47 protein-coding genes and 2 pseudogenes (1 of these 49 only partly in view) are annotated in these 57,671 nt (G+C 70.0%); 25 read left to right on the forward strand and 24 right to left on the reverse strand.

Annotated features, from left to right (window positions below):
* Together ACFV6H_RS25850 and ACFV6H_RS25855 are read right to left on the reverse strand one after the other, a co-directional pair.
* Nucleotides 1-380 carry the 5' end (the start) of an AraC family transcriptional regulator gene (locus ACFV6H_RS25850; RefSeq protein WP_385546352.1) on the reverse strand. The gene continues 568 nt to the left of window position 1, outside the view, so 380 of the gene's 948 nt are visible here — the first part of the coding sequence; it begins with the start codon at nt 378-380; its stop codon lies beyond the left edge, outside the window.
* Between the two features lie 47 nt (nt 381-427).
* Complete coding sequence (locus ACFV6H_RS25855; protein WP_093604256.1) at nt 428-733, reverse strand: 4a-hydroxytetrahydrobiopterin dehydratase; 306 nt, start codon at nt 731-733, stop codon at nt 428-430.
* A gap of 147 nt (nt 734-880) precedes the next feature.
* Here ACFV6H_RS25855 and ACFV6H_RS25860 point away from each other — a divergent pair, with 147 nt between their 5' ends.
* Nucleotides 881-1,168 carry a hypothetical protein gene (locus tag ACFV6H_RS25860; RefSeq protein WP_385546355.1) on the forward strand — a complete coding sequence of 96 codons (288 nt, stop codon included), beginning with the start codon at nt 881-883 and terminating at the stop codon, nt 1,166-1,168.
* A 134-nt stretch (nt 1,169-1,302) separates the two neighbouring features.
* On the opposite strand, the gene ACFV6H_RS25865 is transcribed toward ACFV6H_RS25860, so the two are convergent.
* The 5 genes from ACFV6H_RS25865 to ACFV6H_RS25885 all read right to left on the reverse strand — a co-directional run bounded on the left by ACFV6H_RS25865 (nt 1,303) and on the right by ACFV6H_RS25885 (nt 9,053).
* On the reverse strand, nt 1,303-4,335 hold the full coding sequence (locus tag ACFV6H_RS25865) for an alpha-mannosidase (protein ID WP_385546358.1): 3,033 nt from the start codon (nt 4,333-4,335) through the stop codon (nt 1,303-1,305).
* 170 nt (nt 4,336-4,505) lie between these two features.
* Nucleotides 4,506-5,801, reverse strand: a complete 1,296-nt coding sequence (locus ACFV6H_RS25870) for a glycosyl hydrolase (RefSeq protein ID WP_385546361.1) — start codon at nt 5,799-5,801, stop codon at nt 4,506-4,508.
* Between the two features lie 37 nt (nt 5,802-5,838).
* Nucleotides 5,839-6,705, reverse strand: coding sequence for a carbohydrate ABC transporter permease (locus tag ACFV6H_RS25875; protein ID WP_385546708.1), 867 nt, complete (start codon nt 6,703-6,705; stop codon nt 5,839-5,841).
* Nucleotides 6,706-6,740: 35 nt separating this feature from the next.
* The gene (locus ACFV6H_RS25880; protein WP_384786351.1) at nt 6,741-7,745 is read right to left on the reverse strand and encodes a carbohydrate ABC transporter permease; all 1,005 of its coding nucleotides are present in this window, start codon (nt 7,743-7,745) and stop codon (nt 6,741-6,743) included.
* Nucleotides 7,746-7,754: 9 nt separating this feature from the next.
* On the reverse strand, nt 7,755-9,053 hold the full coding sequence (locus tag ACFV6H_RS25885; protein WP_385546365.1) for an ABC transporter substrate-binding protein: 1,299 nt from the start codon (nt 9,051-9,053) through the stop codon (nt 7,755-7,757).
* Between the two features lie 309 nt (nt 9,054-9,362).
* Between ACFV6H_RS25885 and ACFV6H_RS25890 the strand changes: the two genes are divergently transcribed.
* The 6 genes from ACFV6H_RS25890 to ACFV6H_RS25915 all read left to right on the forward strand — a co-directional run bounded on the left by ACFV6H_RS25890 (nt 9,363) and on the right by ACFV6H_RS25915 (nt 16,714).
* Nucleotides 9,363-10,469, forward strand: coding sequence for a LacI family DNA-binding transcriptional regulator (locus tag ACFV6H_RS25890; protein WP_385546368.1), 1,107 nt, complete (start codon nt 9,363-9,365; stop codon nt 10,467-10,469).
* A gap of 86 nt (nt 10,470-10,555) precedes the next feature.
* Nucleotides 10,556-11,323: a FadR/GntR family transcriptional regulator gene (locus tag ACFV6H_RS25895; RefSeq protein WP_385546370.1), complete on the forward strand. Its 768-nt coding sequence runs from the start codon at nt 10,556-10,558 to the stop codon at nt 11,321-11,323.
* The gene (locus ACFV6H_RS25900) at nt 11,320-12,093 is read left to right on the forward strand and encodes a creatininase family protein (RefSeq protein WP_384786363.1); all 774 of its coding nucleotides are present in this window, start codon (nt 11,320-11,322) and stop codon (nt 12,091-12,093) included. The genes ACFV6H_RS25895 and ACFV6H_RS25900 overlap by 4 nt, the downstream gene beginning before the upstream one ends.
* A 381-nt stretch (nt 12,094-12,474) precedes the next feature.
* Entirely contained in the window at nt 12,475-13,488 is a 1,014-nt protein-coding gene (locus ACFV6H_RS25905) for an alpha/beta hydrolase family esterase (RefSeq protein WP_385546374.1), read from the forward strand.
* Between the two features lie 75 nt (nt 13,489-13,563).
* Nucleotides 13,564-15,132 carry an AbgT family transporter gene (locus ACFV6H_RS25910; RefSeq protein ID WP_384986659.1) on the forward strand — a complete coding sequence of 523 codons (1,569 nt, stop codon included), beginning with the start codon at nt 13,564-13,566 and terminating at the stop codon, nt 15,130-15,132.
* Nucleotides 15,133-15,451: 319 nt separating this feature from the next.
* Nucleotides 15,452-16,714: a sulfite oxidase gene (locus ACFV6H_RS25915; RefSeq protein ID WP_385546378.1), complete on the forward strand. Its 1,263-nt coding sequence runs from the start codon at nt 15,452-15,454 to the stop codon at nt 16,712-16,714.
* A 503-nt stretch (nt 16,715-17,217) separates the two neighbouring features.
* Here ACFV6H_RS25915 and ACFV6H_RS25920 read toward each other — a convergent pair.
* The 3 genes from ACFV6H_RS25920 to ACFV6H_RS25930 form a co-directional block, all read right to left on the reverse strand.
* The gene (locus ACFV6H_RS25920) at nt 17,218-17,607 is read right to left on the reverse strand and encodes a hypothetical protein (RefSeq protein ID WP_384986657.1); all 390 of its coding nucleotides are present in this window, start codon (nt 17,605-17,607) and stop codon (nt 17,218-17,220) included.
* 85 nt (nt 17,608-17,692) lie between these two features.
* A complete protein-coding gene (locus tag ACFV6H_RS25925) occupies nt 17,693-19,861 on the reverse strand; it encodes a phage holin family protein (RefSeq protein WP_385546381.1) in 2,169 nt (722 codons plus the stop codon).
* Between the two features lie 83 nt (nt 19,862-19,944).
* Nucleotides 19,945-20,349: a hypothetical protein gene (locus ACFV6H_RS25930; RefSeq protein WP_384786677.1), complete on the reverse strand. Its 405-nt coding sequence runs from the start codon at nt 20,347-20,349 to the stop codon at nt 19,945-19,947.
* 318 nt (nt 20,350-20,667) lie between these two features.
* Between ACFV6H_RS25930 and ACFV6H_RS25935 the strand changes: the two genes are divergently transcribed.
* Together ACFV6H_RS25935 and ACFV6H_RS25940 are read left to right on the forward strand one after the other, a co-directional pair.
* Nucleotides 20,668-21,459 carry an MBL fold metallo-hydrolase gene (locus tag ACFV6H_RS25935; RefSeq protein WP_385546384.1) on the forward strand — a complete coding sequence of 264 codons (792 nt, stop codon included), beginning with the start codon at nt 20,668-20,670 and terminating at the stop codon, nt 21,457-21,459.
* Entirely contained in the window at nt 21,459-22,214 is a 756-nt protein-coding gene (locus ACFV6H_RS25940) for a DedA family protein (protein WP_385546387.1), read from the forward strand. Before ACFV6H_RS25935 ends, ACFV6H_RS25940 begins: the two co-directional genes overlap by 1 nt.
* An 81-nt stretch (nt 22,215-22,295) precedes the next feature.
* Here ACFV6H_RS25940 and ACFV6H_RS25945 read toward each other — a convergent pair whose 3' ends face one another.
* Nucleotides 22,296-23,516: an aminotransferase class I/II-fold pyridoxal phosphate-dependent enzyme gene (locus ACFV6H_RS25945; RefSeq protein ID WP_385546390.1), complete on the reverse strand. Its 1,221-nt coding sequence runs from the start codon at nt 23,514-23,516 to the stop codon at nt 22,296-22,298.
* A 164-nt stretch (nt 23,517-23,680) separates the two neighbouring features.
* Here ACFV6H_RS25945 and ACFV6H_RS25950 point away from each other — a divergent pair, with 164 nt between their 5' ends.
* The 3 genes from ACFV6H_RS25950 (at nt 23,681) to ACFV6H_RS25960 (ending at nt 25,645) form a co-directional block, all read left to right on the forward strand.
* Nucleotides 23,681-24,250, forward strand: coding sequence for a GNAT family N-acetyltransferase (locus ACFV6H_RS25950; RefSeq protein ID WP_385546393.1), 570 nt, complete (start codon nt 23,681-23,683; stop codon nt 24,248-24,250).
* A gap of 72 nt (nt 24,251-24,322) precedes the next feature.
* Complete coding sequence (locus ACFV6H_RS25955; protein WP_385546396.1) at nt 24,323-25,135, forward strand: methyltransferase domain-containing protein; 813 nt, start codon at nt 24,323-24,325, stop codon at nt 25,133-25,135.
* Nucleotides 25,136-25,288: 153 nt separating this feature from the next.
* A complete protein-coding gene (locus tag ACFV6H_RS25960; RefSeq protein ID WP_093604615.1) occupies nt 25,289-25,645 on the forward strand; it encodes a VOC family protein in 357 nt (118 codons plus the stop codon).
* A 52-nt stretch (nt 25,646-25,697) separates the two neighbouring features.
* Here the strand turns inward: ACFV6H_RS25960 and ACFV6H_RS25965 are convergent.
* Both ACFV6H_RS25965 and ACFV6H_RS25970 read right to left on the reverse strand, forming a co-directional pair.
* A pseudogene (locus ACFV6H_RS25965) lies at nt 25,698-27,687 on the reverse strand (DUF5107 domain-containing protein).
* A gap of 129 nt (nt 27,688-27,816) precedes the next feature.
* A complete protein-coding gene (locus ACFV6H_RS25970; protein WP_385546401.1) occupies nt 27,817-28,755 on the reverse strand; it encodes an arginase family protein in 939 nt (312 codons plus the stop codon).
* 82 nt (nt 28,756-28,837) lie between these two features.
* Between ACFV6H_RS25970 and ACFV6H_RS25975 the strand changes: the two genes are divergently transcribed.
* Nucleotides 28,838-29,173, forward strand: coding sequence for a DUF6204 family protein (locus ACFV6H_RS25975; protein ID WP_384786402.1), 336 nt, complete (start codon nt 28,838-28,840; stop codon nt 29,171-29,173).
* Nucleotides 29,174-29,266: 93 nt separating this feature from the next.
* Here the strand turns inward: ACFV6H_RS25975 and ACFV6H_RS25980 are convergent, their stop codons facing one another.
* The 9 genes from ACFV6H_RS25980 to ACFV6H_RS26020 all read right to left on the reverse strand — a co-directional run bounded on the left by ACFV6H_RS25980 (nt 29,267) and on the right by ACFV6H_RS26020 (nt 42,229).
* Nucleotides 29,267-30,193, reverse strand: coding sequence for an LD-carboxypeptidase (locus ACFV6H_RS25980; RefSeq protein ID WP_385546711.1), 927 nt, complete (start codon nt 30,191-30,193; stop codon nt 29,267-29,269).
* 38 nt (nt 30,194-30,231) lie between these two features.
* A complete protein-coding gene (locus ACFV6H_RS25985; RefSeq protein WP_385546404.1) occupies nt 30,232-32,265 on the reverse strand; it encodes a prolyl oligopeptidase family serine peptidase in 2,034 nt (677 codons plus the stop codon).
* Between the two features lie 11 nt (nt 32,266-32,276).
* Nucleotides 32,277-33,617, reverse strand: a complete 1,341-nt coding sequence (locus tag ACFV6H_RS25990; RefSeq protein ID WP_384986731.1) for a M20/M25/M40 family metallo-hydrolase — start codon at nt 33,615-33,617, stop codon at nt 32,277-32,279.
* A 1-nt stretch (nt 33,618) separates the two neighbouring features.
* Entirely contained in the window at nt 33,619-34,452 is an 834-nt protein-coding gene (locus tag ACFV6H_RS25995; protein WP_093597784.1) for a M55 family metallopeptidase, read from the reverse strand.
* Between the two features lie 100 nt (nt 34,453-34,552).
* On the reverse strand, nt 34,553-35,398 hold the full coding sequence (locus ACFV6H_RS26000; RefSeq protein WP_385546407.1) for an NAD(P)H-binding protein: 846 nt from the start codon (nt 35,396-35,398) through the stop codon (nt 34,553-34,555).
* A 125-nt stretch (nt 35,399-35,523) separates the two neighbouring features.
* Nucleotides 35,524-36,243, reverse strand: a complete 720-nt coding sequence (locus tag ACFV6H_RS26005; RefSeq protein WP_385546410.1) for a class I SAM-dependent methyltransferase — start codon at nt 36,241-36,243, stop codon at nt 35,524-35,526.
* Nucleotides 36,244-36,340: 97 nt separating this feature from the next.
* Entirely contained in the window at nt 36,341-38,785 is a 2,445-nt protein-coding gene (locus ACFV6H_RS26010; protein ID WP_385546412.1) for a SpoIIE family protein phosphatase, read from the reverse strand.
* A 135-nt stretch (nt 38,786-38,920) separates the two neighbouring features.
* A complete protein-coding gene (locus tag ACFV6H_RS26015; RefSeq protein ID WP_385546414.1) occupies nt 38,921-41,389 on the reverse strand; it encodes an MFS transporter in 2,469 nt (822 codons plus the stop codon).
* A gap of 360 nt (nt 41,390-41,749) precedes the next feature.
* Nucleotides 41,750-42,229 carry an SRPBCC family protein gene (locus ACFV6H_RS26020; protein WP_384786425.1) on the reverse strand — a complete coding sequence of 160 codons (480 nt, stop codon included), beginning with the start codon at nt 42,227-42,229 and terminating at the stop codon, nt 41,750-41,752.
* A gap of 138 nt (nt 42,230-42,367) precedes the next feature.
* On the opposite strand from ACFV6H_RS26020, the gene ACFV6H_RS26025 reads away from it, so the two are divergent.
* From ACFV6H_RS26025 to ACFV6H_RS26035, 3 genes and pseudogenes are all read left to right on the forward strand, one after another.
* Nucleotides 42,368-43,432 carry an Rv2578c family radical SAM protein gene (locus tag ACFV6H_RS26025; protein ID WP_385546417.1) on the forward strand — a complete coding sequence of 355 codons (1,065 nt, stop codon included), beginning with the start codon at nt 42,368-42,370 and terminating at the stop codon, nt 43,430-43,432.
* 80 nt (nt 43,433-43,512) lie between these two features.
* Entirely contained in the window at nt 43,513-43,929 is a 417-nt protein-coding gene (locus tag ACFV6H_RS26030; protein ID WP_385546420.1) for a RidA family protein, read from the forward strand.
* Between the two features lie 101 nt (nt 43,930-44,030).
* Nucleotides 44,031-44,249: pseudogene (locus tag ACFV6H_RS26035) on the forward strand (GNAT family N-acetyltransferase); the annotation flags it as partial.
* Nucleotides 44,250-44,260: 11 nt separating this feature from the next.
* Here ACFV6H_RS26035 and ACFV6H_RS26040 read toward each other — a convergent pair.
* Nucleotides 44,261-44,905, reverse strand: a complete 645-nt coding sequence (locus ACFV6H_RS26040) for an adenylosuccinate lyase (protein WP_385546423.1) — start codon at nt 44,903-44,905, stop codon at nt 44,261-44,263.
* Between the two features lie 410 nt (nt 44,906-45,315).
* Here ACFV6H_RS26040 and ACFV6H_RS26045 point away from each other — a divergent pair, with 410 nt between their 5' ends.
* From ACFV6H_RS26045 to pssA, 9 genes are all read left to right on the forward strand, one after another.
* Nucleotides 45,316-47,163 (forward strand): 3-hydroxyacyl-CoA dehydrogenase family protein, encoded by a 1,848-nt coding sequence (locus ACFV6H_RS26045; RefSeq protein WP_385546425.1) that lies wholly within the window; start codon nt 45,316-45,318, stop codon nt 47,161-47,163.
* A 37-nt stretch (nt 47,164-47,200) separates the two neighbouring features.
* Nucleotides 47,201-48,031, forward strand: a complete 831-nt coding sequence (locus tag ACFV6H_RS26050) for a TetR family transcriptional regulator (protein WP_384786437.1) — start codon at nt 47,201-47,203, stop codon at nt 48,029-48,031.
* A gap of 390 nt (nt 48,032-48,421) precedes the next feature.
* Nucleotides 48,422-49,837: a crotonyl-CoA carboxylase/reductase gene (gene ccrA / locus ACFV6H_RS26055; RefSeq protein WP_385546429.1), complete on the forward strand. Its 1,416-nt coding sequence runs from the start codon at nt 48,422-48,424 to the stop codon at nt 49,835-49,837.
* A 10-nt stretch (nt 49,838-49,847) separates the two neighbouring features.
* Nucleotides 49,848-51,860, forward strand: a complete 2,013-nt coding sequence (locus ACFV6H_RS26060) for a protein meaA (protein ID WP_385546432.1) — start codon at nt 49,848-49,850, stop codon at nt 51,858-51,860.
* Nucleotides 51,857-52,876, forward strand: a complete 1,020-nt coding sequence (locus ACFV6H_RS26065; protein WP_385546435.1) for an HpcH/HpaI aldolase/citrate lyase family protein — start codon at nt 51,857-51,859, stop codon at nt 52,874-52,876. The genes ACFV6H_RS26060 and ACFV6H_RS26065 overlap by 4 nt, the downstream gene beginning before the upstream one ends.
* Nucleotides 52,877-52,879: 3 nt before the next feature.
* Nucleotides 52,880-53,386, forward strand: a complete 507-nt coding sequence (locus ACFV6H_RS26070) for a MaoC family dehydratase (protein WP_384786448.1) — start codon at nt 52,880-52,882, stop codon at nt 53,384-53,386.
* A gap of 7 nt (nt 53,387-53,393) precedes the next feature.
* Entirely contained in the window at nt 53,394-54,599 is a 1,206-nt protein-coding gene (locus ACFV6H_RS26075; protein ID WP_384986624.1) for an acyl-CoA dehydrogenase family protein, read from the forward strand.
* Between the two features lie 180 nt (nt 54,600-54,779).
* Nucleotides 54,780-55,427, forward strand: coding sequence for a phosphatidylserine decarboxylase (locus ACFV6H_RS26080; protein ID WP_066943027.1), 648 nt, complete (start codon nt 54,780-54,782; stop codon nt 55,425-55,427).
* Nucleotides 55,414-56,274 (forward strand): CDP-diacylglycerol--serine O-phosphatidyltransferase, encoded by an 861-nt coding sequence (pssA, locus tag ACFV6H_RS26085; RefSeq protein ID WP_176732561.1) that lies wholly within the window; start codon nt 55,414-55,416, stop codon nt 56,272-56,274. The genes ACFV6H_RS26080 and pssA overlap by 14 nt, the downstream gene beginning before the upstream one ends.
* Before the next feature lie 102 nt (nt 56,275-56,376).
* Here the strand turns inward: pssA and ACFV6H_RS26090 are convergent, their stop codons facing one another.
* Entirely contained in the window at nt 56,377-57,498 is a 1,122-nt protein-coding gene (locus ACFV6H_RS26090; RefSeq protein ID WP_384786455.1) for a lipid II:glycine glycyltransferase FemX, read from the reverse strand.
* Between the last annotated feature and the right edge of the window lie 173 nt (nt 57,499-57,671).

Consider the following 57,671-nt stretch of genomic DNA (forward strand, 5'->3'; position numbering starts at 1 on the left):
GTCCCGATCAGTACGGTCGTACCGCCGTCCGGAGCGTTGCCCCAGGTCCGTACGCCCAGATGCATGGACTGGGCGAGCGGTTCGCCCTCCAGCGTGTGACAGACACCGCCGGGACCGATCAGCGCGCGCGGCGCGGTCAGCGGGCTGTCCGCGGTGAGATACGGCTCGGGGCCACGGGCGATCGCCACATCTCCGGGCCGCAGCAGCACCGGCTCGGCGCCGCCGTCCGGGACGATCCACGCCTCGCCTCGGGTGACGCACATCAGACAGAGCGGAGCGCGGTCCTCGATGCGCACCGACCACGGCGGCTCCATCACCATGCGCAGCAGAAAAGCCCCCCGGGCCCGCGGTCCGTCCAGGAGTCCGGCGAGTACGTCCATGGTCACCAGCGTAAATGCACCGGGCAGGCGACTCGTCGCCGCACCGATCAGTTCGCGCCGTGTGCCGGGGCAATCTCCTCGACACGCCGTGCGAGGGCGAAGTCCTTCACGGTGACGGCGCCGCCCGCGTCATGGGTGTGCACGGCGAGAGCGACGGTGTGATAGCCGAGCGTCAGATCGGAGTGATGGTTCAACTCCTCCTGAATCCGGGCGACATGGACGACCATGGCGGTCGCGGCGAAGTGGCTGCCGAGCCGGTAGGTACGGGCGAGACGGCTGTCCGTCAGGGACCAGCCGGGAAAGTCTCGCAGCCGTGCCTCGATCTCCTGCGGGGACAGCGGTTCGGTGGCCATGGGCGAAGCTCCTTGCGGAAATGTGGGGACATGGGGGACACGGGAGGCGACGCGGCCGACGATACGTCGTGTCCCGGGCATCGGGCGGGATGTCAGACCCATGGTCAAGACTTGATGGTCCGACAGATCCATGGGGAGGAAGCCGGTATGACCACCACCACATCCACTACGTCCGGCACGTCCAGTACGTCCGGCACGGCGAGCGAGTACAGCGCGGCCCAGGCCTATCTGCGGCTCATGGCGGCCGTACGGGCGGTGCTGGACGATCCGCTTCAGGCCGCGCTCGCCGCGCCGCTGCTGGCGGCTCCTCTCGCCGAGGCGGACGCGGCCCTGACCGCGGCCGGACTGGCGGGCAACGAGCGGGACTTCCTGCATCTGGTCGCCACCCAGGCGCTGGGCCCGGCGCCGGGCGGCGGGAAGGCGGAGGACCGGTGAGCGGGCGGCCCGGCGTCCCGGGAGCCACGAAAGCCACGGGAGCAGGGCGTCCGGGAGCAGGGCGCCCGTGGGACGGGCGCTCCGTTTCCGGCGCGCCCGTCCCACGTATCCGTCCGGCCCCGTCGGCCGACGGATCAGCCGCGTGTCAGCCGCAGGGTGATCAGTTCGAACGGGCGGAGCGACAGCCGTACCGCGCCGTCCGTCAGCTCCGGCCGCTCCACACCGTCCCGCAGCGGCCGTTCCAGCAGATCGGTCACCTCCAGCCCGGTGGCCTCGAAGCCCAGGCCGACGCGGACCTTCGCCCGTCCGCCGGTCGACTCGTAGAGCCGTACGACCAGATCGCCGCTCCCGTCGTCGGCCAGCTTCACCGCGCTGACGACGACGGCATCGTTGTCGACGGTGACCAGCGGTGCCACCTCGGTGTCTCCGGTGAGCCTGCGCTCCGGCAGATTGATCCGGTAGCCCTCGCGGACGGCGTCGCCGATGGAGGCGCCGGGCGCCAGGGCGTGCCGGAAGCGGTGCACGCCCTGGTCGGTCTCCGGGTCCGGGAAGCGCGGCGCGCGCAGCAGCGAGACACGCACCGTCGTGGTCGTACCGGCGTCCGAGGCCCGTACCGTACGGGTCACGTCGTGTCCGTACGTCGAGTCGTTCACCAGTGCGACACCCCAGCCAGGCTCATCAAGGTGGACGAAGCGGTGGTTGCAGGCCTCGAACTTGGCGGCCTCCCAGCTCGTATTGGTGTGGGTGGCCCGGTAGACATGGCCGAACTGCGTCTCCGAGGCATAGCGCTCGGCGTGCACGTCCAGCGGGAACGCGGCCTTCAGGAACTTCTCGGTCTCGTGCCAGTCGACCTCGGTGTCGATGTCGAGCCGCTTGACTCCCGGCGCGAGCGTCAGAAGCTGGGTGACCTTCGACGCGCCGAAGGTGCGGACGAGACGGACGGAGGCGGCGCCGGTGCCCTCGACCGGAGTGAGTTCGTCGAGATCGGTGAGATCGGTGACGGTGTTCCGGTAGAACTCGTCCACGTCCCAGGCGTCCCACTGGTTCGGGAAGTCGGGATGGATCTGGAGGAGATTGGCCGCCTCGCCGGGAGCGACGGTCTCGCGCTCCGCGCTGATGTCGTAGACCGACACCACCAGTCCGCGGCTGTCGATCTCGACCTCCAGCAGACCGTTGCTGAGCATGTAACCGCCGCCCTCGCGCGGCAGCAGCTCGGCGCTGCCGCCGCCGGTGGCAGCTCCCGCCGCGCCCGCCGCGACACCACCGCGCGCGTGCGGCGCGGAGTTGAAGAGCAGGGCCGTGGAACCGGCCGGATCGCCGGCGAGAGCGCGTTGCGCCGAGTCGATGATCCCGTTCAGCTCCTCGGCGACACGTGCGTAGGTCCGCGCGGCCTCGCGGTGCACCCAGGCGATGGACGAGCCGGGCAGGATGTCATGGAACTGGTGCAGGAGCACCGTCTTCCAGATCCGGTCGAGCTGCTCGTACGGATACAGGGCGCCGGTCCGTACGGCGGCGGTGGCGGCCCACAGCTCGGCCTCGCGCAGCAGATGCTCGCTGCGCCGGTTGCCCTGCTTGGTCTTCGCCTGGCTGGTGAGAGTGGCGCGGTGCAGCTCCAGATAGAGCTCGCCGACCCAGACCGGCGGATTCGGATGCTCCGCCTCGGCCTTGGCGAAGAAGGCGCCGGGCGTCTCCCACTCGACGGTCGCGGAGCCTTCGAGGCTGCGCATCCGGGCGGCCTTGGCGACCATCTCGCGGGTGGTGCCGCCGCCTCCGTCGCCCCACCCGGTCGGCGCGAGCGAGTGTCTGGCGACGCCCTTCTCCTTGAAGTTCCGTGCGGCATGGGCGATCTGGGCGCCCGTCATCGAGCAGTTGTAGGTGTCGATCGGCGGGAAGTGCGTGAAGATCCGCGTCCCGTCGATGCCCTCCCAGGTGAAGGTGTGATGCGGGAATTTATTGATCTTGCTCCACGAGATCTTCTGCGTGAGCAGCCACTTGGATCCCGCGGCCTTGATGATCTGCGGCAGTCCCGCGGCGAAGCCGAAGGTGTCGGGCAGCCACGCCTCGTCGTTCTCGATGCCGAACTCGTCCAGGAAGAAACGCTTTCCATGGACGAACTGCCGGGCCATCGCCTCGGAGCCGGGCATATTGGTGTCGGACTCGACCCACATACCGCCGGCCGGTACGAACCGGCCCTCCGCCACGGCCTTCTTGACCTTGGCGTAGACCTCGGGCCGGTGCTCCTTGATCCAGGCGAACTGCTGCGCCTGCGACATCGCGAAGACGAACTCGGGCTCGTCCTCCAGCAGGGCGGTCATATTGGCCGTCGTACGGGCCACCTTACGGACCGTCTCGCGCAGCGGCCACAGCCAGGCCGAGTCGATGTGCGCGTGGCCGACCGCGCTGATCCGGTGCGCGGTCGACGGCGCCGGAGCGGCCAGCACCTCGGCGAGCCGCTCCCGGGCGGCGGCGGCGGTGCCGCCCACGTCCTGGAGGTCGACCGCGTCGAGCGCGCGGCTGATGGCGCGCAGGATCTCCCAGCGGCGGGCGCCGTCGACAGGCAGCTCGGCCATCAGTTCGCCGAGCACCTCAAGGTCCTGGACGAGCTGCCAGACGGTCTCGTCGAAGACGGCGAGATCCATCCGCGCGAGCGTGTACTGCGGTTCGGTGCCCGCGGTCTCCTTGTCGCCGAGCGTGGTCGGCAGGAACGGGTGATAGTCGAGGATCACCGGGTTGGACGCGGCCTCGATATGCAGCAGCACCTCTTCGCCGCCCGCGACGGGCGCGCCGATCCGTACCCACTGGTTGCGCGGATTGAGGCCCTTCACCGGAGAGCCGTCGGGCCGGTAGACCAGGCCCTCGCACTGGAATCCCGGCATGTTCTCGTCGAATCCGAGGTCGAGCAGGGCCTCCACGGTGCGGCCCGCCCACCGCTCGGGGACGGTTCCGGAGACGCGGAACCAGCTCGTGCCCCAGGGCGCGCCCCAGCGGTCGCCGACCGCGATCGGCGTGGTCGGGCCGGCGAGGCCCTCCTCGACCGGTACGGGCTCTCCCGGCGCGGTCCAGACGGCGATGTCGAGCGGTACGGATTCGGGATATACGGCGGGCCGGATGCGCTCGTCGAGGACCCGCTTGAGGCGGCCTTCGACCAGGCTGCGGTCGTCGTGCATGTGGGAACGCTCCTGAGGTGCGTGAGAGGTGCGGTGAGTGCGGGTGGCCAGTGGCCGACCTGCTGGCGGCCGGCAGGGACGGTATACGGAGTACGAGGTCGCGGGCTACGGGCTACGGGCTACGGGCTACGGGCTACGGGCTACGGGAAGGTGTACCCGGGATCGGAGGATCAGCCGACCTGGTCCGGATGGACGACCTCGGTGATACCGCGCATCGCCAGATGCTCCTTGTCCCCGGCCCGGCCCGCAAGGACCGCGCTCGGACGGACACCGGCCGCCGTGAGCCGGGCGAAGGCCTCGAAGAACGCTCCGCCGGGACCGCAGACGGCACGGGCGGGCACGGCGTCGTCGTCCCCGGTGTCCACCACGAGCGCGGTGGTGCGCACCTCGGGCGCGTACCGTCTGCCGCGCCACTCCTCGACGATCCGTGCGAGGGCCCGTCCGGCGGGCTTGGCCTGCCGGTCGTTGGTCAGCAGACCGAGGCTGTACTCCAGCTCCGGAAAGTCGGCGAGCGAGCGCGACACATCGTGCGAGCACCACCAGGTGATGCCCCAGACATCGGCGCAGTCCAGCGCGTTGGCCACGGTCGCCTCGGTGAACGCGGCGGCGTGCTCGGCCGGGATCACCGGCGCGGGCGCACCGACCTCCTGGAGCCAGACCGGCCGGTGCGGCTCCAGCGCCCAGGCCTTGGCCAGCTCGATCAGATAGGCGGCGTGGTGCTCGGTGGCGGTGCCGGTACGGCCGTACCGCTGGGCGGTGCCGTTGAACACCCAGGAGTGCACGGCGGTGACGGCACCGATCCTCGCCGCGTGCGCCGGAGTGAAGGCGTGCCCGTCCTGGTACCAGGCGGCGTCGTACTCGGCGTGCAGATGGAGCTTGCCTGGCGCTCCCTGCTCGCATGCCTCCAGCATCCGGTGGAGCCAGCCGGCCGCCTGCGCAGGAGTGATGAGGTCGGGATCGGGATGCGGCGGCCCGGAGAACTGGTTGATCTCGTTGCCGACGGTCATCCCGATGAAGTTGGGCCGGTCGGCGAGCGCGACGGCGAGCGTACGCAGATACTCGGCCTGTCCGGCGACGACATCGTTGTCCGTGAAGATGTTTCGGCGGTGCCAGGTCTGTGTCCAGGCGGGCAGGAAGTCGAAGCTCGACAAGTGGCCCTGGAGTCCGTCGACATTGACGTCCAGTCCGCGTTCGGCCGCCGCGTCGGCGAGCTGGACGAGCTGTTCGATCGCGCGGGGCCTGATCAGGGTGCGGTTGGGCTGGAAGAGCGGCCAGAGCGGGAAGACCCGGATGTGATCGAGGCCGAGCTCCGCGATGGAGTCCAGATCGGCACGTACGGCGTCGGGATCGAAGTCCAGCCAGTGGTGGAACCAGCCCTGGCTGGGCGTGTAGTTGACGCCGAAACGCGGCGCGGACGCAGGCGCGGACGCGGGTGCGGAAGGCGCGGGTGGTGCGGAAGTGCTCATACTGGCAACGTTGTCCTGGTTCTGGGTGCGGTGTCCGTCAGCCTTTGACGGCGCCTTCGCCGACGCCTCGGAAGAAGTAGCGCTGGAGACAGGCGAAGAGCCCGATGAGCGGGAGTACGGCGATGATCGTGCCCGCCGCGACCAGCCGTTCGTCGTTGGCGAACGTGCCGTGCAGATAGTTCAGTCCGATGGTCAGAGTGAAGTTCTCCGGATCGCTGAGGACGATCAGCGGCCAGAGGAAGTCGTCCCAGGCGCCCATGAAGGCGAAGATCGCGACCACGGCGAGGGTGCCCTTGACCGAGGGCAGGGCGATCCGCAGGAACCGCTGCCAGACCGTGGCTCCGTCGACATAGGCCGCCTCCTCCACCTCCTGCGGGAGATGGAGAAAGGCGTTGCGCATCAGCAGGACGTTCAGCGCGCTGATGGATCCGGGCAGCAGCACGCCGACCAGGGTGTTGTTCAGACCGAGTTCCCGCATGGTGGTGAACTGGGCGATGATGATGCCCTCGACGGGCACGAGCATGGCGAGGATGAACGCCAGCGTCGCCGCCCGGCGTCCGCGGTAGCGCATCCGGGCCAGCGCGTAGCCGGCCAGCGCGGCGCCCACACAGTTGGTGACCACACTGGCCAGGGCGACCTTCAGCGAGTTGAAGGCGTAATCCCAGACCGGGATGGTGTCGGCGACGCGGCCGTAGTTGTCGAGAGTCGGATCGCTCGGGAGGAACGTCGGCGGAGAGCTGAAGATGTCCTCGCGCAGGCCCTTGAGCGAGGTGGAGAGCTGCCAGAGGAACGGGCCGACCATCAGGGCCAGCACGGCGAGCAGCAGGACATAGCGCACCACGAGCTGCCAGGGCGCGATCCGCCGCCCATCGGCGTCGCTGAAGGTACGGGTACGGGCAGACATGTCCGTGGTCGCGGTCGTCGTGGGGGGTGGGAAGCTCACGCGTCCTCCTTGCGGTCGGCGCGGAGCACCAGCAGCATCAGGGCCACCGTGACGACGAAGACCACCACGGAGATGGCGGACGCGTAGCCGACCCGGCCGGTCAGTCCCGTACCGACGCGCTGCACGAGCATCACCAGAGTGGTGTCCTCGCCCGCGGGACCGCCGCTGGGTCCCGCCATCAGATAGACCTCGGAGAACACCTTGAAGGCGGCGACCGAGGAGAGCGCCCCGACAAGGACCATCGTGGAGCGGACGGCCGGGACGGTCACGGTGACAAAGCGGCGTACGGCTCCCGCACCGTCCACGGCGGCGGCCTCGTGCAGCTCGCGCGGTACGTTGGCCAGAGCGGCCAGATAGACGATCATGTAGTAGCCGAGGCCCTTCCAGACCGTGACGGCCATCGCGCTGAGCAGCAGCAGCCACTGGTCGCTGAGAAAGCCGATCCTGCCGATCCCCACGGTCTCCAGTACGGAGTTGATCAGCCCACGGTCGTCCAGCATCCATACCCAGATCAGCCCGACCACGACGATCGAGGCGACGACGGGTGTGTAGAAGGCGGCGCGGAAGAAGGCGATGCCCGGGATATGCCGCTGGACGAGCAACGCCAGCAGCAGCGGCAGGATGACCAGCGCCGGGACGACACCGACGACATACAGCGTGCTGTTGCGCAGCCCGATCCAGAACATCTCGTCGTCGAGCAGCTCACGGAAGTTGGCGAGTCCCACATACCGGCCGGGCATCAGGGCGCGCCGGTCGGTGAAGGAGTTCACCAGGGTGCTGAAGAACGGATAGAGGCTGAACGCGCCGACGATCAGCAGTCCCGGCGCGGCGAACAGCCAGGGGCTGAAGGGAAGCTGGCGACGGATGCCACGGCCGGGCACCCGGCCGGATCCGAGGCCCGGCCCACGGCGGGACCCGCGGCCGGAGCCGGGGCTCCGGGATGCGAGCCCCGCCGCGGCGGAGTCCGGGGCATGCGCCCCGAGTGCGGTGGTGCTTTTCATGTGCTCGGCTCAGCTCTGCTTGAGCAGTTTGTCGCAGGCCTCGACAGCGCGGTCGAGCGACTCCTGAGGGCTCTGCTTTCCTTGCAGCGCCTTCGCCACCTGGTTGCGCAGCTCGGTCTTCATCTGCTCGCTGAACAGGACCGGTGTGTAATTGACCGCGTTCTTCAGGGACTTGGCGGCGGCGATCCGTACGCGTGTCTCGTCGGTGCCGTCCTCCTTGGTGAAGTACGGATCGTCCAGCGAGCCCTTGGTGCTCGGGAAGATGGCGACCTGCTTGGCGAACGACATCTGGCGGGTGGCGTCGGTCACGAAGTGCGCGAAGGCCACGGCGGCGGGCTTCTCCTTGGTCTTGGAGTTGACCATCACGCCCATGACATACATGTTGACCTTGCCGGTGCTGGTGACCTGGTCGGTGATGCCGATGTTCTTGTAGAGCGTCGGCGCCTGCTTCTTGAAGTTCTCCAGGTCCAGCGCGCTGCCCGGGTTCATGGCCACGGACTCGGTGAGGAACTTGGCGCCCGTGGACTCGGGACTCGCGGTGAGCGCCTGCGGATCGAGCGCCTTGGCGTCGAACAGCTCCTTGTACCGGGTGAGCATCTCCACGCCCTTGGCGTCGTTGAACGCGAAGCCGGTGCCCTCCTTGTTCACGAGCTGGACGCCGTAGCGGCCGAAGTCCTCGATGGTGGGCACCTGGCCGAGGGTGGCGATCTTGCCGTCCGTCTTCTCGGCCATCTCCAGTCCGGCGGCGAAGACCTCGTCGTAGGTGGTCGGCGGCTTCTCGGGATCGAGCCCGGCCTCCTCGAAGAGCCGCTTGTTGTAGAACATCGGGCCGGTGTTGAGGTACCAGGGGAAGCCGTACGTCCCTTCCACACCCGGTATCTGCTGGCTCTTCCAGGCGTCCGGCAGATACTCCTCGCGGAACGCCGCCGCGGTCTTGTCCTTGTCCAGGTCCAGCGTGAGCCCGGCCTTCGTCAAGGGGGCGAGCTGGTCGGGGGAGACATTGACGACATCCGGCAGGGTGCCTGCGGCGGCGTCGGCGCTGAGCTTGTCGGCGTAGCCCTCGGCCGGCCGGTCGACCCATCTCACCTTCGTGTCCGGGTACTTCTTCTCGAAGTCCTCGATGACTCCGTTGAAGTAGTCCTTGAAGTTGGCCTGGAGGTTCCAGGTCTGGAAGGAGATCTGGCCCTTGATGGGTCCTGAGGCGTCGGAGGACTCCTCGGTGCCGGTGTCCCCACTGCTACAGGCACTCAGCGGCAGGACGGCGGCGAGAACAGCGGCGACGGCGGCTGCTCTGCGGGAGATGCGCACGGTGAACGGCTCCTTTGCTCGGACTCGGACGTGCCGGCGGCGAGCCGGAGCCATGGGCCGCCGGCTGCTTATTCCCCGCAGACCTTGCAAGGTGTCCGGAGCAAAGTCAACACATTCGCCCGCCGAAACCGGGACGACATCAGGGACGACAACAAAGGGAACATCATCAGTGCAGCTCAGGGCCGCTCGGCCGGTTTCCTTGTACGAATGACTAATGCGCTTTAGGATGCTCGGACTCAAGCGCATTAGTCCAGAGTCCACACGGCTCGTCCGGTACGGCCGGAAGGTACGGGAAAAAGGGGCACGCGGATGGCAGCGAACCGGCCGTCGGCCAGTGAAGGTCCGGCCAGCGAAGGTCCGGCGCGCAGACGCACTCCGGCGCGCCGTCCGACCATGAAGGACATCGCCCGGCGCGCCGGTGTCTCCGAGAGCGCCGTCTCCTTCGCGCTCAACGGCCGGCCCGGTGTCTCCGAGGCGACGCGGGACCGGGTCCGCCGGGTCGCGGAACAGCTCGGCTGGCGGCCCAGTACGGCGGCACGGGCGCTCTCCGGCGAGGGCTCGGCCACGGTCGGGCTGGTGCTGGCCAGGCCCGCGGCGAGCCTCGGCGTGGACTCGTTCTTTCTCCAGCTCATCTCCGGCATCCAGGAGATCCTGTCAGACCGTCAACTCGGTCTGCTCTTCCAGGTGGTGGAGGACATGGACGCCGAGTGCGCGGTCTACCGGCGCTGGTGGGCGGAGCACCGGGTGGACGGCGTCCTGGTCGTGGATCCCAGGACCGACGATCCGCGGCCCGGGCTGCTGGACGGGCTGGGCCTGCCCGGAGTCGTCATCGGCGCGCTGCCCGACAGCGACGCCGGTCCGCATCCGGTTCTCTCGCAGGTACGGGCCGACGACGCGGGCGCGATGGCGTCCGTGGTCGACCGGCTGTACGCGCTGGGCCACCGGCGGATCGTCCATATCGCGGGGCTTCCCTCGCTCGCGCACACCGAGCGGCGCATCCGCTCGCTGCGGATCGAGGTCGGCCGGCGCGGACTGACCGAGGTGCGCTCGCTGACGACGGACTACTCCGACACCCAGGGCGCGGCGGTGACCCGTCGGGTCCTGGCGCGGGCCGGAGCGCCGACGGCCCTGATCTACGACAACGATGTGATGGCCGCGGCCGGCACGGCGGTCACGGCGGAGCTCGGTCTCTCCGTACCGGGCGATGTCTCGGTCGTCTCCTGGGAGGACTCGGCCCTGTGCCGGCTGGTACGGCCCTGGCTGACGGCGCTCTCCCGCGACACGATCGGGTTCGGCCGGATCGCGGCGCGCGAGCTGGCCGCGCTGCTCGACGGCGGCGAGCCACGCACCGTACAGGTACCGCTGCCGGCGCTGATCGAGCGGGAGAGCACAGGCCCGGCACCAGGCTCTGTCTGACACCTTCCTGGCACCTTCCGCTTGGCCGAAAATCATTCTTGTCACGACCATTGACACCCCAAGAGATCAAGTGATCTATTCACTTTATGAGTCGCAGTGAACTGTCGCTGTCCGAGCATCTCGCGGACAGCATCGTCGAGATCATCCGCACCGAACGGCTGGTTCCCGGGGACGCCTTGGCGTCCTCCCGGGATCTCGCCCGCCGGTTCGACGTCACCACGCCCACGGTCCGCGAGGCCCTGCGCAGACTTGAGGCCACCGGCGTGGTGGAGTTCCGGCACGGCTCGGGTACGTATGTAGGTCCCGGCAGTGAGCGGCGGCTGCTCGCCAATCCGCATCTCCCGCGCGGCAGCCGTGAGTCGGTGCTCGAACTGGTCGAGGCGCGGCTCGTCCTGGAGCCCGCCGTGGCCGCCGCCGCTGCCCGTACCCGGGTGCCGGAGGCCGTGGCACGGCTGGAGGCGGCGTCCACCAACGCGCTGCATCCGCCTCAGGAGTCGCTCCGGCAGTCGGTCCACTTTCATGTGGCGCTGGCCGCCGCCAGCGGCAACGCGCTGCTGCGCGAGGCCGTCGAGGCGCTGCTCCAGGTCAGGGCGCGGGAGCAGGTCGAGATCCGGCACCGCTACAACGACCGCGCGCGGGACCACGCGGAGCATGTGGAGATCTTCGCGGCGGTACGGGACGGAGACGCCGAGGCGGCCGAGCGGCTGACCCGGGAACACCTCGGGTCCATCCGCGAGGCGGTCCTCGCGGCCGACTTCCCGGAGACCGATACGGAAGCCGGTACGGAGGCCGACGCGCAGACGGGCGCGGAGGCCGACGTGGAGACAGGCGCGGAGACGGGCGTGGTCCGGTGAGCGGCCGACCGCCGCTGCGGCTGGCCGAGATGACGACACTGGAGGCCGCCGAGGCGGTCACCGCGAGCCCTGTGGTGATCATCCCGGCGGGCGCGTTCGAACAGCACGGTCCCGGTATGCCACTGGCCACGGACACCGTCCGGGCCGAGGGAGTGGCCGACCGGGTGGCCGCCGCACTGGCCGGGCGCGCGGTGATCGGTCCTCCGCTGCCGGTCGGTGTGTCGCCGCACCATCTCGCCTTCGCGGGCACGGTCACTCTCACCACCACGACTCTGGCCGCGGTGGTCCGTGAGTATGTGGAGAGCCTCCACCGGCACGGCTGGCGAAAGATACTCGTGGTGACCGGCCATGGCGGCAACAACGCCACACTGGCCACGGTGGCGCAGGATCTGCTCACCACCCGTCCCGATCTCCAGTTCGCCTGGTCACCCGTCACCGCGCTGGCCGCGGATGTCGTGTCCGGGATGGAGGTCAGCGAGGTGCACGGCCACAGCGGTGAGGCCGAGACCGCGCAGATGCTCCATCTCGCTCCTGAACTGGTGCACACCGACCGGCTCGTGGCCGGTACGACGTCCACCTCCCAGCTCGATCCGCTCCCCCGGCTCTCGCGCCACGGCAGCCATCCCGCGCTCGCCGTCCGCTACGACCGGATCAGTGAGAACGGCATCCTCGGTGACCCGCGCCGGGCGACCGCCGAGGACGGACAGGCGGTCGTCGACGCCGTTGTGGTCCGTCTGGTCGCCTTCGTCAAGGAGTGGCTGGACGTCTGACACCGGACTCGCCACCGCTCCACCCGCGTACGGCATCACGCACCCGCCCTGCCCGTCCTTCCGCAAGGCCGTAAAGGCGTAAGGGCGAGCGTGGTGCCGTAGACAGCACCTTCCCGTACGACACCTCCCGCACAGCACACAACGCACAGCACGCGATACACAACGCACCACACACAGCGCCCGCCGCATCGCGTCGGACCGCACCACATCACACCGCACACTGCACACCGCACACCGCGGACGCACCACACACAACGCACAACGCCCGTCGCGTATCGGCCGTCGCCCGCCCATCACGCGATCCCGCCCCGCAGCATGGGGCACCCCTGCCCGAAAACCAGCCGGCCGTCCGCCTCAGGCGTCCGGCAGAAGGAGCCTGCCATGAACTCCCTCCAACGGATGGCGACAGCCGCCGTGAGCCTCGTCCTGTGCGTCGGAGCGACCGGGACCGCGACCGCCGCCGTCCCCACGGCCGCGACCACGTCGAAGCCGTCTCAGCCCTCAAAGCCCTCGAAGCCGTCGAAGTCCGCCTGCCGGCTGCCCGCGCCTCAGCAGCCCGGTACGAGCGCGTCGCGGACCCTCAGCAGCGGTGGCCGTGACCGTACGTACCAGCTCCATCTCCCCGACAACTACGCCGAGAAGCGCGACTGGCCGCTGATCCTCGCCTTCCACGGCCGCGGCAACACCGGCGCCGGGACGGAGGAGTTCTCCAAGCTCTCGACACTCCCGGCCGTGGTCGTGTACCCGGACGGTGTCATCGGCACCGGCGACGGCGACCGTCAGGCATGGCAGGGCGCGCCGTACGCGGCGGCCGGTGTGGACGACGTCCGGTTCACCGAGGACCTCCTCGACCGTCTCGAAGCGACACTCTGCGTCGACGAACGGCGGGTGTACGCCACGGGCAAGTCCAACGGCGCGGGCTTCGTCGGTACGCTGCTGGCCTGCCACGCGGCAGACCGGATCGCCGCCATCGCTCCCGTGGCCGCCGCCCTCTACCCGACCGGCGAGAAGTGCGAGCCGTCACGTCCCGTGCCGGTCATCGAGTTCCACGGCACGGGCGACGCGACCATCCCGTACGCCGGCGACGCCGACCGCGGACTGCCCGCCATCCAGGACTGGGTGGCCGGCTGGGCCGACCGCAACGGCTGTGACACGCACGCCCGTGACCGGGTGATCGGTTCCGACATCACCGTCTCGCGCTGGCGCGGCTGCGACCGCGGCGCCGAGGTCCGCCATATCGCGGTCACCGACGGCGGTCACACCTGGCCCGGCGCCGACAGCTACAGCGGCGGCGGATACACCACCCAGACCATCGAGGCGCACGAGGTCATGTGGCAGTTCCTGCGCCAGTTCCGCACTCCCGCGTCCCACCACTCCCCCGCGTCCCACCGCTGAGCCCGCCGGGAAAACAGCCCTCCGCAGATCAGTCCCGTCCCCGCCGATTCAGGAACCGAGCAAGGAGCCGCTCCCATGACCACTTCGACCCCAGCGCCACCCGGCAGACCCGCGCCACCGGGCGACGAGACCCGGCTGCCGCGCGTCGTCCGCGCGATGGCCGTCATCGAACGGGCCGGCAACGCGCTGCCGCATCCGTTCTGGCTGTTCTGGATCCTCTCCGCCGTACTCGCGGTCGTCAGCGCCGTGCTGGCGGCGGCCGATGTCTCGGTCGTCTCGCCCAGCGACCACAAGACCGTCGCGGTCCAGAATCTGCTCAGCGGCGACGGCCTGGCCATGGCCGTCTCGACGATGATCGAGAACTTCGCCACCTTCCCGCCGATGGCCACCATCGTCGTGGTCATCATGGGCGTCGCCGTGGCCGAACGCACCGGTTTCCTCGCGGCGCTGATGCGGGTCAGCGTCTCGCGGGTGCCGGCCTCCTGGGTGGTGTTCGCCGTCGCCTTCGCGGGCACGGTGGCCCATGTCGCCTCGGCCGCCGCGTACATCATCCTCGTACCGCTGGGCGGTCTGGCCTTCCGCGCGGTGGGCCGCTCGCCCATCCTCGGTGTCGTCGTCGCCTACACGGCCATCGCCTCCGGTTACGACGCGAGCCCGATCCCGACGCCCAACGACGCCATCTTCGCGGGCATCACCACCGCGGCGGCGCGGATCGTCGGCGGTGACGCGGCCTATGTCTCGCCGCTGAGCAACTGGTTCTTCAACATCGCCTCGTCGGTGCTGCTCGCGGCCGTCATCACCCTGGTCACCAAGTTCGTACTGAGCCGGCGGCCCGATCTCGACGCGGACCCGGACGCCGAGCTCGAAGACCTCGGCGCGCTCACCCTCAGCGCCCGGGAGCGCTCGGCGCTGCGCGGCGCCGTGCTCACCCTGCTGGCGACGCTCGTGGTGGTCGTCGCGGTCATGCTGCCGCAGGCGTCACCGCTGCGCGGCGAGGGCGGCAGCATCGTGGACTCGCCGTTCCTGGACGGGATCGCGGCGGTCGTGGCGGTGGTCTTCGGTCTGGTGGGCACGGTGTACGGCTACCGCTCGGGCTCGATCAGTTCGCCCGGCGACGTACCGAGGCTGATGGCCGAGGGCGTCAAGCAGATGGCGCCGGTGCTGGTGCTGTTCTTCGCGATCGCCCAGTTCCTCGCGTACTTCGACTGGACGCATATCGGCGATGTGCTCGCGGTCAGGGCCGCCGAGGCGCTGGAGCAGAGCGGGATGCCGATCGTGCTGGTGTTCCTGCTGATCCTGGTCCTGCTGACGCTGGTCAATGTGATGGTCACCAGCGGATCCGCGATGTGGGCACTGGCCGCGCCCGTCCTGGTGCCGATGCTGATGCTCGTCAGCGTCCCGGCCGAGACGACTCAGGCGCTGTTCCGGATCGCGGACTCCGGATCGACGGCGATCACTCCGATGAGCCCGTACTTCATCATGGCGCTGGGCTTCCTCCAGCGTTACCGCAAGAACGCGGGCATCGGCACACTGGCCTCGTACACACTCCCGCTGGCTGTCACCATGACACTGGCGTGGACGGCGCTGTTCCTGGTCTGGTGGGCCACGGGCATACCGCTCGGCCCGGGCGCTCCGGTGCGCTGACTCACGAGTGTGCCCAGCACGTTCACGGGGGAGGGAGCCGCGTCCATGGCGCCCTCCCCCGTAACGCGCCCGTACCGCGCCCGGGCTGTATTGCGGCCTGATGAAATCGGCCGCGCGCCCGGCGCCGTCGCCGAAGCGTCGTACACGCATCGGCTCCGAGCGCTCCGGCGCAGGTCGGAGCCGGTGTACGGGCCGGCGCGGCGCGTGCGCGAGCCGGCCCGTCCGGGCAACTCGACGGGCCAGGAGGGTGGTTGACGTGCGAAGGAGCCGCTGCGACGCTGCCGACGCCCTACGGATCTCTCCCTCTCAAGGAGCGCCGATGCCGCCCGTTCCGCCGACCGAGTCCGCGTACGACCGGACGAGACTGCGCCAGTGGCACCTCGGCCACGCGCGATCCGCCGGTGTCGAACGCCGTACTCTCCTCAAGCTCCTCGCGACCGCCTCGGCCGCGGGCTCCCTCACGGTGGGCCGGACGACCGCGCGAGCCGCGACGCCGTTGGCCGCGCCCGGCATCGTGAAGCCGCTGCCGTCCGACGTCTTCACCGTCCGGGGCACCAACGCCGAGACCAACTTCGCGGCCCTGCGCTCCACCGGCCCGCTCACTCCCGCCGGCCACTTCTTCGTCCGCAACCACACCATCACACCGCAGCTCGCCGCCGAGGACTGGAAGTTGACGGTCTGGGGCAGCGGGCTGCGCGGTCCCGCCGTGGACTTCGGCTACGACGATCTGCGCGCGCTGCCGTCCGTCACCCGTACCGCGTTCATCGAGTGCGCAGGCAACGGCCGCAGTTACTACACCACCCAGCAGAACCAGCAGGTGAGCGGTACGGCCTGGACCCTGGGCGCCATCGGCGTCGGACGCTGGCGCGGAGCGCGGCTCGCGGACGTACTGCGCCGCGCGGGCCTCACCCGTGGCGCCGTGGACATCCTGCCGCGCGGTCTGGACGCCGAGGTCATCACCGACGGTGTGAATCTGGGCCGGGTGCGTCGGCCGCTGCCGCTGGCGAAGGCGCTGGACGATGTGATACTCGCGTACGAGATGAACGGCGAGCCGCTGCCGCCCGACCACGGATATCCGGTGCGGCTGATCGTCCCGTCCTGGGTGGGTATCTCGAACATCAAGTGGCTCGGTGACATCGAGGTGAGCGACGAGCCGCTGTACAGCCCGTGGAACACCACGCTCTACCGGCTGTTCGGCGACGCGTATCCGGCCGACGGCAGTGCGCCGCTGACCAGACAGAGCCTCAAGAGCGCCTTCGAACTGGAGCGAGGCGCCACCGTCACCGCCGGGCAGCGGCAGGTGCTGACGGGTCGCTCCTGGTCGGGCGGTGCGCCGGTGCGGTCGGTGGAGATCAGCACCGACGGCGGCGCGCACTGGCACCACGCGCGGCTGCGCGACACGCCTCGGCACGGAAGCTGGGTCCGCTGGACCACCGAGTGGATCCCGCGCGAGCGAGGCACGGCCGTACTGCTGGCGCGCGCGACGGACCGCAGCGGTCGCCGGCAGCCCGAGGTCGCGGTCCACAACACGCAGGGCTATCTCTTCGACGCCGTCGTACGCCACGAAGTGACCGTTGTCTGAGACCGCCGTCAGAAATCATCGTCCGAGCGAGAACGGTCCGCTGATTCGCCGGCAGTCTCCGGCGCGCCGTACGGCCGGTCGCGTCCCAGGAAGGCGGGCGCGACCGGCCGCGTGGCGGCGCCGGACCGCTACGGACGCGGAGTCCCGCGCCTCCACTTCCTGTCCGTGGCCGCGCGGTCCACGGCGGCTACCGGCTCGGTGTCATGTCCGGCGCCCGCCGGACGCGCGGAGGCCGCCGACCGTGGGGACCGTGCCGGACTTCCCGAGCCTCCCGAGCTCGCCGAACTTTCGGAGCCTCCCGAACCCACCGAGCTTCCCGAGCCCGAGCCCGAGGCTCGGCGACGGGACGCGTCGGCACGGGCGGCCTCGGCGCGCAGCAGGGCGTTCAGTGCGGCGAAGGGGTCAATAGGCATGGCTGTGTCCTCACTGTGAGCTGGAGCTGAATCAACTGCTGACGTTCTGAAGGCACTTGGCGCGCACAACGCGCCCGGTGCCGGAACCTGTCAGCAGCGCAGCACCACACAGCGTGGGAACGCCGGTTCGCGCGGCGGTCCGGCCGGAGCGCACCGGTCGGCGTACGGAGTCGGCTCCGTGCCGTGCGATCCGCCGTGCGTCAGAGGGTGCAGGCGCGGCCCGCCGGCCCGCTCCGTCCTGCCGGGAGCGGTCTTCTGTTCGGTCTCGGCCGGATCCTGCTGGCCTTCGCCCGCGGGCTCCCGGGTGGCGGAGGCCGGAGGCGGAGGCTCCGTGCCTCGCACCGCCGGGACGCCAGGGCCGAGCGACATGCCCAGGAAGGCGATCAGTACCAGCAGCGTCACCAGCCCGGCCCGCCGCGCGGCGGCAGCCCGAGCGGCTGCGGCACGGGTGACAGCGGGCGCGGCATGGTACATGGGCACGACCTCCTGGACATGCGTCCTCTGCCCAGGTACCGCCGTGGCGTGTCCTGCTACCGGCGGAAATCGCTCGCATGGGGGATGAGCGCTATGCCGAGTCCAGCTCGCCTTCGGCAGTTTGTACTTCGGTGGACCACACGTTCGCCGCCTCGGCGCTCACCGTGCCCAGCGGCACCTGAGGTCCACTGCCCTCGCGGAGCCAGCGTCTGAACACCCGGTGCACGGCCTCGGCGCCGACGAGTTCACCGCCACCGTCCCGCCCATCGTGACCGTCACCGCCGCTGTTCTCGCTCCGCGCGGGAACCGGCGCCGAGAGCACCAGCGGCGACAGCAGAAAGGCCCCCGACTGTTCGCCGCCGAGCCCGCCGTGCGAGCCGATCTGCTCCTCGAAAGCGTGCACCTGCCCGGTCGCAGGGTCGTACATCGAGTTGACCATGATGTCCGCGACATGCGGGAAGGAGTCGGTACGGCGTACGGCGTCGGCCGCACCGGGACCCATATGGGCCAGCGGTCCCGTGTCGTCCAGCTCGGCGACCGGCACCTCCGCGCCGCCCGGCCCGAGCACCACCGAGCCGTACTCCTCGCTCCGTACCAGCAGGAAGCCGATCCCAGGATGGCTGGCCAGAGTGCGCAGCAGCGCCGGATGGCGCCGGTCGATCTGCTCACGGCTCATCCGCTCCGGTACATCGGGAAAAGAGATCAGCGCGAGATTGCCGGAAGCGAGCACGACCGGGTCCGAGCCCGGCTCCGCCGGCTCCACGGTCCCTTCACGCTCCGGCCGGTGGAGTGCGGAGCGTACGGCGTGGCGTGCGGCGTCGCGCGCCTCGGCGCCGCTCTTCGTCCGCTGGGCCCTGCGCGGTACGGGCAGTCCGCAGCCCGCTCTGACCAGATCCCTGATGGTGAGTCCGTAGACGCGCTCGAAGGTCGCTCCCGGGCTCTGGCCATGGTCGGAGAGCAGCACGATCCGGTAGGTGCGCGGCGCGTGCTCGGCCGCCCTGGCGATCAGGCCGACCGAGCGGTCGAGACGCCGGAGGACCCGGAGCGCGTCCTTGCTGTGCGGTCCCGAGTGATGGGCCACCTCGTCGTACGCGACGAGGTCGGCGTAGACGGCGGTCCGTCCCGCCAGCATGTCGCCCAGGACGGCCGCGACCACCACATCGCGCTCGACGACGGTCGCGAAGGCCCGGATGAACGGATAGAGCCCGCCCCGGCTCACCCTCGGCCGGTCGCCGCGCAGCCGCGCCCGTGTCGACTGGCCGATCTCACGGCCGACGTCCGCGACGAAGGAGACCACCGTACGGACGGCGTTGGCCGGATCCGAGAAGTAGGCGAAGTAGCCGGCGCGGGAGCGGTTGGCCCTGCCGCGCCGCGCGGCCATCGACAGCACCAGCGCGAGCTGGTCGGCGCCGCCGCTGAAGAGATTGCCGCGGCTGGCGCCGTCGAGAGTGAGCAGCCCGCCGTCACCGGTGCGTTCGATGGCCCGGCGCTGGAGCACGGCGGCGCTCGCGGGCCGGTTGCTGACCATGATCCGGCCGCTGTCCTTCTCGTACCAGCGGAAGGCCGGGACATCGTGGTTGGTGCCGTGCAGGATGCCGAGCTGGCTGGCGCCGGTCTGGCTGGACCAGTCGGTACGCCACGGTGTCAGCCGGTGGGTCGGATTCTCGCCGAGCCACGCGGCGACATGAGGCATCACGCCCTCGGCGACGGCGTCCTCCAGCACCCGGTGGCCCACTCCGTCGAGCTGGAGGAAGACCGTACCGGGCTGTCCGCCGTGCCGGCCGTCCTCGCCGCTTCTGCGCCGCCGCCGGTCGGCGAGGCGCGAGAGCCTGCGCCGGTAGGCGTCGTCGTCACCGACCGCGAGTCCGGTGGAGGTCGCGGAGGCGACGGCGGACATCACGGCCGCGACCACCACCGCCGTCTCCGCGTTGGCCGCACCTTGGCCGACGGGAATGATCCAGAGCGCGAACAGCAGCAGCGAGCCGTTGAGGAAGAACACCAGCAGACCGAGGACCAGCGCGGGCACCAGCAGCAGTGCCCGTACGAGCAGAGGCCAGACCAGCGCGCCGAGCAGACCGAACGCGCCCGCGCCCCAGGCCGCGGTGAGCGCGACCTTGGTGATGCTCTCGCCGTCGCCCGACTGGAGCCGGAAGTCCGGCAGGATCCCGGCGAGGACCAGCATGGTCAGCGAGGACACCGCCCATACGACGATCACCCGCAGCAGGGCCAAGCCCGTCGTACGCCACCGCCCCTGGAGCACTTCCCCTGTCACCTCACGTCCGGGCCCGTGCACCTCCACGGGCTCCGGCCCAGCCTCGCACAGCGCGCGGCGGGCCCCGGGCGTCAGCGGCCGTCGTAGCCGGCCGTCGGCATCGACATCCTGCGGTGGACACCGGCCTTCATGGCGGCGTCGTAGGGCGGTTCGTCCAGCCCGACGGTCTCCAGCCGTACGCCTCTGCGCTCGCACTCCGCGGCGAAGGCCCGCACCGATGTGAGCGCCCTGTCGAGCACCCGCTCATTGGCGGCGACGAACAGATCCACCAGTCCCGCGTCGACATCCACCCACAGTCCGCGGTGGCTGGGCCGCAGTCCGTAGAGGAGCAGCTGCCTGGTGACGACATAGCCCTTGTCCTCGGCCCAGCGCGCGCACATCGCGTGCTGGCCTCGGGTGTCCACGAGAAAGGGATCCCGGTCGAGCTCCTCCAGCGGGGTCAGGCTGGCGATCGCGGCCACCCGTACATCGTCCATGGCTGTCCGTACGTCGTCCATGGCTGTTCCCCCAACCGCTCCCGCACTCGGCCTCGTCCGCAGACCCTACTCCGAGGGGGCCCTCGGAGGGCAGGCGCGTACCCGGCGGGCAAGGGGCGCGCGGCCAGGCGCATCCGGCCCGCGCGCACGGCTCGCACACAGGGCTCGCGCACTGGGCTGTCGTACTGGGCTGTCGCCATGCCTGCCCGCCCGCGCGCCGGCCACCGTACGCTGAGTGCGGAGATCGCGCCCGGGGCGGGCGGAGGGAGCCGGTGGCCGGAGCCGGCGGGCGTTGCCGAGGTCGGAGCTGAGATCGGGTTGGGAACTGTCATCACCTGGTGGGGCCATGCCACCTGCACGGTCGAGGACTCGGGCGTACGGGTGCTGACGGACCCGCTCTTCGTACGCAGGCTGGCGCATCTGCGCCGCAGGCTCGGGCCCGTACCACCGCCGGAGGCGACGATCGCCGACGCGGTCCTGGTCTCCCATCTCCACTCCGACCATCTCCATCCGCGCTCGCTGAGCCGGCTCACGCCCGGCACACGGCTGATCGTGCCGCGAGGTGCGGACCGGTCCGTTCCGGCGCTGAGACGGCTCGACGCCCGCAGAAATCCGGCCGGGCTGCGGATCACCGAGGTCGTCGCGGGCGACGAGGTGGAGATCGGGAAGCTGCGGGTACGGGCCGTGCCCGCGCGCCACGACGGCCGGCGGCTGCCGCTCGGACCGCACCGCTCCCCCGCGCTCGGCTATGTGATCAGCGGTGAGTCACGGACCTACTTCGCCGGTGACACCGGGCTCTTCGACGGGATGGCGGACGCCGTGGGCCCGGTCGATGTCGCCCTGCTGCCGGTCGGCGGCTGGGGCCCTCATCTCGGTCCTGACCATCTCGATCCAGGGCGCGCGGCACAGGCGCTGGCCCAACTCGCGCCGCGCGCGGCCGTACCGGTGCATTTCGGTACGTACTGGCCGATCGGTCTGGACGGCGTACGGCCGCATGAGTTCTACGCGCCGGGCGACGAGTTCGTACGGAAGGCGGCCCGGCTCGCTCCCGAGGTGGCCGTGCATCTGCTGCGGCACGGCGAGAGCGCGCGCCCGGGAGTGGGTGTGTGATGGTCGGGTTCATATCCCGGCTCGCCGAGCTGCCGCCCGAGTCGACACAGCAGGCCGTCGGTTATCCGTCGGTCTTTCTGCTGGTGACGCTGGGCGCGCTGGTGCCGGTGGTGCCGACGGGCGCGGTGGTGAGTTCGGCGGCGGTGGTGGCGTTCCATCAGACCTCGCCGCTCTCCATGGTCTATGTGTTTCTCGTCGCGGCCTTCGCGGCCTTTCTCGGCGATGTGGCGCTGTACTGGCTGGGAAAGCGCGGCGTCGGCTCGAAGAACGGCTCGCGCTGGCTGGCCGCGCTGCGCCGGCACGCGCCGCCCGACCGGCTGGAGCAGGCCCAGCTCAAGCTGCGGGAGCACGGAGTGACGGTGCTGGTGCTCTCCCGGCTGGTGCCCGCCGGGCGGGTTCCGGTGATGCTGGCCTGTCTGCTGGCGGAGTGGCCGCTGCGGCGGTTCGCCCGTGGCGACATACCGGCCTGTCTGGCCTGGGCGGCGACGTACCAGCTCATCGGGGTGCTCGGCGGTTCGCTCTTCGCCGAGCCCTGGCAGGGCGTGCTCGCCGCGGTGGTACTGACGGTGGTACTGAGCGCCGCTCCGGTGCTCTGGCGCAGAGTCCGGGGCCCGAACCGGGCCGACGGTACGGGCGGCTCCGACCGGACGGGACGGCAGGGTTCGACGGAACGGCAGGGTTCGACGGAACGGCAGGGTTCGACGGAACGGAAGTGCCCCGAGGGACGGCAGGGCCCGGAGGGACAGGAGACGTGAAGCGCGGCCGGAGGAGCCGGTCCGTGCAACGCGCCACCGCGTCGCCGTATCAGCGCGTTGCCGTATCACAGCGTCGCCGCGTCAGCGCAGTTCGGCGAAGGCCGCCGCGAAGTCGGCGAGCGCCCGCTCGACATGCGGCAATTCCAGTGGCTCCGCCGCCCTGAGGGACTCCAGACGGCGCTCCGGATCCGCGCCGAGCAGCGCCGCCGTCGACAGACGTACGCGCAACGCGCCCAGTTCGTCCCCGAACCGGTGGCCGCCCGGCACGGGAGTCCCGAGACGCCCGCTGAGATGGTTCTCCAGCTCCATGGAGTCGGTGACACCACGCTCCGCCAGCCGCGCGCGGAGCGGCCCGAGGTCGGCGTAGAGATGACGGCCCGCCTCCGGTGGCCTGGCGAAGGCGCCGGAGGCGAGGACCGCGCGGTGGGCAGCCACGGCGACCGTCCCGTACAGCTCGGCCGTGTCCCGTGTCCGCCGGATCACCGTCACCGGCTCGTCGAGCGCGAGCGCGGCGGCTCCGGCCACGGGCCCGGCGACCAGCGCGCCGAGCGCGGTGAGGATGTCGAGCGTCCTGGCCCGCAGGGCGGCTCCCTCCTCGGTGGCGGGACAGCGGGCGACGGCCATCGGCCAGGCGGCCGGAAGGAGTGAGCCCGCCGTGTCAAGGACGACGACGACCTCGTCGGGCCACATCTCCGCCGGGCTGAACAGCACGGTCTCATGCGGTCGGAAGAGGGTGTCGCGCCAGGTCTCGTCGCTGATGATGTGCAGCCCTTCCCCGACCGCCGCCTCGCATGCCTCATGGACCAGTTCGGGCGGCGCGACGGTGGCGGTGGGATCGTCGGCGGGACAGAGCAGCAGCACCCTGGGGATACCGCCCTCGGCGCGTAGTCTGCGGACCGTCTCCAGCAGGGCGTACGGATCGGGCACTCCGCCCGCCTCCGCCGAGGTCGGCACCTGGTAGGCGGGCCGACCCAGCAGCCGCGCCTGCGGGGCCCACCAGGCGGGACAGGGCCGTGGCATCAGCACGTCTCCGTCGTACGCGGCGAGCAGTGCGAACAGCAGCGGCTGGCCGCCGGGCGCCGCCACCACGCTGTCGGGACCGCCGTGCAGCCCGCGCCGCGACCAGTAGCCGCACGCCGCCTGCCGCAGGACCGCGCCACCGCCGGGCGGCTCCGGCTCGGTCCGTACGGCGGCTCCGGCGCACGCGTCGGCCAGCTCGGGCAGGGCGGGCAGGCCCGCCTCGGGGACGGGCGGCGCGAACCGGACGGGCACGCGGCCCTCAGAAGCTGTCCGCCGCCGCATACCGCCACCTCCCGCAGTCGTCCGCCGTAGGGGCTTTGCGCCTTTTGATCCCTCTATACAGAGTTATACGGGTTACGGCTCGGCACACGCCCGTGCGGCTGTCCGTGGATGGGTGGGCGGATATGCGGTGGACAGGTCCGGATCACCCGGCCGAGGATCGCGCCATGGACGCTCGATTCTTCCTGGAGACACCTCGGCTGCGGCTGCGTTCCCTCACCGAGAGCGACCTCGACCATGTGGTCGCCCTCGACAACGATCCGGGCGTACGGCGGTTCATCGACGCCGGCCGGCCGGTCTCCTCCGACACCGTCCGCCGCGAGACCCTGCCACGGCTGCTCGGGCGCGGCTTCTGGGCCGCCGAGGAGAGCGCGACGGGCGAGTGGCTGGGCTGGTTCTCGCTGGAGCCGGAGAGCGAACCCGGCTGGGACGTGGTCGAGTTGGGATACCGGCTGCGCCGCTCGGCCTGGGGACACGGCTATGCCACCGAGGCCGCCCGCGCGCTGGTCGACAAGGCGTTCACCGAGCTCGGTACGGAGCGGGTGACCGCGCAGACGATGACGGTCAACAGCGCGTCCCGGCGTGTGCTGGAGAAGACCGGACTCCGTTATGTCCGCACCTTCTTCGAGGAGTGGCCGGAGACGATCGAAGGATCCGAACAGGGCGATGTGGCGTACGCGCTCACCCGGGAGCAGTGGGCGCGCTCGAACCGGCCGGAGCCGCCGCAGACCGAATAGCGAGACGCAGGTCTCACCATCCGACATCGCGGCGTACCGTGGCCGGACCACTTCGCGAGAGGAAGTCCGGCCATGCCGAAGGAGACCGCCGTCTATACCCACGGACACCACGAGTCCGTGCTGCGCTCGCACCGCTGGCGTACCGCCGCCAACTCCGCCGCGTATCTCCTGCCCGAACTGCGGCCCGGACAGGACGTACTGGATGTGGGCTGCGGTCCCGGCACCATCACCGCCGATCTGGCCGCGCTCGTCGCGCCGACGGGAACGGTGACGGCGGTCGACGCCTCCGAGTCCGTTCTCGACCAGGCACGGGAGACGGCGGCAGCGGCAGGCGCGGACCATGTCCGCTTCGCGGTCGCCGATGTCCACGCACTGGACTTTCCCGATGCTTCCTTCGACATCGTCCACGCCCATCAGGTCCTCCAGCATGTCGGCGATCCCGTACGGGCCCTGAGCGAGATGCGCCGGGTGTGCAGGCCGGGCGGTGTCGTTGCGGCGCGTGACGCGGATTACGGAGCCTTCACCTGGTTTCCCGCCGTCCCTGGGCTGGACGGCTGGCAGGAGCTGTACCGCGAGGTGGCGCGCGCCAACGGCGGTGAGCCGGACGCCGGACGGCGGCTGCTCTCCTGGGCACGGCGCGCCGGCTTCACCGACATCACCGCGACCGCGACGAACTGGTGCTTCGCCACGCCCGACGCGCGCGCCTGGTGGAGCGGGCTGTGGGCGGACCGTACGACGGCCTCGCGCTATGGCGAACTGGCGGTCGGCGGCGGACACGCGACACGCGCCCGGCTGGCTGAGATCGCGGAGGCCTGGCGGGAGTGGGGCGCCGACGAGGACGGCTGGTTCATGGTCCCGCACGGCGAGATCCTCTGCCGCGTCTGAGCCGTCGCCCATGCGCTGCTCTTCCGCAGTCCTCGCGCCGCCCATGGGCCGCCCTTTCGCCGCCCTTTCGCCGCCCTTTCGCCGCCCTTTTCGCCGCCCTCTCACTGCCCGAATCGATCTCCTGTCCCGGCGTCGCCAACTAACCTGATCCGTATGGAAATCCTGGGAACCACGTTGCGCATCTGCGTCGACGACCTGGACCGCTCGGTGGTGTTCTACGAACGACTCACCGGAAGTTCCGCGCTCCGCTACGAGCGCGGCGGAGTCTCGGTCGCGGCTGTCGGCTGCTTCCTTCTGATGAGCGGCCCCGCGTCCGAGCTCGATGTCCTGCGCAAGGTCACGGCGACCATCGCCGTCAAGGATGTGGACGAGGCGGTCACGACTCTCACCGGAGTCGGTGCCCAGGTCCTCGTGGGTCCGGTGCCGACTCCGGTGGGCCGCAATCTGATCGCCGTACATCCCGACGGTTCGATCTTCGAGTACGTGGACCGCAGAGCCATCCAGAACTGACGACCGGCCCCGACCAGCTGACCGGCCGACCGGTCAGGTCGGGCCGGCGAGTTCAGCCCTTCGGCCGCATCCGGTACTCGTACGCGTCCGGCAGCGGATCGTCCGTCAGCGCCGCCCACACCTCGCCGAGCGTCTCGGCGCCCTCCCGCAGGTCCGGCACCTCGAAACCGGCGTCGAAGACCGCGCGGGCCGCCGCCTTGTCGCCCTCGGCGAGCAGCAGTTGGGCCTCCACGAGCCGGAAGGCACCGCGCCGCCGTACCTGCGACGGCAGCCCGGTCCCAGGCCGCGCGCGCCTCGGCGGTACGGTCCGCCGCGAGCAGCGCCGGGATCGCCTCGCGGGCGAGCGAGACGATCGCGGCCGTCCACGCGCCGGTGTCGTTCCCTTCGGCGAGACCGCTCTCCTGGCAGAGGTCGTCGAAGGCCGCCGCGTAGTGGTCGGCGGCGCGGCCCGGGTGTCCGCCCTGCCGGTCGGCGACGGCGAGGCAGCGCAACAGCGGCCATCGCGAGGTCGCCCGGCGCAGCCCGCGCTCCCAGCTCCGTACGGCCTGGGCCAGATCTCCGGCGTGCCACTGCGCGACACCGAGGTGGTACTCGGTGAGCGGTTCGTCCAGGGCGGTCTCCAGCATGTCCCGCCAGTGCGGCGCCACCAGCGTGGGCCCGGGCGGTACGGCGGTGTCCGGCGCCGGCAGCATGCCGGTGGTCAGCAGCTCCACCCAGGGCTCCTGCTCCGCGCCGAGCGTGGACTCCTCGAAGGGCGTGCCCGGAAGCTTGTACCCGGCGCGCAGCACTTCCAGCGCGCCCCAGCCGGAGCCGGCCGCGAGCCGCTCGCCCGGTTCGGTGTCGGCGTACGGCAGCCATGCCGTGTACGCGGCGTCGACGTCCGCGCGCGGGAGCGCCGCTTCGAGCCGGTCCGTGACCTCGCCGCGGGCCGTGTCCCAGTCGTCCGCGTGGACGGCCTCCGGATCCGCCGCGAGCGGTCCGTACGCCTCCAGCCAGCTCAACTCGCCCTCGGCTTCGAGCGGGATGTGTTCGAGCTGGGTACGGGCGAGGCCGGCCTGGATCTCCGCGTATCCCGGTGTGCCCGGCTCGGTCAGCCACCGCTGCCAGTTGCGCCCGCCGCGGCCCGTGCCCCACAGGAACAGCTTGCGCCCGCGCAGTGTGTCGGTCGATGTCTGTACGAGGCCCGTGCCGCGCGCGTCGAGCGAGGCGATCCACTTCCGTGCGCCGGCGGGCACCTCGTAGAAGTAGTCGGCCGGGAACTCGGCGCGCGTGGAGTACGTATGGTCCGCGCCGCCGGGCTCCGCCACCGGTACCGGCACCTCGCGCAGCCTGCGCTCGTATCCGAAGTGCCAGGCCGACTCCGCCGGTGCGAGCACCCGCGTTCCCTCGCCCTCCTCGACCGCGATGTTGGACCACCAGTAGACGGGCGCGGTCCGTTCATGGGGATTGCGGATCCGTACGCCGGCGTAGAGGAAGTCGGAGCCGTCGGGCAGCCACAGATCCACCTGGAACGGCAGATCGCGCAGCCGCTCCCACTCCCAGAGCCTGAGCATCTCGCCACCGTCGGGAGCGGGTACGAGCGCGGCGTGCACCGGTGCGCAGGAGAGGGTGGTGTGGCCGGTGGCGCCGATGTTCCACTCGATGCCACCGGAGAACCAGGCCCCGCTGAGCGCGAAACAGGCGGGCTGCAACACCGGGTTGCGGTAGACCAGTTCACGCCCGGTCGGCTTGTGGTGGAGCGAGTGGATCCGGCCGCCGAGACCGGGCAGCACGGTGGCCCGCAGCCGGTCGTTCTCGATCACGATCGCGTCGATACCGGTCTCACGGCGCTCCCGTCCGTAACCGTCCAGAATCCGGACGGGCAGCGGCGTGCGCAGCGGCTCGTAGCCGATCTGCCGCGCCATGTCGCCCGGCAGTTTCCTTCTGTCGCGTTCGTCGACCGTGTGCGCCTCGTCGAGGGTCCGCAGGGCCGGCAGCGGATTCTCCGGCCCCAAGGGGGCGGCGGGCAGGGTCAGTACGGCACGTCGCACGGTCGTGGCCACGGCAACCTCGCTTCGTTCACACGGGCGGCCGACAGCCCCTTCGGCCGACGGCCCGATGACCATGGAACACGGCGAAGGCCCAACTGACCAGGGTGACTCGGCGCGCCGGGCCTCGCGTCACCCGGCGCGTCAGGCGTCGCTTCCGTGGCCGAGGTGGTCTCCGGAGTGGTCGTCGCCGAAGGCGCCCACGATCAGATCCGTGAGCAGCGCGCCCGCCGTTCCTTCCGGGTCGAGGTCCGGATCGTAGATCGTCACATTGAGGCCCGCACAGCGCTCCGAGCGCACCAAGGTCCGCAGCAGTACGGCGAGTTCGCCGGGCAGCAGACCGCCCGGGTCCGGGCTGTCGACCGCGGGCATGACCTCCGGATCGAGCACATCCGCGTCCAGATGGACCCAGAATCCCTCGGTGACCGGTGTCTCCAGTGTCCGGAGCACGGCTCCCGCCATCTCCGCCACGCCCCATTCGCGCAGCTCGCCGACGGTCGCGGTGGGAATGGGAATCCTCAGCCGGGCAAGCTCCTCGCGGTCCGTGTCGTAGTCCCTGATCCCGAAGACCCGTACGTCCTCGTCGCGCAGATACGGCCGCAGTCCCTCCAGATCGGTCAGATCGCGCTGGCCGCGTCCGGTGCCGATCGCCAGCTCCTCGCCGCCCGCCGCGCCGATACGCCCGGAGTTGCCCGGGTGCCGGAAGTCCGCCGAACCGTCGATGGCGGCCAGGCCGTACCGCCCGATCCGGCGCAGCGCGAGCGACGCGCCGAGCTGGATGGAACAGTCGCCGCCCAGCACCACCGGGAAGTCCTTGGCCCTGACATGGTGCTCGATCCGGTCGGCGAGCCGAGGTGTGTAGCGGGCGATGGCAGCCGCGTTGAAGACGCCGTCGCCCTCCTTCCAGTCGCCGCGGTCATAACGCGGCGGGACGACGACACCGCCCTCGAAGGCGCCGAGCCGCTGGACGATCCGCTGCTCACGCAGGGCGCCCGCGAGCTTGTAACAGCCCGGCACCACACCAGGCGCCGGAGGGCGTAGCCCCAGGTTGGACGGGGCGTCGATCACCACGATATTCCGCATGCGGACCATCCTCGCCGCCGTATTCTCCCTCTCCAAGAGGTTTCGGTGAGAGCGGAAGCAAGAACGGAAGGCGGGCGGCGGGATGACCACACGGCATACCTACCGAGTGATCGTGCGAGGGACGTTCGAAGGGCTGACGGACGGAACGAGGGCCCGGCTGCTCGGTGAGGTGGACCGGCACGGTCTGACGGAGATGCGGTTCACCCCGGAGGGCTCGCTCACCTATGACCGGACGCTGAGGCACTTCAGCTACCGGTATGTGGTCGTCTCGGACGCGGCGGACGGCGAGGAGATGGCGGGAGCGCTCGCCGAGGACCGTGCCGAGACGGCGCTGAAGACACTGGGATACGGCCATGGCGAGCTGCGGTCCACCGTGACCGACATGGACACCATGAAGATCAACCGCAAGGGCCGCTGACCGGTCCGAGCCTTTCGGTGACTTGTACGGGCTCGCTGTACGGGCTCGGCTCAGCACCTGGCCAGGTCGATACGGAGTCAGGTCGGCGCGGAGTCAGGTCAGCGCGGGCACCTCCAGGGTGAGAGTGCCGCTCTCGGCGTCCAGGACCGCCGGCACGCCCAGCGGCATGGTCAGTGTCGACTCTCCATGGCCGAAGCCCAGCTCCTCCACGACCGGTACGCCCAGCCCGCCCAGCCGGTCGAGGAACAGCGTCCGTACGGCGTCGTACGGACCGCACTCCGTCCAGGATCCGAGCGCGACGCCCGCGACGCCGTCCAGCCAGCCGGAGCGTACGAGCTGGGTGAGGACACGGTCGAGGCGGTACGGCTCCTCACCCACGTCCTCGATCAGCAGCAGGCCACCGGCCGCCGAGGGACGCCCGTACGGAGTACCGAGATCGGCGGCGAGCAGGCTGACACAGCCGCCGAGCGTGACGCCACGGGCCCGGCCGGGAACGAGCGGGCGGGCCGTGTCCCGGCCCAGGGTCCGTACCGACTCGGGCTCGAAGAGCGTGGCGCGCAGCGACTCCTGAGTGGTGGCCTCCTTGAGGAAACCCACGGTGGCGACCATCGGGCCGTGCAGGGTCGCGAGGCCCATCCGCCGGGCGAACGCCTCGTGCAGCGCGGTGATGTCGCTGTAGCCGACGAAGACCTTGGGGCCCGCCGCCCGCATCGCCGTCCAGTCGAGCAGATCGGCCATGCGCTGGACCCCGTAGCCGCCGCGCGCGCAGAGCACCGCGGAGACGGACGGATCGCACCACGCCTCCTGGAGATCGCGGGCGCGGTCCTCGTCCGTGCCCGCGAGATAACCGAGCTGAGGATGGACGTCCAGGACATGCGGGGCGACAACGGGATCGAGGTCCCAGCCGCGCAGGATGTCGAGCCCCGCTTCGAGCCGGTCCGGCGGGACGGGCCCGCTGGGCGCCACCACCGCGACCTTGGCCCCGGGACGCAGCCGCGCGGGCCTGGTCAGCGGCAGCAGTCGCGCACGCGAGGACGCCGACCTCTGAGATGTGGCGGTCACTTCATCAGCTCCAGCCTCGGGATATCGGTTCGGTCGATGCCGAAGGTCCGCGCGTACAGCGACAGTTCGGCCTCCAGCGCGCGAATCATGGTGTCGGCCCTGCGGAAGCCATGGCCCTCTCCCTCGAAGGCTATGTACGCGTGCGGGATTCCACGTCCGGCCGTCCGGTCCAGGAACCGCTCGCACTGCGCGGGCGGACAGATCACATCGTCCAGCCCTTGGAGCAGCAGGAAGGGCGCGGTGATCCGGTCGACGTTGTACAGCGGCGAACGCTCGCGGTAACGGTCGGGAACCTCGGCGAGCGGTCCGATCAGCGACTCCAGATACTGCGACTCGAAGTCATGCGTCTCGTCCGTCGCCCAGCCGAGCAGATCGAGGATCGGATAGATGATCGTGCCGCAGGCGTAGACATCCGTGGTGGTGAGCGAAGCCGCCGCCGTCCAGCCGCCCGCGCTGCCGCCCCGTACGGCGAGTCTGGCCCGGTCCGCGGTGCCCTCCGCGGCGAGCGCCTCGGCAACGGCCGCGCAGTCCTCGACATCGACCACTCCCCACTGCTCGCGCAGCCGCTCGCGGTAGGCCCGGCCGTAGCCGGTGGAACCGCCGTAGTTGACCTCGGCGACACCGATACCTCGCGAGGTGAAGTAGGCGATCTCCAGATCGAGGACGAGCGGCACCTGACTGGTGGGTCCGCCATGGGCCCAGATCACATAGGGCGGCAGTTCGCCGTCGGGCGCGCGGTGGCCCGGATGGTGCGGCGGATAGACATGGGCGTGGATCTCACGGCCTCCGGGCCCGGTGAACGTACGGGCCTGGGGCTCGGGATAGTACGCGGCGTCCACCGCGTCCCGGTGCTCCGCGCCGATCACCCGGGCGCGGCCGGTGGCGGTGTCCAGCTCCACGATCTCGTACGCGCTGCGCGGACTCGCGGCGACACCGATCACCCGGTCGCCCTGCACGGCCAGGGTCGGCGCCCATGCCGTCCAGGGCCCGACGGCGTCGACCAGTTCGCCGGTCGCCGGATCGAGAATGCCGAGCGCGGTGGTGCCTGTGCCGTGCAGGACGGCGATCAGCCCGTTCTCCATGGGATGGAACCACTGGAGGCCGATCTTCCAGAGTGGTCCGCCGAACTCCTCCCGCCGGCCGGGACAGAGGCCGGCGCTCGGGATGACGTCCGGCGCTCCGTCCGGGCCCGGGCCCTGTCCGAGCGCGTCGAGCCGGATGCGCTGGAGCTCCCACCAGCCGCTGACGTCGGAGACGAAGAGCAGTGAGCCGTCCGGCGCCCAGTCGACCTGCGCGACCGATTCGTACGTATCCCCGACCACCGGCCTGACCTCCATGAACGGGCCGGTCTCCGTCACCTCGGCCAGCATCACCACCGTGCCGTCCCAGGGCATCTGCGGATGGTCCCAGGCGAGCCAGGCGGCATGGCGTCCGTCGGGCGAGAGCCGGGGCCCGGTGAGAAAGCGGTGCCGGTCGTCGGACAGCTCCCGTACCGCGGAGCGGTCCTCGGCGGCCGAGCCGTCCAGCGGGACGGCCGCGATCACCCGCCGTACATCGGTGGGCCCTTCGCCGGTGAACTCCTCCAGCACGCACCAGACTTCACCGCGGTCCAGGAGCAGCCGCGGATCGGCCCAGCGCAGTCCGCCGCCGGTCGCCGACACCGGGGTGAGCGGCCGTGGCCCGTCGGCGCCGTCCGGCTCGTAGGCGTACAGCCGCTGGTCCGGGAAGTGGACGAAGACGACCAGCGGGCCTCTGTCGGGCCGGGTGACACCGGCCCAGGGCAGACCGCCGTACTCGATCACGCGGCTGCGGACATTCCAGGGAGCCGGCAGCACCGACTCCTCGCGGCCGTCCGTCCGCCGCCGCACCAGTGCGCGCCGGCCCTCCTCCGCCGGACGCGGCTCCGTCCACCACACCTCGTCACCGACCGTCCCCACATACTCGGGGCGCCCGTCGTGCGAGGCGGCCAGCGTGGCGTCGATCGGCGACGGCCACGTCCCGTAGGCGTCCACGGACCGTGTGATCGGCATCGTCAGGGCTCCTAAGCGGATTTCAGATAGTGGTCGAGGACACGGACGCCGAAGTGCAGCGCCGAGACGGGCACCCGCTCGTCCACTCCGTGGAAGAGCGCCTGATAGTCGAAGCCGGGAGGCAGCTTGAGCGGCGAGAAGCCATAGCCGGTGATCCCGAGCCGGGAGAACTGCTTGGCGTCCGTCCCGCCGGACATGCAGTACGGCACGACATGTCCGTCCGGATCGAAGCGCTCGACGGCGGCGCGCAGCTTGGCGAAGGTCGGTGAGTCGACCGGCGCCTGGAGCGCGACCTCACGGTGGTGGAACTCCCACTCCACATCCGGTCCGGTGAGCTGGTCCAGGGTGGTGCGGAACTCCTCCTCGCCGCCGGGCACCATCCGCCCGTCGACATAGGCGATGGCCTGACCCGGAATCACATTGACCTTGTAACCGGCCTCCAGGACGGTCGGATTGGTGCTGTTCCTTATCGTCGGCTCGACCAGCGCGGCGGCCGGGCCGAGCTTGCCCAGCAGCCCGTCCGGGTCGAAGCCCTCAGCATGGACATCGACGTGTATCCCGTACAGCGCGGCGAGTTCGGCGAGGGCCGCCCGCACCGTCGGGGTGAGCCTGACCGGCCAGGGATGCTCGCTGATCCTGGCGACGGCGGCGGCGAGTCTGCTGACCGCGTTGGCGCGGTTCACCTTGGAGCCGTGGCCGGCCCTGCCATGGGCGGTGAGCTTCAGCCAGCCGGTGCCTCGCTCTCCCGCGGCGATCGGATAGAGCGCCATACCAGGCCCCGCGTGGAAGGTGAAGGCGCCGGATTCGCTGATGCCCTCGGTGCAGCCCTCGAACAGTTCGGCGTGCCGCTCGGCGAGAAAGCCCGAGCCGTCGGCGGCGCTGGCCTCCTCGTCGGCGGTGTAGGCGATCACGATGTCCCGGCGCGGCCGGACTCCCGATCTGGCCCAGGCCCGCACGACCGACAGGACCATCGCGTCCATGTTCTTCATGTCGACCGCGCCACGGCCCCACACCACACCGTCCCTGACCTCGCCGGAGAACGGATGCGAGGTCCAGTCGGCGGGCTCCGCGGGCACGACGTCGAGATGGCCGTGGACGAGGAGCGCGTCGGCGGACGGGTCCGTGCCCTCGATCCTGGCGACCACATTGGTGCGGCCGGGAGTCCGCTCCAGCAGCGTCGGTTCGATTCCCGCGTCGGCGAGACGCTCGGCGACATACTCGGCCGCGGGCCGCTCCCGGCAGTCCCCACCGCCTCTGTTGGTGGTGTCGATACGGATGAGTTCCGAGGTGAAGGTGACCACCTCGTCGAACGCCGCCGTATCAGGAGCCACACTCGTGTCGATGGGCGTCATGTCAGCCATACTGCTCCTCCACAGCGGCCGAAACGATCGTCGTGACCGCTTTGAAGGTACGAATGGCCTCATACATCGTCCCGCTGGTGTACGTCACACGCCGCTCGCCGCTCGGCGCCACACCCGGCACGACCGTGGCGACCTCGGAGAGATGTGTGGCGTCGAACTCCAGCTCCAGAGTGAAGGGACCGCCCACGACCGGTTCGTACCGTCCGGCGAGCGCCGTGGCCTCCTTGGCGGCGGCGCGGATGTCGGCGGCTGTACGCGCCGGCGTCCTGCACACCGCCGCGTACCGCGAGACGTGGTCCTTCACCGCGACCTTGTGCGCGTCCGGCGCATATCCGTCGGCGTCCGCGCAGGTCAGATCGTCACCGGTGACCAGCACCACCGGAACGCCGTACTCCGCGACCACCCGCGCGTTCAGCAGTCCCTCGCTCGCCCGTGCGCCGTTCAGCCACACACCGGTGAGCGAGTTGGCCAGATAGGTGTGCGCCAGCACGCCCTCCGTACCGGCACCGGTGTGATAGCCGACAAAGGCGATCCCGTCCACATCGCCGTGCTGCACGCCTTCGACCATGGAGAGCGACTTGTGCCGCCCGGTGATCATCTGCGCACGGTCGTCCAGCCGCTCCAGCAGCAGATTGCGCATGGACCAGTGCGCCTCGTTGATGAGCACCTCATCGGCGCCGCCGTCGAGAAAGCCCAGCACCGCCGCGTTGACATCGGATGTGAACAGGGAGCGGCACCGCTCCCACTGCGGTGTGCCCGGCAGAACGTCCGCCGGCCAGGTCACACCGGTGGCGCCCTCCATGTCGGCGCTGATCAAGATCTTCATGGTGAGAAACCGTACGTGTCCTCACGGCACCCTGCCAGCCCTGTGGATAACCATCGGCGGTCCAGACCACCGAAGCACGTCACCGGACCACCGAAGTGCGTCATACGCGCCAGGCTCCCGCCTCGGCCTCCGCACGCGCGAAGTCCGCGAAGTCGCGCGGCGGCCGGCCCAGCGCCCGTACGACACCGTCGAGTACGGGCGCCTCCTGGCTCGTCCTGATCGGCTTCAGCGCGTCGGCCCAGGTCGCCACGGAGTCCTCGGGCACTCCCTGGGAGATCAGGCGCGCGCGGTACGCGGCCTCGTCCAGCGGGACATAGCGCGCCCGGTGGCCCGTGGCCCTCCCGATCTCGGCCAGACAGTCGTCGACGGTCAAGGCGCGCGGCCCGGACAGTTCGTAGATCTGGCCCTCGTGGCCCGGTCCGGTGAGCGCGACGACCGCGACCTCGGCGATGTCCTCGGCGTCCACGAAGGACGCCGCTCCGTCCCCGGCGAACAGCGCCAGTTCACCGGCGATCACCTCGTCGCGGAACGCGCCCTCGCTGAAGTTCTGCGCGAACCAGCCGGGCCGCAGGATCGTCCAGGCCACGCCCGAGGCGCGTACCGCCCGTTCGCCCTCGACATGAGGTCCGCCGTCGAAGGCCGGGCCGAAGTAGCCGGGTACGTCGGCTCCTCGGGCCGAGAGGAGCACCAGCCTTGTAACTCCGCCCGCCACGGCCTGCTCCACCAGGGCGGGCGTCCGGGACGGCACGGTGTCCAGCGGGACGATGTACACGGCTCCCACGCCGTCCAGCGCGGCCTTCCAGGTGGCGCGGTCCTCCCAGTCGAACCGCGTCTCCCCGGACCGCGAGGCGGCGCGCGTGGGCACGCCCTGCGCGCGCAGCCGGGCCACGACCCGGCGGCCCGTCTTGCCCGTACCGCCGATTACGAGTGTCGGTTGAGGTGTCATGACGGAAGTCTCACCCGCGACACCGGAGGTCTCACTCCCGGCCCCCGCCCGTCCACGTCCGAGGAACCGCGTCCGGCGCCCGCCCGCCGCGTCCAGCACCCGCCCGCCGCGTCGGCGCCCGCCGCTCACTCCCGCGCCAGCACGAACCATCTGGCCGGCAGATCGATACGGGACCCGTCCGGCATCTGCTCCGTCTGGGCGAGCGCGGTGTCGCCCGTCGCCAGGATCGTCAGGCCCGCCGCCCGCAGCAGCTCCGGCACCTCCTCGTCCGTGGCGCCGGCCGGCTTGAGGCCGTGGTCGAAGACCCGCCGCAACTTCGCGGGCGGCCCGTCAGGACCCGACGCAGCCTGCTGGAGCACCGCCTTCGACGCCGGAGTCAGCTCCACCACAAAGGCCCTGCCACGCGCGCCGAGCAGCTCCGCCACCGCTCCCGCGACCACCGGCCGGTCCTGGGGCTCGCTCTGGTGGATCACCGCCCGCATATAAACATTGGTGTCGCCGATCCGGTCCCGCAGCGCCCACACCGCGTCCTGGTCGACCAGATCGAGCTGTTCGAACTCGGCGGTCTTCGCGGTGTCCGCGCGGCGCGCGTGCTCGATCGCCGCGTAGGACAGATCGACACCGATCGCCCGGGCGAACCGGGTGGCCAGATAACGGGTCTGGGTGCCGTTGCCGCACCCGAGATCGACCACGGGCAGCGCGGCATCCGCGTACGGCAGCAGCAGCTCGCTGTGAGGTATCGCGGTCAGCGACGGATCGGCGTCCCAGATCGCCTCACCAGGCGTGTCCGAGGTCTCCCGCCAGTACCCTTCCCACGCCTCGCGATAACGCTGTGACACGTCCATACGGCCCTCCCCAGGTCCGGCCCGCCGGAGGCGAGTTGTAGCGTCCGGACTACCGTCCGCGCAGGTCCGCGGGCAAGAGGGCGGGAGATTTCTTTCGTCAACCGTGGTAGCGGATGGGCGACTTCCGCGTCAGGGCCTGTTCGAACCAGACCGTCTTGCCGTGCGCCGTACTGCTCGTTCCCCACTCCCGCGCCAGACTGCTCACCACGCGTAGACCGCGTCCGGACTCGTCGCCCTGACCCGCGTTCAGCAAGGTCGCGGGCGCCGGCTCGTCGTCGGTGACCTCGCAGAGCAGGGCGTCCGTACGGACCAGGCGCAGCCCGACGCGCCGGGAGCATGTGTGGTTCATGGCGTTGGTCACCAGCTCACTGACCATCAGTTCGGCCGCCTCCACCGCGTCGGGCAGCGACCAGCCGAGCAGCCGTTCGCGCACCATCCGTCTCGCTCTGCTCACCTCCCGTGGATCCAGGGCGAGTTCGTACTCGGCCACATCACCGTCCGGGATGCCGTTCAGTCTGGCCATCAGCAGCGCCACATCGTCCTTGCGGCCGTCACGGGTGTTCAGCGCGCGGATGATGGTGTCGCAGGCGTCGTCCATCGAGGCGGCGGGATGCGCGGCGGACGCGCAGAGCGCGGCCAGACCGTCACCGATGTCCTCGCCGCGCACCTCGACCAGACCGTCCGTGCACAGCACCAGCCGGTCGCCCGGCTTGACCCGTACGGTCAGCGTCTCGAAGGCCACACCGCCCACTCCGACGGGCGCGCCGGTCGGAATGTCCAGCAGTTCGGCGCTGCCGTCCTCGGCGCGTACGAGTACGGGCGGGATATGACCGGCGTTGGCGATCTGGATCCGGGATCCGATCGGGTCGTACACCGCGTACAGACAGGTCGCCAGATACTGCTCACCGAGCCGCTGCGCCAAGTCGTCCAGATTGCGGAGCAGTTGGGCGGGCGGTGTCTCCATGGCCGCCATCGTCTGGACGGCGGTACGCAACTGGCCCATCATCGCGGCCGAGTTGAGCCCATGGCCCATCACATCACCGACGACCAGCGCGGTACGCGATCCGGGCAGTTTGACGGCGTCGAACCAGTCGCCGCCGATCCGGCCGAGCCGGGTGCCGGGCAGATAGCGGGTGGCGATGTCACAGCCGGCCATACGCGGCGCGACCTGTGGCAGCATGCTGTCCTGGAGCGTCTCCGCGACATTCTCCTGGTACGTGTACATCCGCGCGTTGTCGAGTACGAGCCCGGCCCGCGCGGCGAGTTCGGCGCCGGTCGTCCGGTCCATGTCGTCGAACGGCTCACGGTCGGGCCGTCGCATCAGCACCATGAAACCGAGCACCACGTCCCGTGCCTTCAGCGGTACGAGCAGCATGGAGCGGTGATTGATGAGCGGACGCAGATCCCGTTTCTCGAACTCACCGGAGATACGATTCCCCATCTCCTCGCTCAGCCGCGGGATGAGCACGGGCTCTCCGGTGACCATGCACTGGAAGAACGGAGTGTGTTCCGGGAAGGCGATGGCCTCACCGACCGGCACGGTGTCGTCCCAGCGGCCCGGCTCGTCGTTGTGCTCGACCCACACCCGGTGCCAGATGGTGGTCACATCGGGCGGGCCGTCCGGGAATCCCTCACCGGCCAGGACAGCGGCCCGCAGATGCGTGCCCGCGAAGTCGGTGAAGCGTGGCACGGCGGCGCTGGTGACCTCGCGGATCGTACGGGCCAGATCGAGCGACGAACCGATTCGGCCGCTGACGTCGTTCAGAAACTCCAGCCGCTCGCGCACCGCCGCGTATTCGAGGTCGAGTTCGGCACGAGGCACCGCTCTTCGTCCGGACGGCGCCGGTACGGGCTCGGCCGCGGGGCTTTCGTACCGGACGACGGGCCGCCGGGGCACGCCCCAGTCGGGAGTGACCGGCACCCGGTCATGGCGGCTGAATTCCAGCACCGGATAGCCCAGTTCGAGGACCTGCGCGATGATCCGGTTGGACTCGGCCGGGCCCATGTTCGGCAGGATGTCGGGCAGCCGCCGGGCCAGCGCGTCCGAGTGGGCGAACTCCGTGTGATGGGCGAAGCCCGGAGCGATCCGGAGGAAGTCCGCGTCGGTCGCACCGTCTTCGTGGATCCCAGGGCGCAACTGGCCTGCGTCCGCGGCGAGTACGAGATGGCGTCCCGGTCCCGGACCGATCAGTGGATAGGCCCACCAGAGAACATCAAGCCGGCCGCGCTCGGGATGGGAGACCTTCGCGCGGCCCGCGGTCGGATACGAGCCACGCGCGTGCAGTTCCGGGCCCAGTTCGTCATAGCCGTCGTACACACCGTGCGCCACGCCGTACTCTTCCTCGGCGAGCGCTCCGGCGACCGGCATCAGATCACCTGCGGGCTGACCGACGGCCTCCTCCTTAGGATGGCCGAAAAGCCGCCATGCGCCGGACGACCAGTGCGATACGAGGCCGTCACCGTCCACGACGACCACGGCGAGCGGAATCCGGCCGGCCGCGGTGAACTGCTGCGGCAGTCCCGGCGGAACACCACTGTCCATGGGTGGAAGGCTCCTTCCCTGCCGCCAGGATCCGCGGCTCCGCCCTCCACGGTACGGCCCTTCACAGGGGTTGCGCCGGGCAATGAACTAATAGGTCGCGCGCCCGCGCACAACCTTCTATTGACTGAAATTCAGTCAATCTTCTTGGCCCAGTTGGAGATCGCGTTCGGTGCGTCCGCCGCCCGCCACCTGGAGCACCGTGGCGACCGGTGGATACCCGGCCGCGATCACCGTGTATTCACCGGAGGAGAGATCCACGAACCGGAACGTGCCGTCGGATCCCGTCGTCAGGGTGTCCACCACATTGCCCGCGGCGTCGAGCAGCGTGACCCGCGCGTCCTCGACCGGTCGGCCGCCGCCCGCGCGTACCGTACCGCGCAGCACCGCTCCGCCGGCCAGCTCGATGTCCTGCCGCGTCTCACGCGCGGCCTGCACACTGACCGGCAGCGCCGCGGGCCGGAAGGCGGGCGCGCTCGCGGCGAGGGTGTACTCCCCGGCGACCAGCTCCGAGATGACATAGGCGCCCTCGCGCCCGCTGCGCGTGGACGCCACGACATCGCCTCGTACATCCGTGAGCGTCACGGCGGCGTCGCGCACCGGAGTGCCGTCGGCGGTGAGCACGGCACCGGCCAGCCGGCCCGCGCCGCCGAGGACCACATCCAGCTCGACGGGCCGCTCGCCGACGGTCACCGTGACCGCCTGCGGCTGATGTCCGGAGGCCGCCGCGATCATCACGTACGAGCCCGCGCCCGGCACACTCAGCGCGTACCGCCCGTCGCTCCCGCTCGCTCCGCGCCCGATCTGCTGTCCATGGACATCGATGAGGGTGAGCGCGGCACGGGGCACGGTGGAGCCGTCGTGGTGCTGCACCGTGCCGCAGACGGCCACTCCCGAGATGTACGGAGCCGGCGGAGGAGGCGTGGCGGCCGGGCCGCCGTCCGGTGCGGTGCGCGCGCCCGGGACGGCGAGGGACTCGGCGGCTGAGGCGTTCTGGGACACCAGTGGTTTCTCCTTGAGGAAGAAGGCGATCAACAGGCCGAGGACAAGCACCGGCACGAGATAGAGGAAGATCCGCGGCATGGCGTCCGCGTACGCCTGGACATAGCCGTCGCGGACGGCGGGCGGCAGGGCGTGGACCGCCTGCGGAGTGATGGACTCGGCGTCGGGCAGGCCCGCTCCGGCGGGGATACGGTCAACGAGCGCGTCGGCGAGCCGGTTGGCGAAGAGAGTGCCGAAGACGGCGGCGCCCACGCTGCCGCCGATCTGCCGGAAGTAGTTGTTGGCGCTGGTGGCGGTGCCGAGGTCGGCGGGCGGTACGGCGTTCTGCACGGCCAGGATGAGCACCGGCATCACCAGGCCCATGCCCAGGCCCAGCACCGCCTGTGCGAATCCGCACTCGGCCATGGACGTGTCGGTCTCCAGCCGCGACAGCAGCCACATGCCCGCCACCGAGAGCGCGCTGCCGAGCACCGGATAGATCTTGTAGTGGCCGGTACGGCTGATGAGCTGTCCGGAGACGAGAGAGGCGACGACGATGCCACCCATCATCGGCAGCATCAGCAGCCCGGACTCGGTGGCGCTGGCTCCCTCGACCATCTGGAGGAAGGTCGGCAGATAGCTGGCCGCGCCGAACAGCGCCACACCGACGACCGCGCCGACCAGACTGGTGATGTTGAAGACCGAGTCACGGAACAGCCGCAGCGGAATGATCGGTTCGGCCGCGAAGTGCTCGACGACCAGGAAAAGCAAGGTCGTTCCGACGGTGCCCGCGGCCAGACCGAGAATGACCCGGGAGTCCCAGGCGTACTCGGTCCCGCCCCAACTGGTCAGCAGGACCAGACAGGTGGACGCGGCGGTGAGCGTGAGCGCGCCGAGGATGTCGAGCCGCGCGGGAGCGGTGGGCTTGGGAAGTCTCAGCACCACGGCGACGACGGCGAGAGTGATCAGACCGAAGGGCACATTGAAGTAGAAGCACCAGCGCCAGGAGACATGGTCCGTGAAGAAGCCGCCGAGCAGCGGTCCCGCCACCGAGGCGAGGCCGAACGCGGCGCCGATGAGGCCCATGAAGCGGGCGCGCTCACGGGCGGGCACGATGTCCGCGATGATCGCCTGGACGCCGATCATGAGTCCGCCGGCGCCGATGCCCTGGATGGCGCGGAAGGCGATGAGCTGGTCCATGGTGCGGGACCAGCCGGCCAGCGCGGAGCCGATGACGAAGACGACGATCGCGAACTGGAAGACGCCCTTGCGGCCGAAGAGATCTCCGAGCTTGCCGTAGATCGGCAGCCCGATGGTGGCGGTGAGCAGATACGCGGTGATCGCCCAGGACATCCGGTCCAGGCCCTGGAGTTCGCCGACGATCTTCGGCAGCGCGGTGGCCACGATCATCTGTTCCAGCGCGGCCAGCAGCAGGGCGAGCATCAGTCCGACGAAGACCAGCCGCACCCGGCGAGGGCTGAGAGGCTCGCCGGGAGCCGTGCCGCCGGCGGGCGGTGGCGGCGGAGGGCCGGCGGTGGCGGGTGGCGCCGGCGCCACGGCCAGCGCGGCGCCGTGTTCGTTCTCGATGGCCCGCCCGCCGTCCTTGACCAGAGTGGTCCCGCCCACGTACTGCTCCCCTCGTCGCACCTGCGCGGCGTCATTCTTCACATTGCACGCCAAGCAGGAGCAAGCGGAAGGCTTTGCGGCTGAACGAGGTTGTGACGGGGGCGGGTTGAGCGGCAGAGCGTGCGCCATGGCGCTCATCAGGGGCTTTCCCGCGACGTGTCACGCGGGGGGCGCGCAACGGCGCCGCGGGGAAAACCACTCGAAACGGTGACCTCGGCGATGACGCGCCGAGACCGGCCGGGACGAGTCGTGCGGACGGTGAACCGACGTGGGCCGACGTGGGCCGACGGTGAACCGGCTTCGAGCGGACCGGGAGAACCGAGAGGACCTGGAGAACGAGGAGGACGGGAGAGCCGGGCGCTACTTCCCGGTGCCCGCGCCGTTCCCGGACTGCGACGTGGTCTCCGTCTCGGCGGCGAGCCGCTCCAGGATCACGTCGTAGATACGTCCCAGGCCCTTCGGCGCGAAGGTGCGCTCGAAGAAGCCGCCGATGCCGCCTGCGCCGTCCCAGACGGAGGTGACGACGGCCTTCGAACGGCCTTCTCCGGCCGGTGTGACGGTCCAGGTGGTGACCATCGAGGAATTGCGGTCCTTCTCCACGAGCCGCCCGTCGCTCGGCTCCGTCACCTCCAGCAGACAGTCACGTACCCGCTTGCTCGTGGCCTGGAGCTTCCAGTGGACCAGGCTGCCCTCGCCGTCGCCGCCCTCCCGCACCTCGTACTCGCTGAACTGCGAGGGCAGCAGCTTCGCGCGGGTGTTCTCGTAGTCGGCCAGCGCATCGAACACTGTCTCCGGGTCCGCCGCGATGATTCGCTCCGTCGTGGCCTCGACCTGCGCCATGGCTGTTCCTCCAGCACTCGATTTTCGGTGGGGTGCGGCCACCCAACCACCCTCCGGTCCGCGCGCCCAAATCCAGGTCACATGCGATCAAGGGAACATGTGTTCTATTCTGAGGCCAGTGCTACCGAGGAGGTACCCATGCGCTGGGACAATCTGGTCGAGAACACCTCAAGGCCGGGGGCGAACGGGGACATCGCGCTCTTCGGTACGGACGCGGTGACCACCCGGACCTTCGACACCCCCGAATTCCGCGGGATCACGTTCCACGAGGTCCGTGCCCGTTCGATCGTGAACAAGGTGCCGGGCGCGTCCCGTATGCCGTTCGAATGGACGGTGAATCCGTACCGGGGCTGCACGCACGCCTGCGTCTACTGCTTCGCCCGTAAGACCCACAGCTATCTGGACCTCGACACCGGCCTGGACTTCGACTCCCAGATCGTCGTCAAGATCAACGCACCGGAGCTGGTCCGCCGCCAGCTCGCCTCGCGCCGCTGGCAGGGCGCGCATATCGCGATGGGCACGAATGTCGACTGCTACCAGCGCGCGGAAGGGCGCTACCGGCTGATGCCCGGCATCCTCACGGCGCTGCGCGACCGCGCCAATCCGTTCTCCATCCTCACCAAGGGCACGCTGATCCTGCGCGATCTGGAGCTGCTGCGGGAGGCGGCCTCCGTCACCGAGGTGGGCGTCTCGGTCTCGGTCGGCTTCATCGACCAGGAGCTGTGGCGCACGGTCGAACCGGGCACGCCCTCGCCCGAGCGCCGGCTCGATGTCGTACGCACGATGGCCGAGAACGGCATCGGCTGCGGAGTGCTGATGGCGCCGGTCATTCCCTTCCTGGGCGACCGGCCGGACCAGCTGCGGGCGACGGTACGGGCGATAGCCACGGCCGGCGCCACCTCCGTGACACCGCTGGTGCTGCATCTGCGGCCGGGCGCGCGCGAGTGGTTCATGGCCTGGCTGGAGCAGCACCATCCGTATCTGGTGGCGCGGTACGAGCGGCTGTACGCGGAGGGCGCGTACGCGCCCAAGTGGTACCAGCGCCGGATCACCCGGCAGGTGCACGAACTGGCCGACGAGTACGGGATCGGCCCGGCGAGCCGCGGCGAGGCCCGGCGTATCACGCCCACCAGGGACACGGACCGGCCCGCCGTCCCCGACCTGCCGGTACGCCCGGGCACCACCCAGCTCACGCTGCTGTGACCGGCCTGCTGTGACCGGCGATCACAGCGGTCGGGGAAACCGCTTGGCCGACTGTCAGTGGCATCGGCGAGGATGGGCGCATGACTGAACTCACGCATCTGCGCGCCCCCGACGGTGTCGCTCCGGGCAACGGCTACAGCCATGTCGTCTGGGGCACGGGCCGGTTTGTCGCCGTCTCCGGCCAGTGCGCGTTCGACGCGGACGGCAAGGTGGTCGGCGAGGGCGATCCGGCCGCCCAGGCCCGTCAGGTCTTCGAGAATCTGCGCCTCTGTCTGGCCGCGGCCGGGGCCGGCTTCGCCGATGTCGTCAAGCTGACGTACTTCGTCACCGATGTGGCCCATCTGCCCGCGGTACGGGAGGCGCGGGACGCGGTGATCGACACGACGCGTCCGCCGGCGAGCTCCGCGGTCCAGGTCGCGGCGTTGTTCAGGCCCGAACTGCTGGTGGAGATAGAGGCATTCGCGATCATCGGGGAGACCGATGGCAGTACGGACTGAGCGCATGACCTCCTGCCCCACTACTGAGCCCGTGCCTGGACGGGCGACCGGCCCGGCGCCGGGAGTATCTGATCAAGGGCGACGGCCGGGTGGTCGATCTGGTGGCCGAGCGGGCGGGCCAGGTGGTCGGCTGGGGCTGCTGCGGCCCGAGCCGCGACGAGGACGTGCCGGACAGGACGGCGGAGCTGTACGCCCTGTATGTGCTGCCGGAGCGAATCGGCACCGGGGTGGGCAGCGCGCTGGTGGACGCACTGACCGCCAGAGCCGAGGCGGCGGGCGCCTCTTCCCTGCTGCTCTGGGTCCTCGCGGCCAACGACCGGGCCCGCCGCTTCTACGCCTGGGCGGGCTTCGCGCCCGACGGCCGGGAGGAGCAGTTCGATGTGGACGGAGTGGCGGTGCCCGAGGTGCGCTGTGCGAGACGGCTCAGCGCGTCCCCGGCGGCGGAGCCGAGCCGCGGATGATCGTGGGCGGCCTCCAGCACGGGCCGTGCCCGGCCGTCCCCGAGTGTGCCCAGGCCCTCGACGCAGGCCAGCGCCACCCGCCAGTGTGGCTCGTCGGGTGCCAGGAGCCGTTCAAGGGTGCTGATCAGTGTCGGTACGGACTCGGGGGCGCGTAAGGCGGTGAGCAGCCGTACGGGATGCAGCGCGTAGGCCGTACGGAGCGCATTGGTGGCGAGGGCGGCTGCGGCTCTGGGTGTGCGGGGGTCGCCGAGGCGGGTGAGGGCGTAGGCGGCGGAGACACAGCGCTCCGGATCGCGGTGGTTGAGCAGCAGCACCAGCGTCTCGAAGGCCCGCCGGTCACCGGCGCGGCCGAGCCGGAACGCGGCGATCTCCCGTGCCCACAGCGGCCGTTCACGCTCGGTGAGGACGGCGGCCAGTTCTTCGGTGTCCTCGGTGGCGATGAGCCGCTCGCATGCCTCGGAGCCACCGGACTCGTCCCGCACCCGGTCCACCAGCGAGCGGAAGTCCTCATCCATACGGCCTAGCGTATCGACGCCCACGAGGCTCCACCGACCTTGGCGCCCCGGCCGTCCGTCGCCGCCGTCCGCCGCCGTCATCCAGCCCGCCATCGTGATGCAGCGCACAGAGACCCAGCTATGGCGCGCTCGTTACTCGTCGGTTAATCTCAAATGAGCGGGAAACCCCCGTGGCTCCCGACGGCCTGGTGACGCAGCCGTCGTGAGCGCTGTCGGTTCAGCACCTTCGCGGTCCGGCCCGTCCGGACCGTCCGTACGGCGCGGCTCCGGAACAGAGTCCGCCGATCACCACCGCGATCCGCTTCAGCACGCGCGCTCTCGCCGCGCTCCGGCGCCGCCCTCCGCGCGCCTCGCCTTCCGTGATCTTTCGTGCCTCTCCTCAGTCGTCACTCATCCTCTGGAGTCCCGTGATGGACATCCCTCTCTCCACCATCGCCGTCGTCGGTCTCGGCACCATGGGGACCGGTATCGCCGAGATACTCGCCCGCGCCGGCCGTGAGGTCGTCGGCATCGACATCAGCGACACGGCCGCCGCCCAGGCCGTGACCTCGCTCGAAGCGTCCACCGCGCGGGCCGTGGAGCGCGGCCGGCTCACGGAGGAGGAGCGGCGCACGGTCCTCGCGCGGTTCCGTACCTTCTCCGATCTGCACGCCGCCGCCGGCGCCGATCTGGTGATCGAGGTGGTCCCGGAGTCGTACGAGACGAAGCAGCGGATCTTCCGCGCGCTGGACGGCATCGTCGGTCCCTCGACAATCCTCGCGACCGGCACCAACGCGCTGTCGGTGACCCGGCTGGCCGCGGACTCCGCGCATCCCGAGCGCGTGCTCGGCCTGCACTTCTTCAATCCGGCACCGGCGATGAAGCTGGTCGAGGTGGTCTCCTCGGTCCTCACCGCGCCACGGGCCGTCGCGGCCGTCACCGCGCTCGCCCAGGAGCTGGGCAAGGAGCCGGTCGCGGTGGGTGACCGCCCGGGCTTTGTCGCGGACGGTCTGCTCTTCGGCTATCTCAACCAGGCCGCCTCGATGTACGAGGCCAAGTACGCCTCCCGCGAGGACATCGACGCGGCGATGAAGCTGGGCTGCGGGCTGCCGATGGGACCGCTCGCGCTGCTCGATCTGATCGGCGTGGACACGGCCCGTACGGTGCTGGACGCGATGTACGCGGCCTCACGCGACCGGCTGCACGCGCCCGCGCCGGTCCTCAGACAGCTCAGCCAGGCCGGGCTGACCGGCCGCAAGTCCGGGCGCGGCTTCTATACGTACGAGGGCCCCGGCAGCGGCACGGTGGTGCCGGACGCGTTGACTCCGGCGGACGCCCTGACCTCGGCAGATGTGCTGACTCCGGCAGACGGCCTGACCTCGCCGGACGTCGGCCGGCCCGGCCGGCCCGAGAGCCCGGCCCGGCCCGTCCGCTCCGTCGGTGTCGCGGGCTCCGGCACCATGGCGAGCGGGATCGCGGAGGTCTTCGCCAAGGCCGGTTTCGACGTGGTGCTCGCGGCCCGCAGCCCGGAGAAGGCCGCGGACGCCACGGCCCGGATCGCAAAGTCTCTCGCCCGCTCCGTGGACAAGGGCAGGCTGACCGCCGAGGCGCGTGACCAGGCCCTGGCGAGGATCACCGCGGCGGGCTCCCTGGACGCCCTCGCCGAGGTGGATCTCGCCGTCGAGGCCGTGGCCGAGGATCTGGAGATCAAGCGGGAGCTCTTCGCCACGCTCGACAAGGTCTGCCGGCCCGGCGCGGTCCTGGCCACCACCACCTCCTCGCTGCCCGTGGTCGCCTGTGCCCGCGCGACCTCGCGCCCGCAGGATGTGATCGGGATGCACTTCTTCAATCCGGCGCCGGCGATGAAGCTGGTCGAGGTGGTCCGTACGGTCCTGACCGCCGACGATGTCCACGCCACCGCCCGCGCGGTGGCCACGGCCGTCCGTAAGCACCCGGTGGACTGCGGCGACCGGGCCGGTTTCATCGTGAACGCGCTGCTGTTCCCGTATCTGAACAACGCGATCAAGATGGTCCAGGAGCACTACGCCACCCTCGACGACATCGACGCCGCCATGAAGCTGGGCGGCGGCTATCCGATGGGTCCCTTCGAACTGCTCGATGTGGTCGGTCTCGATGTGTCCCTGGCCATCGAGCGTGTTCTGCACCGCGAGTTCCGCGATCCGGGCCTGGCTCCGGCACCGCTGCTCGAACATCTTGTGGCGGCGGGCTGTCTCGGCCGCAAGACCGGGCGTGGCTTCCGCGAATACGCCCGGCGCTGATCATGTTCCCGGCGCCGGGGAGCGCTCTCCAGCGCCGATGCAGTACGTTCACCTCATGTCCCAGCCCGCCAAGTCCTCCCGTACGAGCACCAGGTCCGACGTTCCGGAGAGTGCCGCAGGCACCCGCGCCGCCGCCCAGCGGCTGAAGATGCGCCGGGAGCTGGCGGCGGCGGCGATGGAACTGTTCGCGACCAAGGGGTACGAGGCGACGACCGTCGACGAGATCGCCGCCGCGGCCGGCGTCGCCCGCCGCACCTTCTTCCGGCACTTCCGCTCCAAGGAAGAGGCGATCTTCCCGGATCACGACGACACGCTCGTACGGGCGGAGGCGGTGCTCAACGCCGCGCCGGCGCACGAGCATCCGCTGGACACGGTCTGCCGGGGCATCAAGGAAGTCATGCGGATGTACGCGGCCTCCCCGGCGGTCTCCGTGGAGCGCTACCGCCTCACCCGTGAGGTGCCCACGCTCCGTGAGCGCGAGATCGCCTCGGTGGCCCGCTACGAGCGGCTGTTCACCCGCTATCTGCTGGGCCACTTCGACGAGCGCGACCACACCGACGGCAACGACGATCCGCTGCTGGCGGAGGTGGCCGCGTCCGCCGTCGTCACCGCGCACAACCATGTACTGCGCCGCTGGCTGCGGGCCGGCGGCCAGGGTGATGTGGAGGCGCAGCTCGACCATGCCTTCGCCATCGTGCGCGAGACCTTCGGCGCGGGTATCGGCGCGGGCCGGACCATCGGCGGCAAGCCGCAGCACGCCGCGGCCTCGGCCCGTACCAGCGGGGATGTCCTGGTGACGGTGGCGCGCACGGACGCGCCGCTGGACGAGGTCATGCGCACCATCAAGCAGGCGCTCAGAGACGCGTAGTCGCGTCGTAGCCGTGCTGTGACCGCGCTGTGGTCGTCCCGCGGCACACTATGCGCCCATATGGTCACATGAGGTGATACTCCCTGCCGAGGGAGCGGTAGACATTGCTCATGCGTGTGTCACCGATGACAAGTGAGAGAGATTTCTGGCACCCAGTGCCTTGTCATGTGTCACGGCGTGCCATACCGTGAGGTTGTCCGGCTGTTCCCGCAAGCCATCTCGCTTGTGCGCCCGGACGCCTGCGTCACAGGCAACCTCCGCGCCCACCCGGCGCCGCCGATCAGCGCGATCAGCAGCACCCGCCGAACCGACGGCACCTCCACCGCACACCAGCAAGCAGCGAGCAGCCCTCTCGCATCTCGCTCCCTCAGTTTCGCCGGAGGCTCCACCGTGAAGGAAATCCTGGACGCGATCCAATCGCCGGACACCACGTCCGCCGACTTCGCCGCACTGCCCGTTCCCGGTTCGTACCGTGCGGTGACCGTGCACAAGGACGAGACCGAGATGTTCGCCGGTCTCGCCACCCGTGAGAAGGATCCGCGCAAGTCGCTCCATCTCGACGAGGTACCGGTGCCCGAACTCGGGCCCGGCGAGGCCCTCGTGGCCGTCATGGCCAGCTCGGTGAATTACAACTCGGTCTGGACGTCGATCTTCGAGCCGCTGCCGACCTTCGGTTTTCTGGAGCGGTACGGCAAGGTCAGCGAACTCGCCAAGCGGCACGATCTGCCGTACCACATCATCGGCTCCGACCTCTCCGGTGTCGTGCTGCACACCGGGCCCGGTGTCAACGCCTGGCGGCCGGGCGACGAGGTCGTCGCGCACTGTCTCTCCGTCGAGCTGGAGTCGTCCGACGGTCACAACGACACGATGCTCGATCCCGAGCAGCGGATCTGGGGCTTCGAGACCAACTTCGGCGGTCTGGCGGAGCTCGCCCTTGTGAAGTCCAACCAGCTCATGCCCAAGCCCCAGCATCTGACCTGGGAGGAGGCGGCGGCACCCGGACTTGTCAACTCGACCGCGTACCGCCAGCTCGTCTCCCGCAACGGCGCCGGGATGAAGCAGGGCGACAATGTGCTGATCTGGGGCGCGAGCGGCGGACTCGGCTCGTACGCCACACAGTTCGCGCTCTCCGGCGGCGCGAATCCGGTCTGTGTGGTCTCCAGCGACCGGAAGGCGGAGCTCTGCCGGCGGATGGGCGCCGAGGCGATCATCGACCGTACCGCCGAGGGCTACCGGTTCTGGAAGGACGAACACCACCAGGACCCGCGCGAGTGGAAGCGCTTCGGCAAGCGCATCCGCGAACTGACCGGCGGCGAGGACGTGGACATCGTCTTCGAGCACCCGGGACGCGAGACCTTCGGCGCGAGTGTGTATGTCACACGCAAGGGCGGCACGATCGTGACCTGCGCGTCGACCTCCGGCTATACCCATGAGTACGACAACCGCTATCTGTGGATGTCCCTGAAGCGGATCGTGGGCTCGCACTTCGCCAACTACCGCGAGGCGTGGGAGGCCAACCGGCTGGTGGCCAAGGGCCGGATCCATCCGACGCTGTCGAAGGTGTACGCCCTGGAGGACACCGGCCAGGCCGCGTACGACGTGCACAGCAACCGCCACCAGGGCAAGGTCGGTGTGCTGGCGCTGGCGCCGCGCGAGGGCCTGGGCGTACGGGACGAGGAGCTGCGCGCGCGGCACATCGACGCCATCAACCTCTTCCGCGACGCGCCCGCGCGGCAGGACGGGCGATCGCACTCCCAGGGACGCCCGCACGCCGCCTCCGCCGCCTCCGCGTCAACCGAAGCCTGAGGGCGGTGCCATGACGGACCATCAGAAGGACCGGCCCTGGCTGATGCGGACCTACGCCGGTCATTCGACCGCCGAGGCCTCCAACGAGCTGTACCGGCGCAATCTCGCCAAGGGACAGACGGGCCTCTCCGTCGCGTTCGATCTCCCGACACAGACCGGCTACGACCCGGATCATCTGCTCGCCCGCGGCGAGGTCGGCCGGGTCGGCGTCCCGGTCTCCCATCTCGGCGACATGCGGCGGCTGTTCCAGGACATCCCGCTGGAGCGTACGAACACCTCGATGACCATCAACGCCACCGCGATGTGGCTGCTGGCGCTCTACCAGGTGGTCGCGGAGGAACAGGGCGCGGACATCGCGGCCCTCCAGGGCACGACACAGAACGACATCGTCAAGGAGTACCTCTCGCGCGGGACGTATGTCTTCCCGCCGGCCCCGAGTCTGCGGCTGACCACGGACATGATCACCTACACGGTGAACCACATGCCCCGGTGGAACCCGATCAATATCTGCAGCTACCACCTCCAGGAGGCGGGCGCGACTCCGGTGCAGGAGATCGCGTACGCGATGTCCACCGCGATCGCCGTGCTCGACGCGGTGTTCGCGTCCGGGCGGATTCCCGAGGAGCGCAAGGGAGATGTGGTCGGCCGGATCTCGTTCTTCGTCAACGCCGGTGTGCGCTTCATCGAGGAAATGTGCAAGATGCGGGCGTTCTCCCGTATCTGGGACACGGTCACCCGTGAGCGGTACGGCATCGAGGACGCCCGGCAGCGCCGCTTCCGCTACGGCGTCCAGGTCAACTCGCTCGGACTGACCGAGGCCCAGCCGGAGAACAACGTCCAGCGGATCGTCCTCGAAATGCTGGCGGTGACGCTCTCCAAGGACGCCCGCGCCCGTGCCGTACAGCTCCCGGCCTGGAACGAGGCGCTGGGACTGCCCAGGCCCTGGGACCAGCAGTGGTCGCTGCGGATACAGCAGGTGCTGGCGCACGAGAGCGATCTGCTGGAGTACGAGGACATCTTCGAGGGCTCGCGTGTCGTCGAGGACAAGGTGGCGGCCCTGGTCACGGAGAGTCTGGCGGAGATCGGCCGTATCCAGGAGATGGGCGGCGCGCTGGCGGCCGTCGAGTCCGGCTATCTCAAGTCGCGGCTGGTCTCCTCGCACGCCGGGCGCCGGGCGCGGATCGAGTCGGGCGAGGAGAGGATCGTCGGTGTCAACTGCTACGAGTCCACCGAGCCCAGTCCGCTGACCGCCGATCTGGACACCGCGATCATGACGGTCGACCCGGCGAACGAGGCACGGGTGGTGGCGGCGCTGCACACCTGGCGGGACGGCCGCGACGAGGCCCGGGCCGGCGAGGCGCTGGCCGCGCTGAAGAAGGCTGCGGCGGGCACCGCCAATCTGATGCCCGCGACCGTGGAGTGCGCGCGGGCCGGAGTGACGACCGGTGAGTGGTCCTGGGCGCTGCGGGACGTCTTCGGCGAGTTCCGCGCGCCGACGGGCGTGAGCGGCGCGCCGGTCGCGGTGGGCGCGGAGACGGGCACCGCGCTCGCCTCCGTACGGGAGAAGGTGTCCCGCACCGCGGATGAGCTGCGCTCGGGACGGCTGCGGCTGCTGGTCGGCAAGCCCGGTCTGGACGGGCACTCCAACGGCGCGGAGCAGATCGCCGTCCGCGCGCGCGACGCCGGCTTCGAGGTGGTCTACCAGGGCATCAGACTGACACCGGAGCAGATCGTCGGTGCCGCGCTCGCCGAGGATGTGCACTGTGTGGGCCTGTCGATCCTCTCCGGATCGCATGCCGCGCTGGTGCCCGACGTGCTGGCGCGGCTGCGCGAGGCGGGCGCGGGCGACATCCCGGTGGTCGTCGGCGGAATCATCCCGAGCGGCGATGCCGAGGAGCTGAAGGCGGTCGGAGTGGCCGCCGTCTTCACGCCGAAGGACTTCGGAATCACCGGGATCATCGGCCGTATCGTCGATGAGATCAGGAAAGCGAACAAGCTCGATCCCTTGGAGGTCCACGCATGACCGCGCCTGCCACGCCCGCCACAGCCGCCGCGTCCACCGCGCCGGAGACGGCCGGAGCCGCCGCGAACCGGCTGCGTCCGCGCCGCTCCTGTCTCGCCGTACCGGGCTCGAATCCGCGCTTCCTGGAGAAGGCCCAGGGACTCCCGGCCGACCAGGTCTTCCTCGATCTGGAGGACGCCTGCGCACCGCTCGCCAAGGAGGGCGCCCGGCACACCATCGTCGACGCGCTGAACAAGGGCGACTGGAGCGGCAAGATCCGGGTGGTCCGCGTCAACGACTGGACGACGCAGTGGACGTACCGCGATGTGATCACGGTGGTGGAGGGCGCGGGCCACAATCTCGACTGTGTGATGCTGCCGAAGGTCCAGGACGCCCAGCAGATCGTCGCCCTCGATCTGCTGCTCACCCAGATCGAGAAGACGATGGGCTTCGAGGTCGGCAGGATCGGTATCGAGGCGCAGATCGAGAACGCCAAGGGCCTGGTGAACGTGGACGAGATCGCCGGCGCGTCCCCGCGTCTGGAGACCATCGTCTTCGGTCCCGCCGACTTCATGGCCTCGATCAATATGAAGTCCCTGGTGGTCGGGCAGCAGCCGCCCGGCTATGGCGCGGACGCCTACCACTACATCCTGATGCGCATTCTGATGGCGGCCCGTACATACGATCTCCAGGCGATCGACGGCCCGTATCTCCAGATCCGCGATGTGGACGGCTACCGCGAGGTGGCGGCGCGCGCGGCGGCGCTCGGCTACGACGGCAAGTGGGTGCTGCACCCGGGCCAGATCGAGGTGTCGAACGAGATCTTCTCGCCGTCCCAGGAGGACTACGACCACGCCGAGCTGATTCTCGACGCGTACGAGTACTACACGTCCGAAGCGGGCGGCAAGAAGGGCTCCGCGATGCTCGGCGACGAGATGATCGACGAGGCCAGCCGCAAGATGGCGCTGGTCATCTCCGGCAAGGGCCGGGCCGCCGGGATGCGGCGCACCACCGCCTTCGAAGCTCCGGAGGCGTGAGCGATGCGATTCGGCAGGACCTTCGAGGAGTTCGAGGTCGGCGCGGTCTACAAGCACTGGCCCGGCAAGACGGTCACGGAGTACGACGACCACCTGTTCTGTCTGCTCACCATGAACCACCACCCGCTGCATCTGGACAGCAACTACGCCGAGCGGACGACCGACTTCGGGAAGAACGTCGTCGTGGGCAATTACATCTACTCACTCCTGCTGGGCATGTCGGTGCCGGACGTCTCCGGCAAGGCCATCGCCAATCTGGAGGTCGAGTCGCTCCGCCATATCGCGCCGACCTTCCACGGCGACACGATCTACGGCGAGACAACCGTGCTCGACAAGACGCCGTCGAAGTCCAAGAGCGACCGCGGGATCGTGTATGTGGAGACCAAGGGATACAAGCAGGACTCCACGGTCGTCTGTGTGTTCCGCCGCAAGGTGATGGTGCCCACCGAGAAGTACGTCAAGGAGCGCGGCGGCGAGCAGCCCGGCCGCCCCGAGCCCCGGGAGAAGTGACACAGCCATGAGCCGACTCGCCCAGACAGCCGGGCTGACCGATATCCAGCGGGAGATCCTGGCGACCGTCAGGGACTTCGTGGACAAGGAGATCCTCCCGGTCGCCACGGAGCTGGAGCACCGCGACGAATATCCGACGCAGATCGTCGAGGGCCTCAAGGAACTCGGACTGTTCGGACTGATGATTCCCGAGGAGTACGGCGGTCTGGGCGAGTCGCTGCTGACCTACGCGCTCTGTGTGGAGGAGATCGCCCGCGGCTGGATGTCCGTCTCGGGCATCGTCAACACCCACTTCATCGTGGCGTACATGCTCAAGCAGCACGGCACCCAGGAACAGAAGGACGCCTTCCTGCCCAAGATGGCGGCCGGCGAGGTGCGTGGCGCGTTCTCGATGTCCGAGCCCGGTCTCGGCTCGGACGTCTCCGCGATCACGTCCAAAGGTGTGCGGGACGGTGACTCGTATGTACTGGATGGCCAGAAAATGTGGCTCACCAACGGCGGTACGTCCACTCTTGTGGCCGTGTTGTGCCGTACCGACGAGGGCCATCCGGAGGGCACGGCCAGGCACCGCTCGATGAGCACGTTCCTGGTCGAGAAGGAGTCCGGCTTCGGTGAGGTACGGCCCGGACTCACCATTCCCGGGAAGATCGACAAGATGGGCTACAAGGGCGTCGACACCACCGAGATGATCATGGACGGACTGCGCATTCCGGCCAATCGGGTACTCGGCGGTACCACCGGCCGGGGGTTTTACCAAATGATGGACGGCGTCGAGGTGGGCCGGGTCAATGTCGCCGCGCGCGGCTGTGGCGTCGCACAGCGCGCTTTCGAGCTGGGCGTGGCATATGCCCAGCAACGTCACACCTTCGGCAAGCCCATCGCGCAGCATCAGGCGATCCAGTTCAAGCTGGCCGAAATGGCGACCAAGGTGGAAGCCGCCCATGCGATGATGGTGAACGCGGCACGCAAAAAGGACTCCGGGGAGCGAAACGACCTGGAGGCAGGGATGGCGAAGTACCTCGCCTCCGAGTACTGCAAGGAAGTCGTCGAGGACGCCTTCCGGATCCACGGCGGTTACGGCTTCTCCAAGGAGTACGAGATCGAGCGCCTCTACCGCGAGGCACCGATGCTGCTGATCGGCGAGGGTACCGCCGAGATCCAGAAAATGATCATTGGCCGCCGACTGCTGGAGGAGTACCGATCGCAGGCCTGATTGTCGCTTTTGATCTTGTTTGGCCGCGAAGTTGACCACACCTGGGCGACAAGGGCCACCGGCTTCAAGCCGCTCGACTCGGCTGCTGGCTTGCTCAGTTGCTGCTCGCAACCGATACCATCGCTGGAAAGCCGCCGTCCCCCGTTACCCGCGCGGCATCATCCGCTACGAAGGTCATCCATGCCCCACAGCCAAACCTCTGCACCACGCGGCCGGGTCCGCCTCGCGCGCGGAGCATCGCCGTGGCTCCTGCCCACCGTCGCCACCGCGGCGATCGGGCTGGTCCGTGCTCGCCGTTCCCGGCGTGCCGCTGTCCTCGCTGTGCCCGCCACCGCGCTCGCGGCGGGCATGCTGTGGTTCTTCCGCGACCCCGAGCGTGAGATCACTCAGGGCCGGGTCATCTCGCCGGCCGACGGTGTGGTGCAGAGCATCATGCCGTGGAAGGACGGGCGCACCCGGGTCGCCATCTTCATGAGTCCGCTGAACGTCCATGTCAACCGCGCTCCCCTCGCGGGAACCGTGACGTCCGTCGAGCACATCCCCGGCGGATTCGTTCCGGCGTTCAACAAGGAGAGCGAGAACAACGAGCGCGTTGTCTGGCACTTCGACACCGAGCTGGGCGATATCGAGATGGTGCAGATCGCGGGCGCGGTGGCCCGCCGCATCGTCCCGTATCTGCCTCAGGGAACCAAGGTGGAACAGGGCGAGCGCATCGGCCTGATCCGTTTCGGCTCGCGTGTCGACATCTACCTTCCGGAAGGTGTCGATGTCGCTGTCGAGGTCGGTCAGACCACGACCGCAGGGGTGACTCGAATTGACCGTGATTGATCCTGATACGCAAGCCGGCTGGGCCACCGAGGCCGAGGCCGAAGCGGAGGACGACGCGGAGGAGATGCCGCTGTCGCTGAGGCTGTCGATAGCGGACACCCTCACACTCGGCAATGCCACCTGCGGCTTCATGGCCGTCTACTTCACCACGACCGGCATTCTCATCCCGCATCTCACGGGCAGCGACGAGACCGGCATGGCGCGGCACTCCGCGGCGACGGCCGTGATCCTGATGCTGTGCGCGGCGGTCTTCGATCTGTTCGACGGGCTCGTGGCACGCAAGCTGCGCAGCTCACCGATGGGCGCCGAGCTGGACAATCTCTCCGACCTGATCAGCTTCGGTCTCGCTCCCGCGTACTTCGTCCTGGTGTACGGGATGGTCGCGGACGACGCCCATCAGCGGGTCTCGGCGCTGGCGGCGGTGGTCGTGCTGCTCGCCGTCGTCCTGCGGCTGGCCAGATTCTCCTGTGTGACGCTGAAGGACGGCATGTTCCAGGGCATGCCGAGCCCCTTCGGCGCGCTGACGGTCATCTCGATCGTGCTGCTGGAGCTGCCCTTCGTGCCGACGCTGCTCGCGATCGTCGGAGTCGCGTGGCTGATGGTCAGCCGGGTGGAGTATCCGAAGCCACGGGGAATTCTCGCGGTGGCGATGCTGAGCTGGATCGTGGCCGCGATGGGGCTGCTGGCGGCGTGGGCGTTCGACGCTCCCGGCGGTCAGCTGCTGCTCCAGACGGGCTGTGCGCTCCAGGTCGTGACGGGCGCGGTCATTCCGCTCTTCGCCACGGCCCGGCGGGTGAACACCTTCCGCGACAACCGCCGCGAGGCGCGGGCGGCGCAGCTTCCGTAGTACGTCTTGACCGCGAGGGCCCGGGTGCGCTGTGCACCCGGGCCCTCGCGGTTTGACCGGACCGGTGCCGGCCGCCGGCATCCTTGCCGGCCGGCGCGTGGTTCAGCGCTTGGCCATATAGAGGTCGAGCGCCTTGTGCAGCAGTTTGTTGAGCGGATAGTCCCACTCGCCCAAATACTCGGCCGCCTCGCCGCCCGTGCCCGCCTTGAAGCGGAGCAGACCGAGGAGATGGTTGCTCTCGTCCAGGGTGTCGGTGATGCCTCGCAGGTCGTAGACGCTGGCGCCGAGTTCATGGGCGTCGCACATCATCCGCCACTGGACGGCGTTGTTCGGCTGCACCTCGCGTCTGCGGGCGGTGGAGGCTCCGTACGAGTACCAGACGTGGTCACCGACGGTGAGCATGGTGGCCGCGGACAGGACCTCACCGTCGTGATGGGCGAGATAGAGCCGCATCCGGTCGGGATGCTCGCCGGTCAGCGCGGTCCACATGCCCTGGAAGTAGGTCAGTGGACGCGGCAGGAACTGGTCGCGCTCCGCGGTCTCCCGGTACAGCTCGTAGAAGGCGGGCAGATCCTCGTAGCCGCCGCGTTCCACCTTCACACCGGCGTTCTCGGCCTTCTTCACATTGCGCCGCCACTGCTGGTTGAAGCCGCGCTGGATCTCGTCCAACGACCGTCCCGCGAAGGGCACTTGGAAGACATACCGAGGCTGGCCGACGCTGAAGCCGTCGTCCGTGCCGTCGTCGTTCTGCCGCCAGCCCATACGGTGCAGCCGGTCGCTGACCGCGAAGGCGCGCGGTTCGGTCCTGGTCGGCTCGACATCACGCAGCCTACGGACCTCCGGATCGGCGATGGCCGCCTTGACCACGTCCGCCGTCCAGCGGCGGGCGACGACGGGCGGGCCCATCTTCACCGAGAACGCGCCGCGGGACTTGAGATGGGCCAGCATCGGCTGGAGCCACCGGGCCAGGTCCGGGGCGAACCAGTCGATGGCGGGGCCCTCGGGCAGATAGGCGAGATACCGCTTGATCTTCGGTACCGGCCGGTAGAGGACGAGTCCCGCGCCGATGATGTTCCCCCGCTCGTCGAACCACCCGAGGCTCTCCGCCCGCCAGTCCGGCTTCACGTCCCCCCACGAGGGAACCTGCATATGGCTGATCGAGGGTCTGGCTCCGACGAAGGCCAGATGTTCCTTACGCTTGATCGTCTTCAGGCGGTAAGCCATGGGGAGTGCTCCTTCGCTCGGCGCGCAGGTCTGTGGTCAGCAGACCTCTAGTCATACGTGCCGTACGGGCGGGCACGGGCCCGGACACGCGCGAGGGCCGGAGAGGACACACGTGAGGGCGGGCGGGACGGAGGAGCGGGACGGAAGTGGGCGGGACGAGGGAGACAGCCCTG

It is taken from the genome of Streptomyces sp. NPDC059743, assembly GCF_042732975.1.
Taxonomy (GTDB): Bacteria; Actinomycetota; Actinomycetes; order Streptomycetales; family Streptomycetaceae; genus Streptomyces.

Bases quoted from the DNA above. Each gene is read 5' to 3' on its own strand.
- ACFV6H_RS26045 (WP_385546425.1), top strand. From the start codon at position 45,316: ATGGACATCCCTCTCTCCACCATCGCCGTCGTCGGTCTCGGCACCATG.
- ACFV6H_RS26090 (WP_384786455.1), bottom strand. From the start codon at position 57,498: ATGGCTTACCGCCTGAAGACGATCAAGCGTAAGGAACATCTGGCCTTC.
- ACFV6H_RS25975 (WP_384786402.1), top strand. From the start codon at position 28,838: ATGACCACACGGCATACCTACCGAGTGATCGTGCGAGGGACGTTCGAA.
- ACFV6H_RS25945 (WP_385546390.1), bottom strand. From the start codon at position 23,516: ATGCGGCGGCGGACAGCTTCTGAGGGCCGCGTGCCCGTCCGGTTCGCG.
- ACFV6H_RS25955 (WP_385546396.1), top strand. From the start codon at position 24,323: ATGCCGAAGGAGACCGCCGTCTATACCCACGGACACCACGAGTCCGTG.
- ACFV6H_RS26050 (WP_384786437.1), top strand. From the start codon at position 47,201: ATGCAGTACGTTCACCTCATGTCCCAGCCCGCCAAGTCCTCCCGTACG.
- ACFV6H_RS25865 (WP_385546358.1), bottom strand. From the start codon at position 4,335: ATGCACGACGACCGCAGCCTGGTCGAAGGCCGCCTCAAGCGGGTCCTC.
- ACFV6H_RS25950 (WP_385546393.1), top strand. From the start codon at position 23,681: ATGGACGCTCGATTCTTCCTGGAGACACCTCGGCTGCGGCTGCGTTCC.
- ACFV6H_RS26060 (WP_385546432.1), top strand. From the start codon at position 49,848: ATGACGGACCATCAGAAGGACCGGCCCTGGCTGATGCGGACCTACGCC.
- ACFV6H_RS25905 (WP_385546374.1), top strand. From the start codon at position 12,475: ATGAACTCCCTCCAACGGATGGCGACAGCCGCCGTGAGCCTCGTCCTG.
- ACFV6H_RS25895 (WP_385546370.1), top strand. From the start codon at position 10,556: ATGAGTCGCAGTGAACTGTCGCTGTCCGAGCATCTCGCGGACAGCATC.
- ACFV6H_RS26065 (WP_385546435.1), top strand. From the start codon at position 51,857: ATGACCGCGCCTGCCACGCCCGCCACAGCCGCCGCGTCCACCGCGCCG.
- ACFV6H_RS26040 (WP_385546423.1), bottom strand. From the start codon at position 44,905: ATGGATGAGGACTTCCGCTCGCTGGTGGACCGGGTGCGGGACGAGTCC.
- ACFV6H_RS25970 (WP_385546401.1), bottom strand. From the start codon at position 28,755: ATGCGGAATATCGTGGTGATCGACGCCCCGTCCAACCTGGGGCTACGC.
- ACFV6H_RS25860 (WP_385546355.1), top strand. From the start codon at position 881: ATGACCACCACCACATCCACTACGTCCGGCACGTCCAGTACGTCCGGC.
- ACFV6H_RS26010 (WP_385546412.1), bottom strand. From the start codon at position 38,785: ATGGACAGTGGTGTTCCGCCGGGACTGCCGCAGCAGTTCACCGCGGCC.
- ACFV6H_RS26030 (WP_385546420.1), top strand. From the start codon at position 43,513: ATGACTGAACTCACGCATCTGCGCGCCCCCGACGGTGTCGCTCCGGGC.
- ACFV6H_RS25940 (WP_385546387.1), top strand. From the start codon at position 21,459: ATGGTCGGGTTCATATCCCGGCTCGCCGAGCTGCCGCCCGAGTCGACA.
- ACFV6H_RS25990 (WP_384986731.1), bottom strand. From the start codon at position 33,617: ATGACGCCCATCGACACGAGTGTGGCTCCTGATACGGCGGCGTTCGAC.
- ACFV6H_RS25890 (WP_385546368.1), top strand. From the start codon at position 9,363: ATGGCAGCGAACCGGCCGTCGGCCAGTGAAGGTCCGGCCAGCGAAGGT.
- ACFV6H_RS25855 (WP_093604256.1), bottom strand. From the start codon at position 733: ATGGCCACCGAACCGCTGTCCCCGCAGGAGATCGAGGCACGGCTGCGA.
- ACFV6H_RS26000 (WP_385546407.1), bottom strand. From the start codon at position 35,398: ATGACACCTCAACCGACACTCGTAATCGGCGGTACGGGCAAGACGGGC.
- ACFV6H_RS26070 (WP_384786448.1), top strand. From the start codon at position 52,880: ATGCGATTCGGCAGGACCTTCGAGGAGTTCGAGGTCGGCGCGGTCTAC.
- ACFV6H_RS26020 (WP_384786425.1), bottom strand. From the start codon at position 42,229: ATGGCGCAGGTCGAGGCCACGACGGAGCGAATCATCGCGGCGGACCCG.
- ACFV6H_RS25880 (WP_384786351.1), bottom strand. From the start codon at position 7,745: ATGAAAAGCACCACCGCACTCGGGGCGCATGCCCCGGACTCCGCCGCG.
- ACFV6H_RS25985 (WP_385546404.1), bottom strand. From the start codon at position 32,265: ATGCCGATCACACGGTCCGTGGACGCCTACGGGACGTGGCCGTCGCCG.
- ACFV6H_RS25915 (WP_385546378.1), top strand. From the start codon at position 15,452: ATGCCGCCCGTTCCGCCGACCGAGTCCGCGTACGACCGGACGAGACTG.
- ACFV6H_RS26005 (WP_385546410.1), bottom strand. From the start codon at position 36,243: ATGGACGTGTCACAGCGTTATCGCGAGGCGTGGGAAGGGTACTGGCGG.
- ACFV6H_RS25875 (WP_385546708.1), bottom strand. From the start codon at position 6,705: ATGTCTGCCCGTACCCGTACCTTCAGCGACGCCGATGGGCGGCGGATC.
- ACFV6H_RS25870 (WP_385546361.1), bottom strand. From the start codon at position 5,801: ATGAGCACTTCCGCACCACCCGCGCCTTCCGCACCCGCGTCCGCGCCT.
- ACFV6H_RS25960 (WP_093604615.1), top strand. From the start codon at position 25,289: ATGGAAATCCTGGGAACCACGTTGCGCATCTGCGTCGACGACCTGGAC.
- ACFV6H_RS26075 (WP_384986624.1), top strand. From the start codon at position 53,394: ATGAGCCGACTCGCCCAGACAGCCGGGCTGACCGATATCCAGCGGGAG.
- ACFV6H_RS26080 (WP_066943027.1), top strand. From the start codon at position 54,780: ATGCCCCACAGCCAAACCTCTGCACCACGCGGCCGGGTCCGCCTCGCG.
- ACFV6H_RS25995 (WP_093597784.1), bottom strand. From the start codon at position 34,452: ATGAAGATCTTGATCAGCGCCGACATGGAGGGCGCCACCGGTGTGACC.
- ACFV6H_RS26025 (WP_385546417.1), top strand. From the start codon at position 42,368: ATGCGCTGGGACAATCTGGTCGAGAACACCTCAAGGCCGGGGGCGAAC.
- ACFV6H_RS25930 (WP_384786677.1), bottom strand. From the start codon at position 20,349: ATGGACGATGTACGGGTGGCCGCGATCGCCAGCCTGACCCCGCTGGAG.
- ACFV6H_RS25910 (WP_384986659.1), top strand. From the start codon at position 13,564: ATGACCACTTCGACCCCAGCGCCACCCGGCAGACCCGCGCCACCGGGC.